41 protein-coding genes, 4 tRNA genes and 1 pseudogene (1 of these 46 only partly in view) are annotated in these 44,193 nt (G+C 74.3%); 30 read left to right on the top strand and 16 right to left on the bottom strand.

Annotated elements, in window-relative coordinates; genetic code table 11:
- A protein-coding gene (locus tag ACZ407_RS06480) for a PP2C family protein-serine/threonine phosphatase (RefSeq protein WP_468125989.1) crosses the window boundary here: on the bottom strand, nucleotides 1–61 show its 5' portion. Its footprint begins 1,478 nt before the window's first position; 61 of the gene's 1,539 nt are visible here — the first part of the coding sequence; its start codon is at nucleotides 59–61; the stop codon falls past the left edge of the window.
- Between the two features lie 475 nt (nucleotides 62–536).
- Here ACZ407_RS06480 and ACZ407_RS06485 point away from each other — a divergent pair, with 475 nt between their 5' ends.
- Together ACZ407_RS06485 and ACZ407_RS06490 are read left to right on the top strand one after the other, a co-directional pair.
- Complete coding sequence (locus tag ACZ407_RS06485; RefSeq protein WP_468125991.1) at nucleotides 537–1,316, top strand: bifunctional DNA primase/polymerase; 780 nt, start codon at nucleotides 537–539, stop codon at nucleotides 1,314–1,316.
- A 137-nt stretch (nucleotides 1,317–1,453) separates the two neighbouring features.
- Nucleotides 1,454–2,113, top strand: a complete 660-nt coding sequence (locus ACZ407_RS06490; RefSeq protein ID WP_468125992.1) for a hypothetical protein — start codon at nucleotides 1,454–1,456, stop codon at nucleotides 2,111–2,113.
- Between the two features lie 276 nt (nucleotides 2,114–2,389).
- Here the strand turns inward: ACZ407_RS06490 and ACZ407_RS06495 are convergent, their stop codons facing one another.
- The 3 genes and pseudogenes from ACZ407_RS06495 to ACZ407_RS06505 form a co-directional block, all read right to left on the bottom strand.
- Nucleotides 2,390–3,379, bottom strand: coding sequence for a DUF5926 family protein (locus ACZ407_RS06495; protein WP_468125993.1), 990 nt, complete (start codon nucleotides 3,377–3,379; stop codon nucleotides 2,390–2,392).
- 312 nt (nucleotides 3,380–3,691) lie between these two features.
- Nucleotides 3,692–4,332 (bottom strand): annotated as a pseudogene (locus tag ACZ407_RS06500) (ATP-binding protein).
- 73 nt (nucleotides 4,333–4,405) lie between these two features.
- The gene (locus ACZ407_RS06505; protein ID WP_468125995.1) at nucleotides 4,406–5,245 is read right to left on the bottom strand and encodes a glycerophosphodiester phosphodiesterase; all 840 of its coding nucleotides are present in this window, start codon (nucleotides 5,243–5,245) and stop codon (nucleotides 4,406–4,408) included.
- Nucleotides 5,246–5,485: 240 nt separating this feature from the next.
- On the opposite strand from ACZ407_RS06505, the gene ACZ407_RS06510 reads away from it, so the two are divergent.
- From ACZ407_RS06510 to ACZ407_RS06580, 15 genes are all read left to right on the top strand, one after another.
- The gene (locus ACZ407_RS06510) at nucleotides 5,486–7,129 is read left to right on the top strand and encodes a S1C family serine protease (protein ID WP_468125996.1); all 1,644 of its coding nucleotides are present in this window, start codon (nucleotides 5,486–5,488) and stop codon (nucleotides 7,127–7,129) included.
- A 97-nt stretch (nucleotides 7,130–7,226) separates the two neighbouring features.
- On the top strand, nucleotides 7,227–8,132 hold the full coding sequence (locus ACZ407_RS06515; protein ID WP_468125998.1) for a LysR family transcriptional regulator: 906 nt from the start codon (nucleotides 7,227–7,229) through the stop codon (nucleotides 8,130–8,132).
- 106 nt (nucleotides 8,133–8,238) lie between these two features.
- Nucleotides 8,239–8,796 (top strand): cysteine dioxygenase family protein, encoded by a 558-nt coding sequence (locus tag ACZ407_RS06520; RefSeq protein WP_468126000.1) that lies wholly within the window; start codon nucleotides 8,239–8,241, stop codon nucleotides 8,794–8,796.
- Nucleotides 8,796–9,872, top strand: coding sequence for a YeiH family protein (locus tag ACZ407_RS06525; RefSeq protein ID WP_468126002.1), 1,077 nt, complete (start codon nucleotides 8,796–8,798; stop codon nucleotides 9,870–9,872). The genes ACZ407_RS06520 and ACZ407_RS06525 overlap by 1 nt, the downstream gene beginning before the upstream one ends.
- A gap of 385 nt (nucleotides 9,873–10,257) precedes the next feature.
- Nucleotides 10,258–11,223 (top strand): trypsin-like serine peptidase, encoded by a 966-nt coding sequence (locus tag ACZ407_RS06530; protein ID WP_468126004.1) that lies wholly within the window; start codon nucleotides 10,258–10,260, stop codon nucleotides 11,221–11,223.
- A 109-nt stretch (nucleotides 11,224–11,332) separates the two neighbouring features.
- Nucleotides 11,333–11,417 (top strand) — tRNA-Ser (locus tag ACZ407_RS06535).
- Nucleotides 11,418–11,647: 230 nt separating this feature from the next.
- A complete protein-coding gene (locus ACZ407_RS06540; RefSeq protein WP_468126006.1) occupies nucleotides 11,648–12,028 on the top strand; it encodes a DUF6344 domain-containing protein in 381 nt (126 codons plus the stop codon).
- Nucleotides 12,029–12,421: 393 nt separating this feature from the next.
- Nucleotides 12,422–12,739 (top strand): hypothetical protein, encoded by a 318-nt coding sequence (locus ACZ407_RS06545; protein ID WP_468126007.1) that lies wholly within the window; start codon nucleotides 12,422–12,424, stop codon nucleotides 12,737–12,739.
- Between the two features lie 242 nt (nucleotides 12,740–12,981).
- On the top strand, nucleotides 12,982–14,247 hold the full coding sequence (locus tag ACZ407_RS06550) for an acyl-CoA dehydrogenase family protein (RefSeq protein ID WP_468126009.1): 1,266 nt from the start codon (nucleotides 12,982–12,984) through the stop codon (nucleotides 14,245–14,247).
- Entirely contained in the window at nucleotides 14,244–15,278 is a 1,035-nt protein-coding gene (locus tag ACZ407_RS06555) for a bifunctional MaoC family dehydratase N-terminal/OB-fold nucleic acid binding domain-containing protein (protein WP_468126011.1), read from the top strand. Before ACZ407_RS06550 ends, ACZ407_RS06555 begins: the two co-directional genes overlap by 4 nt.
- Before the next feature lies 1 nt (nucleotide 15,279).
- Nucleotides 15,280–16,410: an acyl-CoA dehydrogenase family protein gene (locus ACZ407_RS06560; RefSeq protein ID WP_468126013.1), complete on the top strand. Its 1,131-nt coding sequence runs from the start codon at nucleotides 15,280–15,282 to the stop codon at nucleotides 16,408–16,410.
- Nucleotides 16,407–16,883 carry a MaoC family dehydratase gene (locus ACZ407_RS06565; protein ID WP_468126015.1) on the top strand — a complete coding sequence of 159 codons (477 nt, stop codon included), beginning with the start codon at nucleotides 16,407–16,409 and terminating at the stop codon, nucleotides 16,881–16,883. The genes ACZ407_RS06560 and ACZ407_RS06565 overlap by 4 nt, the downstream gene beginning before the upstream one ends.
- Nucleotides 16,880–18,049, top strand: coding sequence for a lipid-transfer protein (locus ACZ407_RS06570; protein WP_468126017.1), 1,170 nt, complete (start codon nucleotides 16,880–16,882; stop codon nucleotides 18,047–18,049). Before ACZ407_RS06565 ends, ACZ407_RS06570 begins: the two co-directional genes overlap by 4 nt.
- 118 nt (nucleotides 18,050–18,167) lie before the next feature.
- Nucleotides 18,168–18,725, top strand: coding sequence for a SigE family RNA polymerase sigma factor (locus tag ACZ407_RS06575; protein WP_468126019.1), 558 nt, complete (start codon nucleotides 18,168–18,170; stop codon nucleotides 18,723–18,725).
- Between the two features lie 129 nt (nucleotides 18,726–18,854).
- Nucleotides 18,855–20,504 carry a long-chain fatty acid--CoA ligase gene (locus tag ACZ407_RS06580; RefSeq protein ID WP_468126020.1) on the top strand — a complete coding sequence of 550 codons (1,650 nt, stop codon included), beginning with the start codon at nucleotides 18,855–18,857 and terminating at the stop codon, nucleotides 20,502–20,504.
- A gap of 59 nt (nucleotides 20,505–20,563) precedes the next feature.
- Here the strand turns inward: ACZ407_RS06580 and ACZ407_RS06585 are convergent, their stop codons facing one another.
- The 3 genes from ACZ407_RS06585 to ACZ407_RS06595 form a co-directional block, all read right to left on the bottom strand.
- Nucleotides 20,564–21,148, bottom strand: a complete 585-nt coding sequence (locus ACZ407_RS06585; RefSeq protein WP_468126022.1) for an antibiotic biosynthesis monooxygenase — start codon at nucleotides 21,146–21,148, stop codon at nucleotides 20,564–20,566.
- A 13-nt stretch (nucleotides 21,149–21,161) separates the two neighbouring features.
- Entirely contained in the window at nucleotides 21,162–25,130 is a 3,969-nt protein-coding gene (locus ACZ407_RS06590) for a response regulator (protein ID WP_468126024.1), read from the bottom strand.
- 103 nt (nucleotides 25,131–25,233) lie between these two features.
- Nucleotides 25,234–25,659: an SSI family serine proteinase inhibitor gene (locus tag ACZ407_RS06595; protein WP_468126025.1), complete on the bottom strand. Its 426-nt coding sequence runs from the start codon at nucleotides 25,657–25,659 to the stop codon at nucleotides 25,234–25,236.
- A 143-nt stretch (nucleotides 25,660–25,802) separates the two neighbouring features.
- Between ACZ407_RS06595 and ACZ407_RS06600 the strand changes: the two genes are divergently transcribed.
- From ACZ407_RS06600 to ACZ407_RS06655, 12 genes are all read left to right on the top strand, one after another.
- Nucleotides 25,803–25,893: transfer RNA gene (locus ACZ407_RS06600), tRNA-Ser, on the top strand.
- A gap of 241 nt (nucleotides 25,894–26,134) precedes the next feature.
- Nucleotides 26,135–26,207 (top strand) — tRNA-Arg (locus ACZ407_RS06605).
- A gap of 109 nt (nucleotides 26,208–26,316) precedes the next feature.
- The gene (locus tag ACZ407_RS06610) at nucleotides 26,317–26,487 is read left to right on the top strand and encodes a hypothetical protein (protein ID WP_468126026.1); all 171 of its coding nucleotides are present in this window, start codon (nucleotides 26,317–26,319) and stop codon (nucleotides 26,485–26,487) included.
- A gap of 146 nt (nucleotides 26,488–26,633) precedes the next feature.
- On the top strand, nucleotides 26,634–27,722 hold the full coding sequence (locus ACZ407_RS06615; RefSeq protein ID WP_468126027.1) for a S1C family serine protease: 1,089 nt from the start codon (nucleotides 26,634–26,636) through the stop codon (nucleotides 27,720–27,722).
- 40 nt (nucleotides 27,723–27,762) lie between these two features.
- Nucleotides 27,763–28,644 carry a DUF2797 domain-containing protein gene (locus ACZ407_RS06620; RefSeq protein WP_468126028.1) on the top strand — a complete coding sequence of 294 codons (882 nt, stop codon included), beginning with the start codon at nucleotides 27,763–27,765 and terminating at the stop codon, nucleotides 28,642–28,644.
- A gap of 131 nt (nucleotides 28,645–28,775) precedes the next feature.
- A complete protein-coding gene (locus ACZ407_RS06625) occupies nucleotides 28,776–29,117 on the top strand; it encodes an antibiotic biosynthesis monooxygenase family protein (protein WP_468126029.1) in 342 nt (113 codons plus the stop codon).
- 40 nt (nucleotides 29,118–29,157) lie between these two features.
- Complete coding sequence (locus tag ACZ407_RS06630) at nucleotides 29,158–30,075, top strand: amidohydrolase family protein (protein ID WP_468126069.1); 918 nt, start codon at nucleotides 29,158–29,160, stop codon at nucleotides 30,073–30,075.
- A 72-nt stretch (nucleotides 30,076–30,147) separates the two neighbouring features.
- Nucleotides 30,148–30,909, top strand: coding sequence for a response regulator transcription factor (locus ACZ407_RS06635; RefSeq protein ID WP_468126030.1), 762 nt, complete (start codon nucleotides 30,148–30,150; stop codon nucleotides 30,907–30,909).
- Between the two features lie 104 nt (nucleotides 30,910–31,013).
- Nucleotides 31,014–32,492 (top strand): sensor histidine kinase, encoded by a 1,479-nt coding sequence (locus tag ACZ407_RS06640; protein ID WP_468126071.1) that lies wholly within the window; start codon nucleotides 31,014–31,016, stop codon nucleotides 32,490–32,492.
- 25 nt (nucleotides 32,493–32,517) lie between these two features.
- Nucleotides 32,518–33,816 (top strand): bifunctional glycosyltransferase family 2/GtrA family protein, encoded by a 1,299-nt coding sequence (locus ACZ407_RS06645; RefSeq protein WP_468126032.1) that lies wholly within the window; start codon nucleotides 32,518–32,520, stop codon nucleotides 33,814–33,816.
- On the top strand, nucleotides 33,813–35,963 hold the full coding sequence (locus ACZ407_RS06650; RefSeq protein ID WP_468126033.1) for an ArnT family glycosyltransferase: 2,151 nt from the start codon (nucleotides 33,813–33,815) through the stop codon (nucleotides 35,961–35,963). Before ACZ407_RS06645 ends, ACZ407_RS06650 begins: the two co-directional genes overlap by 4 nt.
- Before the next feature lie 117 nt (nucleotides 35,964–36,080).
- Nucleotides 36,081–36,743 (top strand): TetR/AcrR family transcriptional regulator, encoded by a 663-nt coding sequence (locus ACZ407_RS06655; RefSeq protein ID WP_468126034.1) that lies wholly within the window; start codon nucleotides 36,081–36,083, stop codon nucleotides 36,741–36,743.
- A gap of 29 nt (nucleotides 36,744–36,772) precedes the next feature.
- On the opposite strand, the gene ACZ407_RS06660 is transcribed toward ACZ407_RS06655, so the two are convergent.
- Both ACZ407_RS06660 and ACZ407_RS06665 read right to left on the bottom strand, forming a co-directional pair.
- Nucleotides 36,773–38,275 (bottom strand): MDR family MFS transporter, encoded by a 1,503-nt coding sequence (locus ACZ407_RS06660; RefSeq protein ID WP_468126073.1) that lies wholly within the window; start codon nucleotides 38,273–38,275, stop codon nucleotides 36,773–36,775.
- Nucleotides 38,276–38,354: 79 nt separating this feature from the next.
- Complete coding sequence (locus tag ACZ407_RS06665; protein ID WP_468126035.1) at nucleotides 38,355–38,774, bottom strand: MarR family winged helix-turn-helix transcriptional regulator; 420 nt, start codon at nucleotides 38,772–38,774, stop codon at nucleotides 38,355–38,357.
- A gap of 137 nt (nucleotides 38,775–38,911) precedes the next feature.
- Here ACZ407_RS06665 and ACZ407_RS06670 point away from each other — a divergent pair, with 137 nt between their 5' ends.
- Entirely contained in the window at nucleotides 38,912–39,106 is a 195-nt protein-coding gene (locus ACZ407_RS06670) for a hypothetical protein (RefSeq protein WP_468126037.1), read from the top strand.
- A 24-nt stretch (nucleotides 39,107–39,130) separates the two neighbouring features.
- Here ACZ407_RS06670 and ACZ407_RS06675 read toward each other — a convergent pair whose 3' ends face one another.
- The 7 genes from ACZ407_RS06675 to tadA all read right to left on the bottom strand — a co-directional run bounded on the left by ACZ407_RS06675 (nucleotide 39,131) and on the right by tadA (nucleotide 44,002).
- Nucleotides 39,131–40,087, bottom strand: a complete 957-nt coding sequence (locus ACZ407_RS06675; protein WP_468126039.1) for a hypothetical protein — start codon at nucleotides 40,085–40,087, stop codon at nucleotides 39,131–39,133.
- A gap of 62 nt (nucleotides 40,088–40,149) precedes the next feature.
- Nucleotides 40,150–40,995: an RNA polymerase sigma factor SigF gene (locus tag ACZ407_RS06680; RefSeq protein ID WP_468126041.1), complete on the bottom strand. Its 846-nt coding sequence runs from the start codon at nucleotides 40,993–40,995 to the stop codon at nucleotides 40,150–40,152.
- Nucleotides 40,996–41,249: 254 nt separating this feature from the next.
- Nucleotides 41,250–42,191 (bottom strand): RNA polymerase sigma factor SigF, encoded by a 942-nt coding sequence (locus ACZ407_RS06685; RefSeq protein WP_468126042.1) that lies wholly within the window; start codon nucleotides 42,189–42,191, stop codon nucleotides 41,250–41,252.
- 198 nt (nucleotides 42,192–42,389) lie between these two features.
- The gene (locus tag ACZ407_RS06690) at nucleotides 42,390–42,551 is read right to left on the bottom strand and encodes a hypothetical protein (protein ID WP_468126043.1); all 162 of its coding nucleotides are present in this window, start codon (nucleotides 42,549–42,551) and stop codon (nucleotides 42,390–42,392) included.
- 432 nt (nucleotides 42,552–42,983) lie between these two features.
- On the bottom strand, nucleotides 42,984–43,274 hold the full coding sequence (locus tag ACZ407_RS06695; RefSeq protein WP_468126045.1) for a hypothetical protein: 291 nt from the start codon (nucleotides 43,272–43,274) through the stop codon (nucleotides 42,984–42,986).
- An 87-nt stretch (nucleotides 43,275–43,361) separates the two neighbouring features.
- Nucleotides 43,362–43,446: transfer RNA gene (locus ACZ407_RS06700), tRNA-Ser, on the bottom strand.
- Between the two features lie 127 nt (nucleotides 43,447–43,573).
- Nucleotides 43,574–44,002, bottom strand: coding sequence for a tRNA adenosine(34) deaminase TadA (gene tadA, locus ACZ407_RS06705; protein ID WP_468126046.1), 429 nt, complete (start codon nucleotides 44,000–44,002; stop codon nucleotides 43,574–43,576).
- Between the last annotated feature and the right edge of the window lie 191 nt (nucleotides 44,003–44,193).

Raw genomic sequence — 44,193 nt, forward strand, 5'->3', positions numbered from 1 at the left:
CAATCTGCACCGCCTGCAAGAGGTCCACATCTACACGCACAGGTGGAGCGATGTCCAGCATTGCCCAGGTGGGAATCCTGGTGTCCGTGGGGCGACAACTCACCGTGCGGCCAAGGCTCGAACTTGGCCGAAAAATGCCGGGAGCGGACCTCTTTTGCGGTCGACTGAACCTGCCCAGCAGAGCGTCATATCGTGCGTGATGGGTACGTAATCGGTGATGGCCAGGGTGCGTTGGCGCGCCCTGGGTCCAGGCGGGAACCGCCCGGCGAGGCTCGTACGTCCTTGTCGCCGGAGGCCGCGCCTCATCCCCGATCGGCGGGACATGTTCACAGGGGCCCACGGATCCGTTCCACCGTGGCCCCGCCCGGCGCCAGTCGCGCGCCGGCCCCGCCGGGCGTTTCATGAACCGGTAAGAACTGCACGAACCGCGTGAAACCTCAGTAAGCGGACAGTGACGCGAAACGTGTACGTGTGGTGAGAAACCGCATACATGGTGTGATGTGGCCTCGGCGTTCAACGGAAAGGAACGAGCGCTCATGCGCGAGATCCTCGGAAGGCGTCTCCGACGGCTCCTCGGGGCGACCCCGGACGGAGCGGGAGGGAATTCCCGGCGCGGCGACCGCCCGTCCGCCCTCCTCGACGCGGCTCTGACCTGTGCCACCGCCTGGCGCTGGCCCGTGGTCCCGGGAGTCGGGCTGGTGCCCGGGCCGACCGGCGGGGCGTCCGCCCCGGCGGCAGGCCGCCGGGGCTCCCGGGCCCTCCTCCCCGGCTCCGCGGGCGGCGGCGGGCGGGCCCGCTGCGCCTGCCCCGACCCCCACTGCGTGGTGCCGGGCGCGCACCCCTTCGATCCCGGCCTGCTCGCCGCGACCACGGACGCGCGCATGATCCGCTGGTGGTGGACCGGGCGGCCCGAGGCGCCGGTGGTCCTCACCACCGGCGGCAGTGGGCCCTGCGCGGTCAGCCTGCCCGCCGCGGCCGGCGCGCAGGCGCTCGCCCGGCTCGACGCCATGGGCGTACGGCTCGGCCCGGTGCTGGTCACGCCCACGCGGATGGCGATCCTCGTCGCCCCGTACTCGCTTGAACGGCTCGGCGAGCTGCTGTACGCCAAGGACTGCGTGCCCTCCTCGCTGCGCTTCCACGGGGAGGGCGGCTACCTGGTGCTGCCGCCCTCGCGGACCGGCAGCGGGCCGGTGGGCTGGGAGCGGGCCCCGCGGGCCGGGGAGCGGCCCTGGCTGCCCGATGTCGAGGCGGTCGTGGACGCGCTGGTCGAGGCGAGCACCGGGGCCCCGGGCGGCGGCAGCAGGCTGGCGTACTGAGAGAGGCGCGGCCTGGCGTACTGACGGAGGTGCGGCGCCGGGCCGCTTCACTCGAACGGGTGTGACCGGAGGCCAGTTCCACGGGAATTGGGCGTGCGGCCCGCCGTGCCCCGTTCCGGCGTCGCTATCTTCGGCGAATGAATCTCCGCATGATCGGTATCGGTGCCGGTGTGCTGATCATCCTGTCGGTCCCGCTCGCGGGCGCGCTCGCCGGTCCGGCGGGCGGGCTCCGCTCCGACGGGGGTGGCCTGATGTCCTCGCTGGGCCTGTCGGACCGTGGCTCCGGTGCGGAGGGCGCCGGGGCGCAGGAAGCCGGGGCGAAGAATCCCGGCGCGCAGAACGGTGTGCGGAAATCCGGCACGGTCGGGCCCGACGCGCAGGGTCCGGACGTACGGGATCCGGCGGGGCAGGACCCGGCGCCGCCGCCGGCCCCCGGCGGCGCGGAGCCGCGGACGGACGCGCGGTGCGGACCCGAGCTCTCCTCCCCCGAGGGGGTCGAGGCGCAGACCTGCGTGCTGACGGGTGAGGGCCGTACCTGGGCGCGGAGTTACTACCGGAACACGAGCGGGCGCCCGCTGGGCGCCGTGCTGTCGCTGATGGGTCCGGCCGGGCGGACGGTGCAGATCCACTGCGCCGTGGCGGCGGGCGACGAGCCGGACGTGTGCGAGACCCCGAAGGAGTCCTCGGAGGGGGCTCCGGGCGGGTGGACGGCCGTTGCGGAATACGGGGCACCGGACGGAGAGGGTCCGCTCCTGCTGCGCGCCGGAAGCAACTCCGGGGAACCGGTTGACGGTTGAAATGGAAGGGCCCGGTCGCTGGCGACGGGGGATGCACCAGCGACCGGGCTACAAGAACCGTAACAAGAGATCGCGTGTTCGCAAATTCGATCTCGGATATTCGGACACCGATTTGCCGACGATTAGCGGGAGTTGTGACCCGAGTCACCACGCCTGCGCGCCATATTGAATGGCTCATTCCGGATCATCGGGTCCGCTCGGGGCCCCGGTCCACCCGAATGCGGGCACGCCCGCCGGCTCCGGCCGGCGGGCGTGGGGCGCTGCGCTCCGGGCGGATCAGCTGAGGGTCACCTGGCGGTTGGTGAGGCCGCCGCGGGCCCGACGCTCCTCCGCGGTGAGCGGAGCGTCCGAGGCCAGGGCCTTGGCGAGCCGCTCGGCGAGCTGCGCCGCGGGCTTCTCGACGTCGTCCGCGGTGACCCCGGTGGGCAGGTCCCACACGGGCACCATGAGGCCGTGCGCGCGGAAGGAGCCCACCAGGCGGGTGCCTTCGCCGAGCGAGGATTCGCCCGCGGCCTGCAGCCGGGCCAGGGCGTCGAGCAGCTTCTCCTCGGGGTGCGGCATGACCCAGCGGAGGTGGTTCTTCTCCGGGGTCTCGCACCAGTACGCCGCGTCGACTCCGGCGAGTTTCACGGTGGGGATGGCCGCCGCGTTGGCGCGTTCCAGAGAGGCCGCGATCTCGGGGGTGGAGGCCGCGCTGTTGTCCGTTTCCGGAATCCAGAATTCGAATCCGGTGTGCACAACCGGCTCGAAAACGCCGTCGGCGTCGAGGAGGTCCTGAAGTCGCGGACCGTCGGCCTCGACCCGGCGCGCCGGGACGGGGGAGCCGGGCTCGGCCTCCAGGGCGCGCAGCAGGGTGTCTGCGAGGTCCCGGCCGAGGTCGCCGGTCGAGGTCTCGTTCTGCAGGCCGAGGAGGACGGAGCCGTCCTCGCGGCGCAGGGCGGGCCAGGCCATCGGGAGCACGGTCACCAGGGTCACCGAGGGGACGCCCTCGGGCAGCCCGCCCTTGAGGGTGAGCGGCACGGTCGCGGCGGGCACGAGCTCGCGCAGCGCCACCCAGTCGCACTCGCCCGGCAGGCCCTCGAAGGGGCGCTGCACCAGCTCGGTCGCGGCGTGGGCCGCGACCCGGCCGTGGCAGGCCTTGTAGCGGCGGCCGGAGCCGCACGGGCAGGGCTCGCGCGCGCCCACCACCGGGATTTCGCCGTCGCTGATCTGCGGCTGGGCGCCCTTGGGCTGGTGTCCCTTGGGCTGGGGGCGCTTCTTGGCCATGGTGGGTGTCTCCCGGTTGAAGCTCGTGCTGACGGCGCGAGCCTATCCGCTGCACCCTGCCGGGCCCGGCTTCCCGCCGGTGAGCGCGGCCGGGGCGGGGAAGGGCGGGCAAGGGCGAGGGTGGTCGGGACCCGGAGGGGACGGGCCGGCGACGGACCGGCCATGCGACGGACCGGCGGGGCGATGGACTGGCCATGCGATGGACCGGCGGCGCGATGGACCGGCGGCGCGGGCGGCGCGATGGACCGGCCAAGCGACGGACCGGCCGCGCGACGCCGCCCCCGCCGATGTGCGCGGGCCGCGTCCGGCCTGTCAGCGGGTGCGGAAGCCGTTCTCGGAGCCGCCCAGGGGACAGGATTCGAGGTCGTCGAAGGCCGTCATGAAGTCCAGTACGGGCGGTGCGACGCGCGTAGCGAAATCGTCGTGGCGGTGCCCGGAGGCGACGAGGACCCACACCGTGACCTCACCGCCCGCACCGTCCCGCACGCCCCAGTCCTGGGCCAGTGCGCTGATGATGTTCAGCCCCCGGCCGCCGTGTGCGGTGACCGAGGGCGTGGCCGGGACCGGGCGGGTGGGACCGCCTCCGTCCGTCACTTCCACGGTCAGCCGGCCGGCCTTGTCGACCGTCCACGCGCATTGGATGTCGCCTTCGCCCACGTCTCCGGTGCCCAGGGGCCGGCCGTGCCGGCAGGCATTGCTGAGCAGTTCGGAAAGGATCAGAACGGCATCGTCCACGACCGTTTCGGACACCCCGCTGGTGCGCAACTGCGTGCGCATCAGGTGCCTCGCCTGGCCCACGCCCGCAGGACCATGGGGTACGGCCATGCTCGACGACGCGGGCACCTTCTGTGCCACCACCAACGCCACCCCCGGAACCTCCTTAGCCCCACGCATGGTCTGGATGCCCCGATGGCCTGGACCGGAAACCGCCACGGCGGAGCCCGATGACGCATTCATGACGAGTGGACGGGGCCGGATGCGCCGGGGCACACCCTGTCACGGGGGTGAGAGGTGCAACTGGTGTGGTCAGCGGCCCAGTTGGGACAGGACCTGCCGTGGCCGATTGGTGATGATCGCTTCTACACCCAGATCAGCGCAGAGCTGAACGTCTTCGGCATTGTTCACTGTCCACACGTGCACGGAGTGGCCGGCCTTCTGGAGCTTCTGGACGAAGTGCGGGTGGTTGCGCACGATCCGCATCCCGGGGCCGGCGATCCGCACCCCCGCCGGCAGCCGTCCGTCGCGCATCCGCGGGGAGATGAACTGCATCAGGTACACGGTGGGGATGGTCGGGGCCGCGGCCCGCACCCGGTGCAGGGAGCGCGCCGAGAAGCTCATGATCCGTACGGGCGACGGGCCGTCGGCGGGCGGGGCGTCCAGGCCGAAGCGCTTGAGCAGGAAGAGGAGCCGCTCCTCCACCTGTCCGGCCCAGCGGGTCGGGTGCTTCGTCTCGATGGCGAGGTCCACCGGGCGGCCCGCGTCGGCGACGAGTTCGAGCAGCCGCTCCAGGGTCAGGACGGAGGTGCGCTCGGGGTCCCGCTCGCCGGCCTCGCCGGCGTCCCAGTCGGGGGACTCCTCGCGGTCCTTCCACGAGCCGAAGTCGAGGGCGGCCAGCTCGGAGAGCTCCAGGGCGGACACGGCGCCGCGGCCGTTCGAGGTCCGGTTGACCCGGCGGTCGTGGACGAGGACCAGGTGGCCGTCCGCGGTCAGCCGGACATCGCATTCGAGGGCGTCGGCCCCGTCCTCGATGGCTTTCCGGTACGCGGCCAGGGTGTGCTCCGGGGCGTCCTCGGAGGCGCCCCGGTGGGCGACGACCTGGATGGTCTGCGGGCGGTGGAGGCCGGTCTGCTGCCGTGCGTGGGTCACGCCGCCATGGTGTCATCCGCGGCGGGTGCGGCGGGCCCCCCGACCGCGGCGGCCGGTTCCGTGTGCCCGGGGATACGTCCGAAATGCCCGGTATAAAGGATGAGGGCGAGGATGCACAGGTCCGGCTTACAGTGCTCTGACGGAGCCTGGGAAATTCTTGGACCCAGGAACTTGTGCGGTCGGCCGGACGTTCAGCCCGACCGGTATCCAAGCAGCCGTGCGCGACGAGGAGAGAGAGCTGTGAGCACCGAGAACGAGGGCACCGCGGCCCCGACGCCCCCGCAGGCCCCGTCCGCACCCCCGGTGCCGCCGGCCGCTCCCAGCACCGAGCCCGCCGCGAGCGCCCCGGCGCCCGCGCCGGCCCCTGCGCAGCACCACGCCCCGGCCGAAGCGCCGACCGTCGTGGCACCCGCGCCCCAGGCCCCGGTGCAGGACGCAGCCGCCCCGGCCCCCGCGGCGGATCCGCGGACGCAGCCGCTGCCGGCGGCTCCCGAGGCCCACACCCAGCAACTGCCGCCCACCGGGCAGCCCACCCAGCAGCTTCCCGCCGCCCCGCCGGTCCCTGCGGCCGCACCGCAGGCGTACCCCGGTCCGCAGGCCCCCGGCGGTCATGCCCCCGGCGGGCAGGCGCCCGGTGCGCAGGCCGGCGGCTGGCCCCCGCCGCCGCCCGCGGTCCCCTCGTACGGGGACGGCTTCGGCGGCGGACACGGCGGCGGACCGGTCTGGGGCGCGCCCCCCGGCCAGCAGCCCGCGCCGAAGGCCAAGGGCCGCGGCGGACTGGTCGCGGCCGCCCTGGTGGCCGCCCTGGTCGCGGGTGGCGTCGGCGGCGCCGTCGGCTACCAGCTCGCCAGCAACGGCGACGGCGGCAGCGGCGGCTCGACCACGGTCAGCGCCGGGGTCGCCCCGAAGGACCTCAAGCGCGAGCCCGGCACGGTCGCGGCGCTCGCCGCGAAGGCGCTGCCGAGCGTCGTGACCATCGAGGCGCAGGCCGGTGACGGCGAGGGCGGCACGGGCACCGGGTTCGTCTACGACCAGCAGGGCCACATCCTCACCAACAACCACGTGGTGGCCTCGGCCGCGGACGGCGGAAAGCTTTCCGCGACCTTCTCCAACGGCAAGCGGTACGAGGCCGAGGTCATCGGCCGGGCGCAGGGCTACGACGTGGCCGTGCTGAAGCTGAAGAACCCGCCCGCCGGTCTCGCCCCGCTGCCGCTCGGCGATTCGGACCGGGTGGTCGTCGGGGACTCGACCATCGCGATCGGCGCCCCGTTCGGGCTGTCGAACACGGTCACCACGGGCATCGTCAGCGCCAAGAACCGGCCGGTGGCCTCGGGCGACGGCCAGAGCAACAAGAACTCGTACATGAGCGCGCTGCAGACCGACGCCTCGATCAACCCGGGCAACTCGGGAGGTCCGCTGCTCGACGGCCGCGGCGCGGTCATCGGCATCAACTCGGCGATCCAGTCGGCGGGCAGCGGCGGCTTCGGCGGCGGCCAGGCGGGGTCGATCGGCCTCGGCTTCGCCATCCCGATCAACCAGGCCAAGAACGTGGCCGAGCAGCTGATCAAGACGGGCAAGCCGGTGTACCCGGTCATCGGGGTCTCGGTGGACCTCCAGGCCAAGGTGGACGGGGCCAAGATCTCCGACCAGGGCGCGCCGCCCAGCGATCTGGTCAGCCCCGACGGCCCGGCGGGCAAGGCGGGGCTCAAGCCCGGTGACGTGATCACCCAGTTCGGCGGCAAGCCGATCGACAGCGGCCCGACCCTGATCAGCGAGATCTGGACGTACAAGCCCGGTGACGTGGTCAAGGTGACGTACGTGCGCGGCGGCGGCAAGCCGGTGACCGTGGATCTGACCCTCGGCTCGCACGTCGGCGACCGGTAGCGGCGACCGGCGGACCTGGCGAAGTGACCTGAAGGGTGCGGGGCCGTAGGCGGGAATCCGCCTACGGCCCCTCCCAACGTCCGCTTATGCTTCGACGGTGTTCGACTCCCGGCACATCAGGACTTTTCACGAGGTGGTCACCGCCGGGTCGTACTCGGCGGCCGCCCGTGTGCTCGGGTATACCCAGCCCGCGATCACCCAGCAGATGAAGGCGTTGGAACGCGCCGTCGGCACCCCGCTCTTCACGCGGGTGGGGCGCCGGATGCAGCTGACCGAGGCGGGCCAGTCCCTGGCACGGCACGCCGAGTCCATACTCGGCAGCCTCTCCGCGGCCCAGCAGCAGATGAAGGCGTACGCGCGGCTGCGCACCGGCCGGGTCCGGCTGTGCGGGTTCCCCAGCGCCAATGCCACCCTGGTCCCGGAAGCGCTCAGCGGACTGGCCAAGGAGCATCCCGGGATACAGGTGGAGCTCCTCGACGGCGAGCCGCCGGACTCGCTGCGCCGGCTCCAGCGCGGGGAGTGCGACATCACCCTCGCCTTCACCTACCCCGGGCTGCACGAGGAGGTGCCGGACGAGGTCACCGAGGTCCGGCTGCTGGAGGACCAGCTGACCGTGCTGCTGCCGAGCGGGCATCCGCTGGCCCGCAGGCGCTCCGTGCAACTGGGCGATCTGGCGGACGAGCGGTGGATCGCCGGCTGTCCGCGGTGCCGGGCCAACCTCCTGCACGAGTGCGCCGAGCTGGGCTTCGTGCCCGAGATCGTCTTCGCCACCGACGACAACCTGGTCGTGCAGGCGCTGGTCGCGCAGGGGCTCGGCGTGGCGATGATGCCCGCGCTGCTGCTGCCCTCGCTCTCCCTGACCCGGGTCACCGGGCGGGCCCTGGAGCCGGCGGCCCGGCGGCACATCTCGGCGTACGTCTACCGGGAGCACCTGCGGATACCGGCGACGGCGGCGGTCCTCGACGAGTTGCGCAGGGTGGCGGCCAACCGGGTCGGCTGCTGAGGCGCTTCTCCCGGACCTCCCGGCTCTCCCTCGTATAAGCAGAGCTTGGGACTTCAGGTGAAAACTGTCGTTGGACGTGATGGACCGGCCGCCGGACGCTGCCTTCATGACCACGACGACGACCGCAGCGGTGGCGGTGACCGCACGGATGACCACGCTCATCGGCGAGATACGCGCGGTCGTCGACCGCGGGCTGCCCCCCGACCTGACCGCGTACCTGGTGGGCGAGAAGCTCGCGCCCCACCTCGGTACCCCCGATCTGCTCACCCTGGCCCAGCAGGAGAGCGACCCGGAGCGCTACCGGCAGCACATCGTGCACGCCGAACGCGACGGCAGCTTCTCGCTGGTGGTGCTGGTGTGGCTGCCCGGCCAGGAGACCGCGATCCACGACCACGTCTCGTGGTGCGTGGCCGGGGTGCACCAGGGCGAGGAGAGCGAGCGCCGCTACCGGCTGGCCCCCGGGCAGGGCGGAGCGGCCCGGCTGGTGCCGACCGAGGACGTGGTGAACGGACTCGGCGAGGTCTGCGGGTTCGCCCCGCCCGGTGACATCCACCGGGTCCGCAACTCCTGTCGTACGACGGCGATATCCGTCCACGTCTACGGGGCCGACGTGTCCCGCCTGGGCAGCAGCGTCCGCCGCGTCTACACCCTGCCGGCCGACTGATGGCCCTCCTGCACCGGCCGCGCACCGCGGGCCACGAGCCGTCCTCCGCTCGGCAGCCCGCCGTCCGGGCCGTTGTTTCACGTGAAACACGCACCTGGCCCGGGCTGCTGACGGCGGTCCTCGGTGCCGCGCTGGCCTGGACCGTCCACCTGCTGCTGCCGGCCGTTCCCATGCTGACCGCCTCGGTGGTCCTGGGCATCGCGGTGGCCCACCTGCCGCGCATCCGCACCTTCGTCCGCGGGGCCGGCCGGCCCGGGCTCTCGCTCGCCGGGCGGCGGCTGATGCGGATCGGCATCGTGCTGCTGGGCCTGGGGCTCGGGCTGGACCAGGTGGTCCGGCTGGGCTGGGGCACGGTCGCGATGGTCTTCGCGGTGGTCGGGGCCACCTTCTTCGGCACCCTGTGGCTGGGCCGCAGGCTCGGGCTCCCGGGGGACCAGCCGCTGCTGATCGCGACCGGGTACTCGATCTGCGGGGCGTCCGCGATCGGGGCGGTGAGCGAGGTCTCCGGCAGCGACGAGGAGGACGTGGCCTCGTCCGTGGCCCTGGTGACCCTGTGCGGAACCCTCGCCATCGCCGTGCTCCCGCTGCTCCAGCAGCCGCTGGGGCTGGGGGACGCGTCCTTCGGCCGCTGGGTCGGGGCGAGCGTGCACGACGTGGGCCAGGTGGTGGCCACGGCCCAGACGGCCGGTCCGGCCGCGCTGGGGGACGCGGTCCTGGTGAAGCTGATGCGCGTGGCGCTGCTCGCCCCGCTGGTCGCGGCGGTGGCCTTCGCGCTGCGGGCGCGGCGGGCGGGAGTCCGTACCGCCTCGGGCAAGCGGCCCGCGCCCGTGCCGCTCTTCGTGGCGGGCTTCCTCGTGGCCGCCGGGGTCCGGGCCACGGGGCTGCTGCCCGCCGAGGCGCTCGGCTGGGCGCGCACGGCCCAGGAGGGGCTGCTGGCAGCGGCGCTGTTCGGGCTGGGCAGTGCGGTCCACCTGCCGACCCTGGCCCGTACGGGCGGCCGCGCGGCGGCGCTGGGGCTGAGCGCGTGGGTGGTCGTGGCGGGGGTCTCGTACGCGGGGGTGCTGCTGACCGTGTGAGGCCGGAGCGGGGTGAGGGCGCCCCAGCGGAGGGGCCGACGGAGCCGGCGGGGCGCGGGGTGGATCGGGCCTGCGGGGGGCGACGGAGGGCGGAGCGGGGTGGAGATCGGGCCTGCGGAGTGGTGGAGGGTGGAGCGGGCGGCGGAGGGCCGCTCACGGGTGGACGGCCGGAAGCGCGGGCGCGGGCGTGGGCATGGCGCGGGCGGGGGCAATCCGGCCGGAATCAAGGGGCATTCCGGCCGAACCGACCGAACGTTCTGACGAGTACCTGACAATCCAGCCGTGGCGTGGCAGTCTGCCTGCCGCACGTCGATCCGCACCGACAGCTCTTCACCCCCACCCTGCCCGGGCCCAACCGGCCCCGGCACGGCAGAAGGAGTCATGCGTGAATCGTCCCCCCAAGGCCGTCTCCGCCCTGCTCGCCGCAGGCGCCCTGGTCGCGGCCGCCCTCACGGCCGCCGGCCCCTCGGCCGCCAGCCAGGCCCCGGCCTCCCCCGCGTCCTTCAAGCCCGCGCACACCAAGGGCTTCTGGACCGCCGAACGCATGCGGGGTGCGACCCCGCTCGACCTGATCCTCGCCCCCGGTGTCCGCCCCAAGGCCCCGGCGGCCGCCTCCGCTCCGACGGCCGTCCGGCCCACGGCCCCCTCCCCCGCCGCCGCCCCGGCCGCCTTCCCGCAGGCCGGCGGCGCATGGACCGGCGGCGGCGCCGTCGTGCGCACCTCCGGCCGGGTCTTCTTCACCTTCCAGGGCCGTACGGCCTCCTGCTCGGGCGACTCCGTCACGAGCCAGAACGGCAGCACGGTGATCACGGCCGGGCACTGCGTGAAGTACCAGGGCGCCTGGCACACGAACTGGGTCTTCGTGCCGGCGTACGACAACGGCAACGCCCCGTACGGGCAGTGGAGCGCGACGCAGACCTTCGCCACCGACCAGTGGGCGGCGAGCGAGGACATCAACTACGACGTGGGCCTGGCGGTGGTCGCCCCGCTGAACGGCCAGAAGCTCGCCTCGGTCGTCGGCGCCCAGGGGATCCTGTTCAACGGCGGCTACAACAAGGCGATGTACGCCTTCGGCTTCCCGGCCGCGGCACCGTACGACGGCACGAAGCTGATCTACTGCAGCGGGAATTCGAGCAAGGACTTCCTCCTCTCGAAGGACCACGGCCTGGGCTGCAACATGACCGGCGGATCCAGCGGCGGCCCCTGGTTCCAGAACTTCAACGAGGCCACCGGCACCGGCCTCCAGGTCTCGGTGAACAGCTTCGGCTACAACTTCCTGCCGAACCGCATGTTCGGCCCGTACTTCGGCAACGAGGCCAAGGCCGTCTACGACAAGGCCCAGACGGCCTGATCCCGCCCCGGCCCGCTCCCGCCCGTCCGCCCGCGACCGCGGAGGACACCGTGATCCAGCGGATCCCGGTAATGTGTAGCCCGTTCCGCCGCCTCGGCGGCCGGGGCAGGGTGGGTTGCCCGAGCGGCCTAAGGGAACGGTCTTGAAAACCGTCGTGGCGCGAGTCACCGTGGGTTCAAATCCCACACCCACCGCAGTGCGCCGGCATTCCTGCCGGTGAAAGGGCACGTCCTCCGAAGCGAGGGCGTGCCCTTTCGCGTGGGGTGCGGGGGCGGGCTGAGCCGGACGGGTGGTGTTTGTCCGACTACGTGCCTGGGTGGGCGTGGTTCCTCGTACGGGACGATTTGCGGATGCATCATCACGAATGTATTCAGATCCGCCCGTCCGAACATCCGGAATCCGGATGTGGGAATGAGGAGTCGTCATGGCCGCCAGCAACCGTTTCGCATCGCTCTGGACCGTCATCGTGGCCGCGCTGGCCGGGATCCTCGCCGTCTTCGGCATCCGGGTCGCGGTGGAGGCCGCCGAGGTCGCCGGGACGGCTGCCGGGACTACGGGCGCCGGGGCGACGGGCGCCGGGGTGCGGGGCGCGGCGGAGCGGGAGGAGGCGGCGGCGGTACGGCCGGCCGGGCGGAGCCGGCTGCGGAGCGTCGGCACCGGGGCGCTGCCGCCCACGATCGCTCAGCGGATCCGCGCCGAGGCGCACGGGTCCTCGCCGTCGGTGCGGCGTTCGACCACGGCGGCTGCGAACGTGACGGAGTTCCGCGGTGCGGAGGGTGCCGGGGAGCTCGGGCTGGCGGCATAGCGGGCGGGGAGGTTTCCGCCCCCGCGGGCGCCGGGGGCGCGTTGGGGGCGCAGGGCTTGGGGCAGCGGGGGGACGGGTGGGGGGAGGAGCGGCCGCGGGGAGCGCGGCCGGGGGTCCGGGGGCGGTTCGGGGGCGGAGGGATGTGGCGGAACGGTTCAGCCCTTGCGGCGGACCGTTTTTCGGCGTTTCAGGGGTGCGTTCGGGGCTTTTGGGGGCGTGACCGGGGTTTATCCGTATTGGCTCATGCTTGCGAGGGAATCGGCGACTCCGGGGTGGTTCGCCGGGGATTCGGTGGGCAACTCTGGTCTCGACGTCGAGAGCACGAGCAGAACCTCAGGCGCAGTCGGCCAACTGCCTTGAGAAACACCGCAGTTCACATCTGGAGGATTCAGAATGGCACTCGTCCGTACCGCCCGCGTCTTCGCCGCCGTCGCCTCGCTCCCCCTCGCCGCCGCCCTCTTCGGAGGGGTCGCGCAGGCCGACAACGGGTGGGGATCGTTCGCGAACGACGGCTCGAACGCGAGCGTGGCCAGCATCATCGGCAGCGGCGTGGGCGGCCACAGCAGCGGCAACACCTCCACCTCGCAGCAGGTGGCCACCGGCTCGGGAGCGGCCAACCAGAACAACACGGCGCAGGTCAGCGGATCGGCCTTCACGGCCATCGACCAGGGCAACAGCAACCTCGCCGTGCACTTCCACCCGTGGTGGTAGCCGGCCGGGCCCGCTGAGGCCCCCGCGGCCGCGGGCCTGCGAGGGCGGTGGGCCCCTGGGTTGATGGGTTCCAAGGGCGGTGGGCGCCCGTACGACCGGACCGGCTGGGGTCCCGTCGTGCGGGCGCCCCGTCGTGTCCGGGGCGGGCCTCGGATGCCCCCGACCTTGACAGGCAACGGTATCTGACGGAGAGTCAGAAATCTGCTCACGCCGTCCCGCCGCCGCCCAGGAGGCCATGCGCCGTGCACCTCGCCCCCACCGAACCGCAGGTGCGGCTCCGCGCCGAACTGCGCGCGTACTTCCGTGAACTGATGCCGGACGGGGTGCCGGAGGACCCCGGTGAGCAGCGCGCGCTGCTGCGCCGCATCGGGTCCGACGGCCTGCTCGGCCTCGGCTGGCCCGAGGAGTACGGGGGCCAGGGGCGCGGCCCCGCCGAGCAGTTCGTGTTCTTCGACGAGGCCTACCGGGCGGGCGCACCGGTCTCCATGGTCACGCTCAACACGGTCGGCCCCACCCTGATGAAGTACGGCACCCCCGAGCAGAAGGAACGGTTCCTGCCGGGGATCCTGCGCGGGGAGATCGTCTTCGCCATCGGCTACTCGGAGCCGGAGGCGGGCACCGACCTCGCCGCGCTCCGCACCCGGGCCGTCCGGGTGCCGGGGCCCTCCGCCGGATCCCCCGCGGGCCGATCCGCCAGCCCCTCCGGCAGTCCCTCCGCCGGCCCCTCCGCCGGCCGCTCCGACGGCGCGTCCACCGACGCGTCCGAGGGCGAGTGGCTGATCGACGGGCAGAAGGTCTTCACCTCCAACGCCCAGAACGCCGACTGGATCTGGCTGGCCTGCCGCACCGACCCCGAGGCCCCCAAGCACCGCGGCATCTCGATCATCCTGGTGCCCACGGATGCCCCCGGGTTTTCCTGGACCCCCATCGAGACCGTCGGCGGCCTCACCACCACCGCCACCTACTACGACGGCATCCGCGTGCCCGCCGGCAACCTGGTCGGACCCGAGCACGGCGGCTGGGGGCTGATCACCAACCAGCTCAACCACGAGCGGGTGGCCCTCGCCGCCATCGGCATGCAGGCCGAGGACTTCCACCGGGCCGCCGTCGCCCACGCCCGCACCCCCGATCCCGTCACCGGCCGCCGCCCGGCCGAGGAGCCCTGGGTGCGGTCCCGGCTGGCCGAGGCGCACGCCCGGCTGGCCGCCGTACGGCTCCTGAACTGGCGGCTCGTCCAGGACGTGGGCGCGGGGACCCTCGCGCCGGGGGACGCCTCGGGGGTGAAGTTCCTCGGCACCGAGAGCGCGGTGGAGGTCTACCGGATGTGCCAGGAGGTGGTGGGCGAGAGCGCCCTCCTCCGGGGCCCGGGTCCGGGGGCCTTCGACGGCGGGGAGCTGGAGCGCCTGAACCGGGCGGCGCAGATCAACACGTTCGGCGGCGGGGTGAGCGAGGTGCAGCGGGAGCTCGTCGCGATGATGCGGCTCGGCATGAAGGGGAGGAAGCGGTGAGCGGCAGCGGTGACCGGGCGGCTGACGAGCTGTACGAGCGGCTCAAGGCCTTCGAGGGGCGGGCGGCGGCCACCGCGGCCCGGGGCAAGGACCCGGTGAACGCCCCCATGATCCGCCACTGGTGCGAGGCGATGGGCGACACGAATCCCGCCTACACCGGCCCCGACGCCATCGCCCCGCCCACCATGCTCCAGGCCTGGACGATGGGCGGGCTGTCCGGGCACGGTGCGGGCAGCGGCCGCTCCTCCGCCTACGACGAGCTGTTCGCGCTGCTCGACGGGGCCGGCTACACCTCCGTGGTGGCCACCGACTGCGAGCAGGAGTACCTGCGGCCGCTGCGGCCCGGGGACCGCGTGACCTTCGACGCCGTGATCGAGTCGGTGTCCCCGCGCAAGACGACCCGGCTGGGCACCGGCCACTTCGTGACCACCCGCATGGACGTACGCGCCACGGCCGCCGACGGCACTCGGGACGGCACTCGGGACGGCACCGGGGACGGCACCGGGGACGGCGCGGGGGTGGGCGAACTCGCCGGGACCCACCGCTTCCGCATCCTCAAGTACGCCCCGGCCGCCCCCGCCCCCGCCCCCGCCCCCGCCCCCGCCGCCCCCGCAAAGCCGGACGCCCGCCGCTCCCGCCGCCCCCGCCCGGTGGTCAACCGCGACAACCAGGGCTTCTGGGACGGGGTGGCCGAGCACCGGCTGCTCATCCAGCGCTGCACCGGCTGCGGCACCCTGCGCTTCCCCTGGCTGCCCGGCTGCAACGCCTGCGCGAGCCCGGACTGGGACACCGTCGAGGCCTGCGGCGAGGGCACCGTCTTCAGCTACGTCGTCATGCACCACCCGCCCTTCCCCGCGTTCGACCCGCCGTACGCGGTGGCCCTCGTGGAGCTCGCCGAAGGGGTGCGGATGATCAGCAACATCACCGGGGTCCCGTACGACAAGGTGCACATCGGGATGCCGGTCCGGCTGGAGTTCCTGCGCGCCGACGAGGAGCTGGAGCTCCCGGTGTTCCGAGCGGACGGGGGCTGACGTGGACTTCCGCCCCACCGAGGAGCAGGCGGCCGCGGCCGGGCTGGCCGCCGAGATCTTCGCCGACCTGGCCACGCACGAGCGGCTCGCCGCCGCCGGCACCGGCAGTGACGCCGAGCTCTGGAAGGCCCTCACCGCGGCCGGGCTCACCGCCGCCGTCGAGGAGACCGGCCTGCTGGGCCTGGTCCTGCTGCTGGAGGAGCAGGGACGCACCACCGCGCAGGTTCCGTACGCCGCCACCTGCGTGTACGGGATCCTCGCGATCGGTGCCCACGGGACCGCCGGACAGCGCTCCCGGCTGCTGCCCGCCCTGCGTGCGGGAACGGCCGTGGCCACGGGCGCCTTTCCGGACCGCGGCCGGGTGCTCGCCGAGCCGGACCCGGCCCCGGCCCACCGCCCGGCCCCCCGCCCGACCCCGGCGGACGCCGACCGGCCCCTGACCGCCCCGCCCGCCACCGCCCCGCCCGCCGCCGCCCGGCTCACCGGCACCCTGCCCCTGGTCCCCTGGCTGCGCGACGCCACCCACGTCCTCGTCCCCGACTCCGCCCGCGCCCTGTGGCTGGTGCGGACCGACGCCCCCGGGGCCGCGGCCGAGCCCGTCGAGACCACCGCACCCTGGGCGGCCGGCCGGCTCACCCTCGACGGGGCGCCGGCGGAGCGCATCGGCACGGGCCCGCAGGCGTACGAGGCGGTGCTCGACACCGCCCGTACCGCCTTCGCGGGACTCCAGGCGGGGGTCTGCGCCGGCTCCCTCGCGCGGGCCGTGGCGCACACCTCCACCCGCGAGCAGTTCGGCCGCCCCCTCTCCACCAACCAGGGGGTGATGCTCCGCGCCGCCGATGCGTACATGGACACGGAGGCCATCCGCGTGACGGCGTACGAGGCGGCCTGGCGCATCGACGCGGCCCTGCCCGCCCGGCAGCACGCGCTCACCGCCGCCTGGTGGGCCGCCGAGGCCGGCCGGCGCGTGGTGCACGCGGGCCAGCACCTGCACGGCGGGCTGGGCGCGGACCTCGACCACCCCGTCCACCGGCACTTCCTCTGGGGGCGCCAGCTGGACGCGTACCTCGGCTCCGGAGCCGAGCTCCTCGCCGAACTCGGCGCATCCATAGCAGAGGAGGGATCCGCATGACCGGCCCGACCGCGAGCCCGACCGCGAGCCCGACCGGCCCGACCGCGAGCCCGGCCGCCCCCGTACGCCTCGCACCCGGCGACGAGCTGCCGCCCCTGGAGATCCCGGTGACCCGCACGCTGATCGTGGCCGGCGCGGTGGCCTCCCGGGACTACCAGGACGTGCACCACGACGCCGAACTCGCGCGGGCCAAGGGCTCCCCGGACGTGTTCATGAACATCCTGACCACGAACGGCCTGGTCGGCCGGTACGTCACCGACCACCTCGGACCCGCCGCCGTGCTGCGCAAGGTGGCCATCCGGCTCGGTGTCCCCAACTACCCCGGGGACACCATGGTCCTGACCGGAACCGTCGAGGCGGTCGCGGGCCGCACGGTGGAGATCCGCGTGACGGGCACCAACCGCCTCGGCCGGCACGTGACGGGCACCGTCCTCGCCGACACGGCCCCCGCCCCCGGGGGAGCCGCGCGATGAGCGTCCGTACCCGCGACAGCCTCGGCGGCCGGGCCGCCATCGCCGGCATCGGCGCCACCGAGTTCTCCAAGGACTCGGGCCGCAGCGAGCTCAAGCTCGCCGTCGAGGCCGTGCACGCGGCCCTCGACGACGCCGGGCTGAGCCCCTCCGACGTGGACGGCATGGTCACGTTCACGATGGACACCAGCCCCGAGATCACCGTGGCCCAGGCGGCCGGCATCGGCGAGCTGTCCTTCTTCTCCCGCATCCACTACGGGGGCGGCGCCGCCTGCGCCACCGTCCAGCAGGCCGCGCTCGCCGTGGCCACCGGGATCGCGGAAGTGGTGGTCTGCTACCGCGCGTTCAACGAGCGATCCGGCCGCCGCTTCGGCTCCGGGGTGCAGCAGCGCGAGCCCTCGGCGGAGGGCGCGGCGCTCGGCTGGTCGCTGCCCTGGGGGCTGCTGACCCCGGCCTCCTGGGTGGCCATGACCGCCCGGCGCTACCTGCACGCGTACGGGCTGACCCCCGAGGCGTTCGGCCACGTCGCCGTCACCGGGCGCCGGCACGCCGCGAACAATCCGGCCGCGTACTTCCACGGCAAGCCGATCACCCTGGCCGACCACGCGGCCTCGCGCTGGATCGTGGAGCCGCTGCGGCTGCTGGACTGCTGCCAGGAGACCGACGGCGGACAGGCCCTGGTGGTCACCACCACCGAACGGGCCCGGGACCTGCGCCACGCCCCCGCCGTGATCACCGCCGCCGCCCAGGGCGCGGGCCGCGGGCAGGAGGCCATGACGAGCTTCTACCGGGACGACCTGACCGGGCTGCCCGAGATGGGCGTGGTGGCCCGCCAGCTGTGGCGGACCAGCGGGCTGCGGCCCTCGGACATCGACGTGGGCATCCTCTACGACCACTTCTCGCCGTTCGTGCTGATGCAGCTGGAGGAGTTCGGCTTCTGCGGGCCGGGCGAGGGGGCCGCGTTCACGGCGGCGGACGCCCTGCCGCTCAACACCCACGGCGGCCAGCTCGGCGAGGCGTACCTGCACGGCATGAACGGGATCGCGGAGGCGGTGCGCCAGCTGCGGGGCAGCTCCGTCAACCAGGTCGCGGGCGCGGCGCACGCCCTCGTGACGGCCGGAACGGGGGTGCCGACCTCGGGCCTGATCCTGGGTGCGGACGGTGCGTGACGTCCCGTACTCCTTCTTCAGGAGGTCCGGGAAACCCCACCCCTACAACCTGAGACGGATACGGCTTCGGCACCTGGGGCCGATCCCCGGGGGTGGGTGGCGCTTCTAGCGTGGAGCCATGACCACGCCTGTCTGCACGTACCCGTCGAGCCCGTCGTATCCGAGGACCTACCCGTCGTTCTCCTCGTACGTCCGGACCCGCGGCACGTCCCTGATGCGGACCGCGCGCTCGCTCACGGCCAACCCGTGCGACGCCGAGGACCTGCTGCAGACCGCCCTCGCCAAGACGTACGTGGCCTGGGACCGGATCGAGGACCACCGGGCGCTGGACGGCTACGTGCGCCGGGCCCTGGTCAACACCCGCACCTCGCAGTGGCGCAAGCGGAAGGTCGAGGAGTTCTCCTGCGAGGAGCTCCCCGAGCCCGAGGGCCTGCCGTACACCGACCCGGCGGAGGCGCAGGTGCTGCGCGACGCGATGTGGCGGGCGGTCACCCGGCTGCCGGACCGGCAGCGGGCCATGGTGGTCCTGCGGTACTACGAGGACCTGAGCGAGGCCCAGACGGCGGAGCTGCTCGGGGTCTCCGTCGGCACGGTCAAGAGCGCCGTGTCCCGGGCGCTGGGCAAGTTGCGCGAGGACCCGGAGCTCAGTCCGGTCTGCGGTGCGGCGCGGTTCTGACCTCGGTTTTTCGGACACTGACAGGGTTCACTGGCAGGGTTTGTACTCCTGGGTAGTGACAGGCCTCCCCGGCGCGCGCAGAATCGGCAGCATCCTTTGCCGCCGCGCAGCGCCCATCGGGAGGACGCTTTGCTGAGCACCATGCAGGACGTACCGCTGACCGTGACCCGCATCCTCCGCCACGGGATGACGGTCCACGGCCGGTCGCAGGTCACCACCTGGACCGGTGAGCCCGAGCCGCACCGCCGCAGCTTCGCCGAGATCGGCGCCCGCGCCGGAGCGCTCGCGCACGCCCTGCGCGACGAGCTCGGGGTGCAGCCCGCGGACCGGGTCGCCACCCTGATGTGGAACAACGCCGAGCACGTCGAGGCGTACTTCGCGATCCCCTCGATGGGGTCGGTCCTGCACACGCTGAACCTGCGGCTCCCCCCGGAGCAGCTGGTGTTCATCGTCAACCACGCCGCCGACAAGGTGGTCCTCGTCAACGGCACCCTGCTGCCGCTGCTGGTGCCCCTGCTCCCGCACCTGCCGACCATCGAGCACGTCGTGGTCTCCGGCCCCGGCGACCGCTCCGGCCTCGACGGGCTCGGCGTGCGGGTCCACGACTACGAGGAGCTGCTCGCGGGCCGCTCCGCCGACTACCCGTGGCCCGAGCTGGACGAGCGCCAGGCCGCGGCCATGTGCTACACCTCCGGCACCACCGGCGACCCCAAGGGCGTGGTCTACTCCCACCGCTCGATCTACCTGCACTCCATGCAGGTGAACATGACCGAGTCGATGGGCCTGACCTCCGCCGACACCGGCCTGATCGTCGTACCGCAGTTCCACGTCAACGCGTGGGGCCTGCCGCACGCCGTCTTCATGACCGGCATCAACATGCTGATGCCGGACCGCTTCCTGCAGCCCGCCCCGCTCGCCGAGATGATCGAGCGCGAGAAGCCCACGTACGCGGCGGCCGTGCCCACCATCTGGCAGGGGCTGCTCGCCGAGGTCTCCGCGCACCCGCGGGACATCTCCTCGATGAAGCACGTCACCATCGGCGGCTCGGCCTGCCCGCCCTCCCTGATGGAGGCGTACGACAAGCTGGGCGTGCGGGTCGTGCACGCCTGGGGCATGACCGAGACCTCCCCGCTGGGCACCATGGCGCACCCGCCGGCCGGGATGTCCGCCGAGGAGGAGTTCCCGTACCGGGTCACCCAGGGCCGGTTCCCGGCCGGGGTGGAGGCGCGGCTGGTCGGCCCCGGCGGGGACGTGCTGCCGTGGGACGGGGAGTCGGCCGGCGAGCTGGAGGTGCGCGGCAACTGGATCGCGGCCGCGTACTACGGCGGCAGCTCCGGCGAACCGCTGCGCCCCGCGGACAAGTTCAGCGAGGACGGCTGGCTCAAGACCGGCGACGTCGGCGTGATCACGGCGGAGGGCTACCTGACCCTGACCGACCGGGCGAAGGACGTCATCAAGTCCGGCGGCGAGTGGATCTCCAGCGTGGAGCTGGAGAACGCGCTGATGGCGCACCCGGACGTGGCCGAGGCCGCCGTGGTCGCCGTGCCGGACGAGAAGTGGGGCGAGCGCCCCCTGGCGACCGTCGTGCTCAAGGAGGGGGCCGCGGCCGGGTACGCGGACCTGCACGCCTTCCTGGGCCGCACCATCGCCAAGTGGCAGCTGCCGGAGCGCTGGGCGCTGGTCCCGGCGGTCCCGAAGACCAGCGTGGGCAAGTTCGACAAGAAGGTGATCCGCCGGCAGTACGCGGACGGCGAGCTGGAGGTCACCAAGCTCGGCTGACGGGATCCGCGGCGGGGCCGGCCCGGCCGGGGAGCCGGGGCCGGTCCCGCCCGCGTGACTCAGCGCGGGCTGAGCCAGCCGCGCAGCAGCCGACTGACCGCGGGCATCGCCACGTACGTCATCAGCGTGCTGAAGACGGCCGAGAAGGCCGCCGTGCGCAGGACCACGTGCAGGTCCACCAGGAAGGGCCCGAGCAGGGCGTTGCCCGCGAGCGAGAGGGGGAAGATGGCCAGCCCCGAGCTGATCGCCATCTTCCAGCGGGGCGGCGCGGGCCGGGTGGTGCCGGGCTTGGCGAACCAGGTCTCCATGCCGGTGAGTTCGCGCCGGGCCGTCTCGGTGTGGTGGTGGCCCTCGCAGTTGGCGAACCAGGCGGCCCGTTCGGGCGAGTCCTGCCAGGCGCGGAAGGCCGCGTTGTCGTGGAAGCGGTGCACCAGGAACCAGGGTGCGCCCTCGGCGGCCGGGCGGAACAGCCCGTAGCCGAGGTGCCCGGGGAAGCGGGCCGCGGTCTCCAGGATCCCGCGCGCCCACTGCTCGAACGATTCCTCGTAGCCCGGCTCCACCTGCCGGGCGATCAGCAGCGTCACCTCGCCGTCGTCGGCGGGCACGCTCTGCTCGGTCCGGTCGCTTCTCTCGGTCATCGCCATCCGCACAGGGTGGCTAATGGGTCCCGATCTTGGCCAGCAGGTCCACGATGCGGCCCTGCACCTCGGCGGTCGTGGCGCGCTCGGCGAGGAACAGCACGGTCTCGCCGGAGCCGAGGCCGGTGGGCCCGGACTTGTCGATGTCCACCGAGGTGTAGACGACGAGCGGGGTGCGGTTCAGCTGCCCGTTGGCGCGCAGCCAGTCCACGATCCCGGCCCGGCGCCGGCGCACCTGCATCAGGTCCATGACCACGAGGTTCGGCCGCAGCCGGGTCGCGAGCTCCACGGCGTCGGTGTCCGCCCCGGCGCGCGCCACCTGCATCCCGCGGCGCTCCATGGCCTCGGTGAGGGCCTGGGCGATCTCGTCGTGCTGCTCCAGCAGCAGCACCCGGGAGGGGTGCTGCTCGCTGTCGCGGGGCGCGAGCGCCTTGAGGAGGACCGCCGGGTCGGCCCCGTACGCGGCCTCCCGGGTGGCGGTGCCGAGACCGGCCGTCACCAGGACGGGCACCTCGGCGGCCCCGGCGGCCTGGCGCAGGGACTGGAGGGCGGTACGGGTGATCGGCCCGGTCAGCGGGTCCACGAACAGGGCGGCGGGGTACGCGGCGATCTGCGCGTCCACTTCCTCGCGGGAGTGGACGATCACCGGCCGGTAGCCGCGCTCGCTGAGCGCCTGCTGGGTCTGGACGTCGGGCGCGGGCCACACCAGCAGCCGCCGCGGGTTGTCGAGCGGCTCCGGGGGCAGCTCGTCGTCCACGGGCTGCGGCACCGGCCGGTGCACGACCTCGACGGCCCCGCCGGGGCCGTCCAGCGGCTCGGGGCCCTCGGCGGCGCCGGCCGCGGGTGCTCCTATGGCGAAGGCCCGCCCGGTGCCGAGGGAGGAGCCGTCGGCACCGCTGTCCGGCTCGGTGAGCCTGCGGCGGCGCCCGGACCCGTCGGGCGCTCCGGGCGGCACCAGGGCGGCACCCTGCCCGAGGGTCCCGAGGGCGCGTACGGGGATGGGTCCGGCCGGGCCGTCCTGGGCCTGCCGGGCGCCGGGCAGCGCGACGGGGGCCGGGGCGGCCTCGTCGGGCGCGGTACGGGCGGCGGGCACGGGCCAGGCGGCGGGGGTGGCGGGCAGCGCCCGGCGGCGGCCGGTCGGTGCGGTCTCGTCCTCGGCTGCGGCGGGGTGCGGCTGCGGCGGGGTGTGGCCCTCGGGAGCGCCGGCGGAGGCGTGGTCCGCGGCTTCGCCCGCGGCCGGGGCCGCGAGCACGCGGCGGGCACGGCGGCCCTGGCCCTCGGGGGCCGCGGCGGCGGGGGCGCCGGGCGCCGGGGTGCCGGGTGCGCCGACGGGCTGGAGGCCGTCCGGAGCGGTGGGCGCGGGCGGCCGGCCGGGCAGGCCGGGCGTGCCCGGAACTCCGTCCGGGCCGGGCGGGGCCGTCCGGGGGTCGGGGCCGGGGGGCGGCCCGGCCGGGGTGGCGAGTCCGAGCAGGCCGGGCAGGCCGGGCGCGGGCGCACCGGCGGGGGCGCCCGGAGCGGCGGGCGCGGGGACCCCGGGGGCGGCACCGGGCGCGGCGGGACCGCCGGCGGCCGGGGCGCCTGCCGGGCCCGCCGGAGCTGCGGAGCGCGGGTCGCCGGGACCGGCCGGGCCGGCGGCGGGGACCGGGCCCATCGGGGTGGCGGCAGCGGCCGGGACCGGGCCCATCGGAGTGGCGGGCGAGCCGGGGAGGCCCGGGGCGGCGGGGACCGGGCCCGTCGCGGTGGTGCCGGCGGCGGGGATGCCGGGAGCGCCGGGGCCGCCCGCGGGGACCAGCCCGCCCGGTGCCACCGGTCCGGCCGCTGCGGCGGGACCGCCGCCGTTCGCGCCGGGAGCGTACGGATCGGCCGGGGCCGGGCCGGTACGGGCGCCGGGTACGGCCGGGGCGCCCGGCGCGGCGGGGGCGCCCGGCGCGGCCAGGGCCCGGCGGCGGCCGCCGCCGGGGGCCGCCGCGGTCCCGGGCGGGCCCGGCGGCACGGGGGTCTCGGGGGCCCCGCCGAGCGCCCGGCGGCGGCCGTTGCCCTGCTCGGCCCCGGCGGGCAGTCCCTGCGGCGGTACGGGGCCCGGGGTCACGGGACCCTGCGGCGGGGCGGGCACCACCGGCGGGACGGCGGGCATCGGGGGCACGGGCGGCATCGGCGGCACCCCCGGCCGGCCCTGGGCGGGCACCGGCTGCGGTCCGGCGGCCGGGGCCCCTTCTTCGAGGGCGCGGCCGCGGCGCCGGCCGGTGCCGTCCGCGGGCACCGGGACGGCGAGTCCGGCCGGGTTCACGGGAGCCTGCCCCAGCTCCGCGCCGGGCGCGCGGCGCCGCCCGGACGGCAGGGCCAGTGCCCCGCCCTCGGCGGGTGCGGCGGCGGCCGGCTCCTCGTCCAGGAAGGCGTCCACGCCGCGGCGGGCCCGCCGCCCGCTGCCGGGCTTCGGCTGCGCGCCGCCGGGTCCGCCCCCGGACCCGGCGGACTCCGGGGCGCCCGCGGGCTCCGGTCCGGGCTCCGGCTCGGGCCGGGTCACCGTGCCCGCGCCCGCACCGAGCGGGACTTCGAGCACGTACGCGCTGCCGGTCATGCCCGGCACCTCGTGGGTCTGGAGCACGCCGCCGTGCGCGGTCACGATCCCGCGCACGATCGGCTCGTGCACCGGGTTGCCCCCGGCGTACGGCCCGCGGACCTCGATCCGGGCCACGTCACCGCGCTGGGCGACGGCGACCACGATGGTGGAGTCGGCGTAGCTCCCGGCCGCCGAGACCGGTGCCTTGCCGGTGGCGTCCACCCCGGCCACGTCGGCGATCAGGTGCGAGAGGGCCGTCGCCAGCCGGGCGGGGTCCACCTCGGCCTCGATCGTCGGCGCGTGCACGGCGAACTGCGCGCGCCCGGGGCCGATCAGCTCCACCGCGCCCTCGACCGCGGCGGAGACCACGTCGTCGAGGAGGGCCTTCTCCTTGGCCAGCCGTTCCTTGCCGGCGTCGAGGCGCTGGAAGGAGAGGACGTTGTCGAGCAGGACGGTCATCCGGGAGTAGCCGGCCGCGAGGTGGTGCAGCAGCTGGTTGGCCTCGGGCCACAGCTGCCCGGCGTCGTCGGCGGCCAGCGTGGCGAGCTCCCCGCGCAGCTCCTCCAGGGGTCCGCGCAGGGCCTCGTCGGCCAGGGCGATCAGCTGGGCGTGGCGGGCGGCGAGGGCGTCGTACGGGCGGCGGTCGGTGAAGGTCATCACCGCGCCGACGAGCTGGTCCCCGTCGCGGACGGGGGAGGTGGTGAGGTCCACGGAGACCGGTTTGCCGGCCTTGTTCCACAGCACCTGGCCGCGCACCCGGTGCTTGCGCCCGGAGCGCAGGGTGTCGGCGAGCGGGGACTCGTCGAAGGGGAAGGGGGAGCCGTCGGCGCGGGAGTGCAGGACGAGCGCGTGCAGTTCGCGGTTGCCGAGCTCGGTGGCGCGGTAGCCGAGGATCTGGGCGGCGGCGGGGTTGACCAGGACCACCCGGCCGTCGGTGTCGGTGCCGACCACGCCCTCGGCGGCGGCGCGCAGGATCATCTCGGTCTGGCGCTGGGAGCGGGCGAGCTCCGCCTCGGTGTCCACCGTGCCGGAGAGGTCCCGTACGACCAGCATGAGGAGCTCGTCGCCGGTGAAGCGGTGGGCGTCGGCGTAGGCCTCGCGGCCGTCCTCCAGGCCGGCGCTGGTCACCTCGGCGGGGAACTCGCTGCCGTCGGTGCGGCGGGCCGTCATCCGCTTCGGCTTGGTGCGCCCCTCGGGCTCGTCGCCGGGTCGGCGCATCGAGCCGGGGATCAGCTTCGAGTCGAATTCGGGGAGCAGGGAGAGGAGGCCGCGGCCGACCAGACCGGTGCCGGGGGACTCGAAGACCTCCAGCGCGATGGAGTTGGCGTTCACCACGGTGCCGTTGGCGTTCACGAGGAGGAGCGCGTCGGGAAGCGCGTCGAGTATTGCTGCGAGGCGAGCAGCGCCTCGGGATGGCCTGCTGCTCACGACGACGCTTCCTCCCTGACTACCGGCATGTCACGGGAGGAGTCTAAGGGCACCTGCCCGGGGCCCGGCGGGAGATGCGGGCCACTCCCGGCATCCGCGCTGGTCAGGAGCGCACACTCGGAAGCACGGGTTCCAAATCTTTCCACCGGCTGATCTCACACCCGTTCTTCCGGTCGAACTCGGCCTTGACCGGCTTGTCCCGCCAGGACCCGGTGACCTCCGCCCGGGCGGGCCCGCCGTCCTGCTGGGTGCACATGCGGCGGGTGGACACCGGGGCGAAGGGGTCGGTCCCCTCCTTGGCGAAGGCGTCGAGGCGGGCGCAGGCGCGCCGGGCCTCGGGGTGGCTGCCGCCCACCGGATCGCACGTCAGCTCGTACGTGCCGTTGGCGCGCGGGTTGCCGGTGCCCGTCACGGTGATCGTGAGCCGGTCGGGCTCGGGCTGGTGCAGCAGCCCGAGCGGGAGGGGTGGCAGCGGGCTCGACGCGAGGGCGGCGGAGACGGCCGAGGCGAGGGCGAGGCGGCGCAGCATGCCGTGCCCAACGACGGCCCGCGGCCGGGGTCACTAAGCCTTTGCTCTCGCTGCCTTGTGGCTAGTACCGTGGGGGTGGATTGGTGACCGGCCCTCGGGCTGTGTCATCATCTGCACGCACCCCACGTACGCGGGGGTGTGCTGGAGGCGTCGCCTAGTCCGGTCTATGGCGCCGCACTGCTAATGCGGTTTGGGTCTTAAAGCCCATCGAGGGTTCAAATCCCTCCGCCTCCGCGCTGTGATCACGAAGCCCCGGTCCGAACGGACCGGGGCTTCGGCCGTTTCCGCCCCCGGATCCCCTCGGATGTGCTCGCGCCGGCGCCCCGACCGCGGTGCCCGTTCCCGGCCGATCCGCGAGCTGATCAACGTTTCCGCAGGTCAGAGGGGGTTTGGCTAATGGATTTCGCGTCACGGCGAGGTCCATGTATTGTTGTTCTCGCAAGGCCAACGGGGCGAAAAACCCCGGGAAGCACAAGCACTCGTAGCTTAACGGATAGAGCATCTGACTACGGATCAGAAGGTTGCAGGTTCGAATCCTGCCGAGTGCACAGCAGGGCAGAGGCCCCGGACGAAAGTCCGGGGCCTCTCGCGTTTGGCCCAGTACCGTGCCGGGGGCATCACGGGAGGAGGGGGCGCGGGGTGAGCCGAAGGCGATATGTGGCCAGAGGGGTACCCGGTGGGTACCGCATCTGGGACAACAGGGGACGGCGATGGTGGGGCGACCACTACGAGGTCTGCCCCGATGACCTCCTGGTCGAGCTGAACGGCGCCGCCGACCCCGCGAGGCTCACGGCTCTTCTCAAGCGGTACCGGGCGCAGAAGCGCTGAACCTCCGTCCCGCGCGTGCCGGGGCGGCCGCTGCTGCTGCCAGGACAGCGGGCGGAGGCGGGCTTAACCTGGTTATGGCATTGATCGTTTCCGGGCCGGGCCCGGCGGGGACGTGGCCGGTCCGCTTGTGCAGGGGAGTCGCCCCCATGAGAGCGAGAGCCACGATCGTCATCCCCGCAGCAGCGGCCGTCGTGCTGGCCTGCTGCGGGTCCGCAAGGGCGGACGACCTCCCGCCCAAGGAGATCTTCGAGCGGGCGGCGCCCGCGACCGTGCAGGTGCTGGCCGCCACCGGCCAGGGGCTGAGCAGCGGCAGCGGGGTCGTCTACGACGCCGACCAAGGGCTCGTCGTGACCAACGCGCACGTGGTCGAGGGCTCGGGCGCGCTGAAGGTCCGCGTGGAGAAGGGCGAGCCGCTGCCCGCGCGGCTGCTCGGCAGCGATCCCTGCGAGGACCTCGCGGTCCTCAAGCTGTCCAACCCGCCCGAGGGGCTCAAGGACCTCGATTTCGGCGAGAGTTCGAAGCTCGAAGCCGGGGACGTGGTGGCCGCGCTCGGCTATCCGGAGTCCTTCTCGGACTCGGGTGCCAAGGCCGTCGTGTTCACCAGCGGTGTCGTCCAGTCCCCCGACGTGGCCGCGGCCCCCGGCCCCTCGCTGCCCCGGCTGCCGTCCACCGTGCAGCACTCGGCGACCGTCAACCCCGGCAACTCCGGCGGCCCGCTGCTCAACGGCAAGGCCGAGATCGTCGGCATCAACAGCCTGAAGCAGCCGTCCTCCAGCAACGTGGAGGGGCAGTTCTACGCCATCAGCAGCGACCACGCCCGTCCCCTGCTCGACGGGCTGGCGGCGGGCAACAGCCAGAACAACGCGGGCTGGAGCCTGGTCTCCCTCGCCGACCCCGGGTTCACCGACTACTTCGAGGACCCGGCCGCAGGGGCGAACGTCCTCGCCAAGCTGTCCGGCGGCGGGGTCAAGGACGGCATGTTCGTGATCAGTGCCGCCAGCAACTCCCCGGCCGGCAAGGCCGGTTTCGTCGAGGGCGACGTGATCACGCACATCAAGGACACCCCGGTCGCGAGCATGGCGCAGGTCTGCGACGTGCTCCAGTCCGCGGGTCCCGCCGAGAAGCTGCCGATCGCCGGCCGCTACACGTACAACGGCGGCAAGGAGCACCCCTTCGGCGAGCGCTGGTACACCGACCTGACCCTCCAGGGGCGGGCGACCGGCAGCAGCAGCTGAGCCGGCGGGCGCTGTCGGCGGGCTCTCGTACGGTGGGGGCATGTGGCGGTGTGCGGGCATGCGGTGGCGGGCTGCGGGCCCTGGACTGCTGTGGGACGGCGCGGGGCGCGGGCCCCGCGAGAGCCCGCTGCGGCTCGGGCAGCGGATCGGGTTCACCGTGGCCGGGGAGCGGCGCTGCCTGGGGGTGCGGCGGGGCGGTCGGCACACGCCGTGCCCGCGGGCGGCCCCGGTCCCCGCGCGGCAGGGCCGGGCGCAGTGCCCCGAGTGCGCCCGGCTGGACCGGTCCTTCTCGGTGGCCGCCGACACGAACGTGGCGGATCCGCGCCCGTACCGGGTCTACCTGGCCTGGTTCGGGCCCGGCCTGGTCAAGGTGGGGATCACCGCCGAGGAGCGGGGTGCGGACCGGCTGCTGGAGCAGGGGGCGGTGGCGTACGGCTGGCTGGGGCGCGGGCCGCTGATGGCCGCGCGCCGTACGGAGGAACTGCTGCGGGCGGCGCTCGGAGTGCCGGACCGGATCCCGTACGCGCGCAAGCGGGCCGTACGGGCCGCACTGCCGCCGTGGCCCGAGCGGGCGGCCGAGGTGGCGGACCTGCACGCGCGGGCGGGGGCGCTGGCGGGCTGGGCGGAGACCTTGGAGCCGCTTCCGTGCGAAGTGGCGGACCACACGGCGGTGTTCGGGCTGGAGCGGATCCCGCCGCCACTGGGCACGGCCGCGGCGCCGGCGGCCGGGGCGGTGGTGGTCGGGGAGCTGGCGGGTGCGGCCGGTCCGGACCTGCACCTGGCGGACGGGCTGGTGGTCGACACCCGGCTGCTGGCGGGCTGGGAGCTGGCCGCGGCGGCGCCGGACGCGGTGACCTCGGTGGCGGTCGCGCCGATCGCGGCGGCGGGGGCGCCGGGCGGGGAGCAGGACGGGCTGTTTTGAGCCCTGCCCCGGCGGGGTTCCGGGGACGGAGCCGGGCGGGCCCGGCGGGCAAGGTCAAATCTTGGATCCCTTTGGCCGTCCGGGGCGGATTCCTGTGGACAGGCCCGCAGGCCGCCGCGGAGGGTGGGCGCATGAGCATCCCGCAGCCCAGGCCGCTTCCGGCCTTCGAACCGCCGTACATGATGGCGGTGTTCACCTCCGTCCGCACCCTCGACGCCGAGGAGTACGACACGACCTCCCGGCGGATGAACGAGCTGGTGGGCGAGATCCCCGGGTACCTGGGGCACGAGAACGCCCACACCCCCGGCGGGCTCTCCATCACGGTCGGCTACTTCCGCGACGAGGAGGCGCTCGCCGCCTGGCGGACCCATGAGGAGCACCGCAGGGCCCAGCGGCAGGGCCGGGAGGAGTGGTACGACAGCTACACGCTGCACGTCGGCACGGTCGAGCGCAGCCACGGCTTTGTGCGCTGAGGCGGGGGCCGGGGCGGCCGGGGCGGCGGAGGCGGCCGGGGTGGCCGGGGTGGGCGAGGAGGCCGCCCGCCGCACCGCGGCTGCCGTGCGGGCCTTCCGGGAGCGGATCGGCCTGCACGCCGGGCTGGTGGACGTGCACACGCACTTCATGCCGGAGCGGGTCCTCGCGAAGGTGTGGGACTACTTCGACGCCGCCGGCCCGCTCACGGGCACCGCGTGGCCCATCACGTACCGGCACGAGGAGGCCGAACGGGTGGCGCTGCTGCGGCGGTTCGGGGTGCGCGCCTTCACCGCGATGCTGTACCCGCACAAGCCCGCGATGGCCGCCTGGCTGAACTCCTGGGCGGCCGACTTCGCCGCCCGCACTCCCGACTGCCTGCACACCGCGACCTTCTTCCCCGAGGACGGGGCCGAGCGCTACGTGCGCCGGGCCGTCGAGGCCGGTGCCCGCGTGTTCAAGGCGCACGTGCAGGTCGGCGGCTACGACCCCGGGGACGAGCGGCTGGACCCCGTCTGGGGGCTGCTGGCCGAGGCCGGGATCCCGGCCGTCGTGCACTGCGGCTCCGGCCCGGCGCCCGGCAAGCACACCGGCCCGGGCCCGATGGCCGCCGTCCTGGCCCGGCACCCGCGGCTGCCGCTCGTGGTGGCCCACATGGGGCTGCCCGAGTACGGGGAGTTCCTCGCGCTCGCCGAGCGGTACCCGCAGGTCCGGCTGGACACCACCATGGCCTTCACGGACTTCGCCCGGCGGCTGGGGCCGTTCCCGCCGCAGGAGCTGCCCCGGCTGGCGGACCTCGGGGACCGGATCCTGCTCGGCACCGACTTCCCGAACATCCCCTACCCGTACGAGCACCAGCTCGACGCGCTGGAGCGGCTGGGCCTGGGCGAGGACTGGCTGCGGGCGGTCTGCCACGACAACGGCGCCCGGCTCTTCGGCCTGCCGGCCGGGCCCGACTGAGCCGGGCGCTTTCTCAGGAGATTCACAGACAGGGACAAGGGGCCTCTCAGCGGCCGCGGCCAGCCTGGGGCCATGACCGCTCCCACGACTTCCCCGTACCAGGCCCGCACCGGCACGCCGACCGCGCTCGTCCGGCCCGACGGCGGGCCCTGCCGGGTGCTGGTGGTCGACGACGAGGCCGCCCTGTCCGAGCTGCTCTCCATGGCCCTGCGCTACGAGGGCTGCGAGGTGCGCAGCGCCGCCGACGGGGCCTCGGCGATCCGGGCGGCCCGGGAGTTCCGGCCGGACGCCGTGGTCCTCGACATCATGCTGCCCGACATGGACGGGCTGTCCGTGCTCGGCCGGGTGCGGCGGGAGCTGCCGCACGTTCCCGTGCTGTTCCTGACCGCCAAGGACTCGGTCGAGGACCGGATCGCGGGCCTGACGGCCGGCGGGGACGACTACGTGACCAAGCCCTTCAGCCTGGAGGAGGTCGTGGCCCGGCTGCGCGGGCTGATCCGGCGCTCCGGGGCGGCCGCGGCGGCGCGCGGGGACTCCCTGCTCGTGGTCGGCGACCTCACCCTCGACGAGGACAGCCACGAGGTGACCCGGGGCGGGCAGGAGATCCACCTGACCGCCACCGAGTTCGAGCTGCTGCGCTACCTGATGCGCAATCCGCGGCGGGTGCTCAGCAAGGCGCAGATCCTGGACCGGGTCTGGTCGTACGACTTCGGCGGCCAGGCCAACGTGGTCGAGCTGTACATCTCCTACCTGCGCAAGAAGCTGGAGAACGGGCGCAGCCCGATGATCCACACCCGGCGCGGGGCCGGATACCTGATCAAGCCGGGGGAGTAGTGCCGCGCGGTTCCCGTCCCGGCCGGGGGCTGCGTTCCGGATGCGGCCTGCGTCCCGGCCGGCGGCCGCGGGCGCGCCGCCGGCCCTGGTCGCTGCGGACCAGGCTGGTGGTGTCCGCGGTACTGCTGATCGGGGTCGTCGGCACCTCGATCGGGACCGTCACCACCCTCGCGCTGCGCCAGTACCTGGTGAGGAAGCTCGACGAGCAGCTCGGCACCGCCGTGGACATGGCCGTCCGCGGCCCCGGCGGGCGGTTCGGCGGGGACGGGCCGGAGCCGCTGGGCGTGGTGCTGGCCCCCGGCACTCCCGTGGGCACGGTCGGCGTACGGCTGGACAGCCGAGGCCAGGTGCTGGCCACCGCCCGCAGCACCGCCGCCGAGCAGCCGGGCGGCGGCCACCGCGCCCCGCTGACCGCCGCGCAGAGCCGCGACCTGGCGGCCCTCGCCGCGAAGGCCCGGGGGCACGTGGTCGATGCCGAGCTGCCGGGGCTGGGCGCGTACCACGTGCTGGCCGGACCCGACGGGGGCCTGGTGGTCGGGGTCCCGCTGGCCGGTGTGGCCGGGACCGTGAACACGCTGATCCTGGTGGAGGTGTGCGTCACCGCCGCCGGGCTGATCGCGGCCGGGCTGGCCGGGCAGGCCCTGGTCGGGGTGGCCCTGCGGCCGCTGCGCCGGGTCGCCGCCACCGCCACCCGGGTCTCCGAACTCCCGCTGCACAGCGGAGAGGTGGCCCTGCACGAGCGGGTGCCCGAGGCCGAGGCGGATCCGCGTACCGAGGTCGGGCAGGTCGGCGCCGCGCTCAACCGGATGCTGGGGCACGTCGGTTCGGCGCTCGCGGCCCGGCAGGAGAGCGAGATGCGGGTCCGGCAGTTCGTCGCGGACGCCAGCCACGAGCTGCGCACCCCCCTCGCCTCCATCCGCGGGTACGCCGAACTGACCCGGCGCGGCTGTGAGGAGCCCGGCCCCGACACCCGGCACGCCCTGGGCCGCATCGAGTCCGAGGCGACCCGGATGACGGGGCTCGTCGAGGACCTGCTCCTGCTGGCCCGGCTGGACGCCGGCCGCCCGCTCTCGCAGGAGCCGACCGACCTGGTCCCCCTGGTGGTGGACGCGGTCAGCGACGCGCGGGCGGCAGGCCAGGGCCACACGTGGCGGCTGGAGCTGCCGGAAACCCCCGCGGATCCGGCGGAGGACTCCCCTGCCGTGGTGCAGGCCGATCCGGCGCGCCTCCACCAGGTGCTGGTCAACCTCCTGGCCAACGCCCGTTCCCACACGCCTCCCGGGACCACGGTCACGGCGCGTGTTTCACGTGAAACATCGACCGGACAGGTGCGGCTGGAGATCGAGGACGACGGTCCCGGCATCCCGCCCGAGCTGCTGCCGCACGTCTTCGAGCGCTTCGCCCGGGGGGACGCCTCCCGGTCCCGGCACGCCGGATCGACGGGCCTGGGGCTCGCCATCGTCTCGGCCGTGGTCTCCGCGCACGGCGGCCGGGTCGGTGTGCGCAGCGCCCCCGGCAGCACCTGCTTCCAGGTCAGCCTGCCACCCTCACAGGGCGGCCACAGGCACGCCACACGGGCGTGACAGCGCGGCTCGCGAGGGTCGGGGCATGCCAACCGACATCTCCCCCGGAACCCTTCCGGCCCGCGCGCCGCTGGCGGTCACCGCAGCCGCGCCGGGCGGTCCCGGTGCGCAGCAGCCCGTCCTCGACGTGGTCATCCCCGTCTACAACGAGGAGGAGGACCTCGGCCCCTGCGTGCGGCGGCTGCACGAGCACCTGTCCCGCACCTTCCCGTACGCCTTCCGCATCACCGTCGCCGACAACGCGAGCACCGACCGCACCCCGGAGGTGGCCGCGGGGCTCAGCGCCGCGCTGCCGGGGGTGCGGGTGCACCGGCTGGAGCTGAAGGGCCGCGGCCGGGCCCTGCGGACCGTGTGGTCGCAGTCCGAGGCCCCCGTCCTCGCGTACATGGACGTGGACCTGTCCACCGACCTCAACGCGCTGCTGCCGCTCGTCGCCCCGCTCATATCCGGCCACTCGGACCTGGCGATCGGGACCCGGCTGGCCCGCTCCTCGCGGGTGGTGCGCGGCCCCAAGCGCGAGTTCATCTCCCGGGCCTACAACCTGATCCTGCGGTCCTCGCTCGCCGCCCGGTTCAGCGATGCCCAGTGCGGGTTCAAGGCGATCCGGCGGGAGGTGGCCGAGCGGCTGCTGCCGCTGGTGGAGGACACCGGCTGGTTCTTCGACACGGAGATGCTGGTGCTGGCCGAGCGGGCCGGGCTGCGCATCCACGAGGTGCCCGTGGATTGGGTGGACGATCCGGATTCCACCGTCCGCATCCTGCGGACGGCCGCCGAGGACCTCAAGGGCGTGTGGCGGGTGGGCCGGGCCCTGTCCGTGGGGGCGCTGCCCCTGGACCGGCTGGCCCGGCCCTTCGGAGACGACCCCCGCGACCGGGCACTGCCCGGGGTGCCGGGCGGGCTGGCCCGCCAGTTGGTCGGCTTCTGCGCGGTCGGGGCCCTGTCCACCCTCTGCTACCTGGCCCTCTACTCCCTCTTCCGGCTCGGCGCCGGGGCCCAGACCGCGAACGCGGCGGCCCTGCTGCTGTCCGCACTGGCCAACACCGCCGCCAACCGCCGGTTCACCTTCGGGGTGCGCGGCCGGGACCGGGCGGTGCGCCACCAGGCCCAGGGCCTGGTGGTGTTCGCCATCGGGCTGGCCCTGACCAGCGGCTCCCTCGCCGCCCTCGGCGCGGCCACCGCCGATCCCGCGCACTCCGCCGAGCTCGCCGTGCTGATCACCGCGAACCTCGCCGCGACCGTGCTCCGCTTCCTGCTCTTCCGCGCCTGGGTCTTCCCCGACCGGCGCGCGGCCGGGCAGCCGTCCGACCCGAAGGACCCCCGATGACCACGGCCGCCCCCCTTCCGTACGCCGTCCCCGCCGCGCCCCCGTACGCGGCCGCCGCCCGGCCCCGCTGGGAGCGGCCCGCGCTGGCCGCCCTGCTGCTCGGCACCGCCCTGCTCTACCTCTGGAACCTGAGCGCCTCCGGCTACGCCAACTCCTTCTACTCCGCCGCCGTACAGGCCGGTTCGGAGAGCTGGAAGGCCTTCTTCTTCGGTTCCTCCGACGCCGGGAACTCCATCACCGTGGACAAGCCGCCGGCCGCGCTGTGGCCGATGGCCCTCTCGGTCCGCCTCTTCGGACTGGGCTCCTGGCAGATCCTGGTGCCGCAGGTGCTGATGGGCGTGGGCACCGCCGGGGTGCTGTACGCCTCCGTGCGCCGCCAGTTCGGGGCGGCCGCCGGGCTGATCGCCGGCGCGGCCTTCGCGCTCACGCCGGTCGCCGCGCTGATGTTCCGCTTCAACAACCCGGACGCGCTGCTCACCCTGCTGCTGACGGTCACCGTGTACTGCGTCCTGCGGGCCCTGGAGGGGGCGCGGACCGCGTGGCTGGTGTGGGCCGGGGTGGCGGTCGGCTTCGCCTTCCTCACCAAGACCCTCCAGGCCTTCTTGATCCTGCCGCCGCTCGCGGTGCTGTACGCGGTGTGCGCCCCGGCGCGGCTGCCGCGCCGGCTGGGCCAGTTGCTGCTGTCCGGGGTGGCGGCGGTCCTCGCGGGCGGCTGGTGGGTGGCCGTGGTCGAGCTGTGGCCCGCTGCCTCGCGCCCGTACATCGGCGGCTCGCAGAACAACTCCTTCCTGGAGCTGACCCTCGGCTACAACGGGCTCGGCCGGATCAACGGCAACGAGACCGGCAGTGTGGGCGGCGGGGGCCGGGGCGGCGGTCCGGGCGGCGGCGGGGGCGGCTGGGGCGAGACCGGGATCGGCCGGATGTTCTCCGACACCATCGGCGGCCAGATCGCCTGGCTGCTGCCGGCCGCGCTGGTGCTGCTGGTGGCGGGCCTGGTCGTGACCTGGCGGGCGAAGCGGGCGACGGACTCCCTGGAGTCGATGGCCCGTGCGGCCTTCCTGGCCTGGGGCGGGGCCCTGCTGATCACCCTGGCGGTGTTCAGCTTCATGCAGGGGATCTTCCACGAGTACTACACGGTGGCCCTGGCCCCGTACGCGGCCGCGCTCGTCGGCATGGGGGCGGCCGTGCTCTGGGAGGAGCGCGGCACCCGGGCCGCGGCGGCCACCCTCGCGGGCACGGTCGCGCTGACCGCCTGGTGGTCGTACGTCCTGCTGGACCGGGCCGAGGGCTACCTGCCCTGGCTGCGCTGGGCGGTGCTCGCGGCGGGTCTGGCGGCGGCGGCCGGGCTGCTGGTCCGGCGGCTCGCGCTGTGGGCGGCCGGGCTGGGGCTCGCGGCGGCCCTGGCGGGCCCGTTCGCGTACTGCCTGACCACGGTCTCCGAGGGCCACGCGGGCTCGATCGTGACGGCCGGCCCCGCGGTCGCGGGCGGCATGGGCGGCCCGGGCGGCCGCGGGATGCGCCTGCCGGCGGGCGCCGAACTCCCCCAGGGCCTCCCGCCCTTCCCGGGCGGCACGGGCCCCGGCGGCACGGACGGCACGGGCGGCCCGGGGCAGGGCCGGGTGCAAGGAGGCGGACCCGGCGGCGCCGGTCCGGGCATGCCCGGCGGTACGGGCTCCCCGCGCGGTACGGACGGCGGACGCGGTCCCGGCGGCGCGGGCGGCGGCCGGACCGGCGGCGGCCCCGGCGGCCTGCTCGGCGGGACCAGCGTGGGCAGTGCGGTACGGCAGGCCCTCCGGGCCGGTGCCGGAAGCCACACCTGGGTGGCCGCCACCACCGGAGCCCAGAACGCGGCCGCCTACCAGCTGGCCACCGGCCACGCCGTGATGCCCGTCGGCGGGTTCAACGGCAGCGACCCCTCGCCCACCCTGGAGCAGTTCAAGGCGTACGTCGCCCAGGGCCGGATCCACTACTACATCGGAGGCGCCGGCGGCGGGACGGGCGGGATGGGCGGGCCGGGCGGCGGCACCAGCTCCGCCATCGCCGCCTGGGTCGCGGAGCACTTCACGGCGAAGACCGTCGGGGGCAGCACGCTCTACGACCTGACGGCCCCGAAGTCCGCGAACTCCCGACCCGCCGGGCACATCTGAGGCCCCCTCCGGGCGGTCTCGGGGAAACGCACCCCGCTTCCCCGAGACCGCATAGCATCAAGGGGGCGGACCGGGCATTCCGGGCCCGCCCGCCCGCCGGATGACAGAGGGTGCCTCATGGTGACTGGTGCCGACCCCGCGAAGACCGACGGCTGCCCGCGCGCCAGCGTGTGGCTGGTGCCCCGCACCCACGGGAGCAGACGCCGCAGCGAGCAGCCGGCGGGACTGGACCGGGACAAGATCACGGCGGCCAGCGTCCGGCTGCTCGACGCCCACGGCCTGGCCCGCTTCTCGATGCGCCGCCTGGCCGCCGGGCTCGGCGTCACCGCGATGTCCCTGTACTGGTACGTGGACACCAAGGACGACCTGCTCGAACTCGCCCTGGACGCGGCCCTGGGCGAGCCCCCGCTGTCCGATCCGCTGCCGGACCCGGCGGCCGCCCCGGACGGCTGGCGCGGCCTGCTGCGCGCCCTGGCCTGCGGGTACCGGCGGCTGCTCGGCGTGCACCCGTGGGTCTCCCCGCTGGCCGCCGCGTTCCCCAACATCGGCCCGCACGCCCGGGCCTTCGACGCGTCCGTCCAGCGGGCCCTGCACGCCACCGGGCTGCCCGCGGCCGGCCGGGCCGGGGCGCACCTCGCGGTCTCGCAGTTCCTGCACGGCTGCGGCAGCCTGCGCCAGGCCCCCGAGGGCGATTTCCACTTCGCCCTGGAGGTCCTGGTCTCCGGCATCGCGGCCCAGGCCGCCACCGCCTCCGCCTCAGCCACCGCGGCCCGCCTGTAGCCGCCGGCCCACGCCCCTCGGCCGCCGGCTCACGCCTTCGACTTGAGCGCGACCTCCTTGATGAACACGACCAGGACCAGGGCGAGCACTGCCGTCGGGGCCGCGTACAGGAAGACGTCGCCGACGCCGTGCCCGTACGCCGACTCGACGACCTCGCGGAACGGCGCCGGCAGCTTGTCGAGGTCGGGGATGCCGCCCCCGCCGGTGCCCCCGTGGCCGAGGGCGGCGGCCTTCGGGCCGAGCGCGGCCAGGCCGTCCTGCACGTGGTGGGTGACCCGGGTGGCCATGACCGCGCCGAGCGCCGAGACGCCCATCGCGCCGCCGAGCGAGCGGAAGAAGGTGACCACGGAGCTGGCCGCGCCCAGGTCCTCGGGCGCCACCTGGTTCTGGGTGGCCAGCACGAGGTTCTGCATCATCATGCCGAGGCCCAGCCCGGTCAGCGCCATGAACAGCGCGATGTGCCAGTACTCCGTGTCGTACCGCAGGGTGCCGAGCAGGCCCAGGCCCGCGGCCAGCAGGACCCCGCCGGACACCAGCCAGGCCTTCCAGCGGCCGGTCTTCGTGATGATCTGGCCGGAGACCGTGGAGGAGACGAACAGGCCGCCGATCATCGGGATGGTGAGGATGCCGGACATGGTCGGCGACTCCCCGCGGGCCAGCTGGAAGTACTGGCTGAAGAAGACCGTGCCCGAGAACATCGCGATGCCGACGAAGAGCGAGGCGGCCGAGGCCAGGCTGATCGTCTTGTTGCGGAACAGCCGCAGCGGGATGATCGGGTCGCTCGCCCGGGACTCCACGAGCACGAAGACCAGGCCCAGCGCCAGCGCACCGCCGGTCATCGCCCAGGTCTGCCAGGAGATCCAGTCGAACGAGTCGCCGGCCTGGGTGACCCAGACGAGCAGCAGGGAGACGGCGGCGCTGATGAAGAAGGCGCCCGCCCAGTCCACCTTCACGTCCCGCTTCACCACGGGCAGCTTCAGGGTCTTCTGCAGCACGACCAGCGCGATCACGGCGAAGGGCACGCCCACGTAGAAGCACCAGCGCCAGCCGAGCCAGTCGGTGTCGGTGATGACCCCGCCGAGCAGCGGGCCGCCGACGGTGGCCACGGCGAAGACGGCGCCCAGGTAGCCGCTGTAGCGGCCGCGCTCGCGCGGGGAGATCATCGCGGCCATCACGATCTGGGCCAGGGCGGAGAGCCCGCCGACGCCGATGCCCTGCACCACGCGGCAGGCGATGAGGGTGCCGGTGTTCTGGGAGAGTCCGGCGACCACCGAGCCGAGTACGTAGATGACGAGCGATATCTGGACCAGCAGCTTCTTGCTGAACAGGTCGGCGAGCTTGCCCCACAGGGGGGTGGCCGCGGTCATCGAGAGCAGCGCGGCGGTGACCACCCAGGTGTAGGAGGACTGGGTGCCGCCCAGGTCGCTGATGATCTGCGGCAGGGCGTTGGAGACGATCGTCGAGGACAGGATCGCGACGAACATGCCGAGCATCAGCCCGGACAGGGCTTCCATGATCTGGCGGTGGGTCATGGGGGTCGCGTCGGACGGGCTCTCCGACGGGCCGCCCCGCACCCCGGCGGGTGTGGCTGTAGCCATGTGTTTCCTTAGGTCAGAAGCTTGATCGGAGCCGGGCGAGCAGGGCGCTGAGCGTGTGGACGTCCTCGGCGGGCCAGTCCGCGAGTACGCGGGCCAGCGCGGCCGAGTAGCCCGCGCCGAGGGAGTCGAGCAGGGCCCGCCCGGCCGGGGTGAGCCGCAGGATGCGGCACCGCCCGTCACCGGGATCGGCGGCGCGCTCGATCCAGCCGTGCTCGGCCACGTGGGCGACGTGCCGGCTGGTCACCGAGATGTCGACGCCCAGCAGGGCGGTCAGCCGGCTCATCCGCATCTCGCCGTGGCGGCCCAGCACGGCCAGGACGGCGGCCGGGCCGGAGGGGCAGTCGGCCGGCAGGGTCCGGGCGAGCTCGCGCTTGACCACGCCGACCGCGGAGAGCTGCCGGGCCAGTTCCTCGTACACGGCGGCACCTCCCATTCTCGTTGCTTCAGGCAACCGTAAGGTTGATGGTTGTTACAGGCAAATGAATCTGGTCAGGTTGCGGTAAAGGAAGGGGAAAGGATGCCCGGGTGCAGGCTTGGGCCCGGAGCGGGGCGTTCGCTAGGGTCCCGTCCATGGCACACAACACCCCGGGCCCCGAGGGCAACTACGACCCCGCGGGCAGCACCCAGATGTTCCGCGCCTTCGTCGACGAGGGCGAGCCGCACCGCCCCGTGGCCGCGCAGTCCGGCCCGCGCGTGGGCCTGATCCTCGGCGTCGTGGCCGCGCTCGGGGTCCTCGCGGGCGTGGCCTGGCTCGCCCTGTCCTGACCCCGTGCTCCGCGGCCGGCGGGGTCAGCGCCAGGTGGCGGTGACCCCGCGGGTCTCGATGTGCATGCCGAGCGGGACCCGCCAGGCCTCGATGCACACCGTGTAGGTCTTCTTCTTCCGCGAGCGCGCGCCGACCGGTGCGGGCAGCGGCTGGGACGTGGTGATCGTCGCCCAGTCGATGCCGAGTGCGCCGATGACGTGCGTCGCGAACTCCACCGTTCCCGAACGCACCGCGGTCCCGCCGGTGTTGCGGAAGGCCACGGTCACCTCCTCGCACCAGCGCTGCTCCCCGGGGGAGCGCTGCGGGGTCCCGAGCACGAGCCGGGCCGGTCCCGGTGCGGGGGTGGGGGTGCCGGTGCCTCCGGCCGCCCCGCCCGAAGTGCCACCGGATCCGCCGCCCGCGGAGCCTCCACCGCTCCCGCCCGAGCCGCCGCCCGCGGCCGAGCCGCCGGTGCTCGTACCGCCCGCGGCCGTACCGCCTCCCGTGCCGGTGCCTCCCGAGCCGCTGCCGCCCGTAGCGGACCCCGTACCGCCGCCGGTCCCGCCCGCACTGCCCGCACTGCCCGCACTGCCCGTTCCGCCCGAGGAGCCGGTCCCGCCGCTGTCCGTCGCGCCTCCGGAGCCGCCCCCCGTCGCCGTGCCCCCCGTCGCCGTGCCGCCGGTGGCCGCCGTACCGCCCGGGGAGCCGCCCGTGGCCGCGCCGGCGCCACCCGAGCTGCCGACCGCGCCTCCCGTCGCCGGGTCCGGTGCCCCCGGGGCGGCCGAGCCGCCTCCGCCGCCCGGAGGGGTGGCGCCGGGCAGGGGCTGGAGTTCGGTGCGGCCGCGCGGCGGTACGAGCTGTCCTGCGGCCCGCTCGCCGGCCGGGCCGGCCGCGCCCACGGCCGCGTAGCCCGCGGGTCCGGAGCCGCCGCAGGCGGTCAGCGCCGCCCCCAGGGACAGCGCAGCCGCCGCGGCGGTCGCGTACAGGGTTCCCCTTCGCATCGCGCCAGTGTTCCTGACGCTCCGTCAAATAGGAAGGAGGGGTGCGTGGATCGCCCCTCGGGTCAGTCGCCGATCAGGCCCTGGCGGAGCTGGGCCAGGGTGCGGGTCAGCAGCCGGGAGACGTGCATCTGCGAGATGCCGACCTCCTCGCCGATCTGCGACTGGGTCATGTTCGCGAAGAACCGCAGCATGATGATCTGGCGTTCCCGCGGCGGGAGTTTGGCCAGCAGCGGCTTCAGCGACTCGCGGTACTCGACACCTTCGAGCGCGGTGTCCTCGTATCCGAGCCGGTCCGCGAGGGAGCCCTCGCCGCCCTCGTCCTCGGGGGACGGGGAGTCGAGCGAGGAGGCGGTGTACGCGTTGCCGACCGCGAGGCCGTCGACGACCTCCTCCTCGGACACGCCCAGCACCGCGGCGAGTTCGGTGACCGTCGGCGAGCGGTCCAGCTTCTGGGCCAGCTCGTCGCTCGCCTTGGTCAGCGCCAGCCGGAGCTCCTGGAGGCGCCGCGGGACGCGCACCGACCACGAGGTGTCGCGGAAGAAGCGTTTGATCTCGCCCACGACCGTCGGCATCGCGAAGGTCGGGAACTCCACTCCGCGTTCGCAGTCGAACCGGTCGATCGCCTTGATCAGCCCGATCGTGCCGACCTGGACGATGTCCTCCATCGGCTCGTTGCGGCTGCGGAAGCGGGCGGCCGCGTACCGCACGAGCGGGAGGTTCAGCTCGATCAGCGTGTCGCGTACGTACGCCCGTTCGGGGCTGTCGGCGTCGAGCGCGGCGAGCCTGAGGAACAGGGAGCGGGAGAGGGTGCGGGTGTCGATGGCTTCCGAGCGGTCGAGTACAGCCGGCGCCGGTGCCTCGCTCTTGACGAGCGTGAGCACCTCGGAGCTGCCCTGTTCTGCGGACATGCCACCCCCTTGTGGTCGCGGACGGTCGCGTCGGGCGCGCCCGTCGGAGGAACGCAGCCTCCACCTGAATACCGGAGGCAGGGCTGCGTCAAACGCGGTTCCAGCAGAATGTCACATGTCGGCAACACGCTGTAGCGCCAAGTCGACATATCTGTGCAGCGACAGGACGGAATGGGCCGGATCTGTCGGGAAACGAGCGGAGTGGTCACCACTCGATTCAGCTACTCCTCGATCCTGCTTGCGGATTGCCTCGACTACGCCTCGATCCGGTTGGCGGACCGGAGCCGGGCGAAACTCCGGGCGAGCAGCCGGGAGACGTGCATCTGCGAGACCCCCAGTTCCGCGCTGATCTGCGATTGCGTCAGATTGCTGTAGTAGCGCAGCAGCAGGATCCGCTGCTCCCGCTCGGGCAACTGGACGAGCAGGTGGCGGACGAGGTCGCGGTGCTCGACCCCGGCGAGCTCGGGGTCCTCGTATCCGAGCCGGTCGAGCAGCCCGGGGAGCCCGTCGCCCTCCTGGGCGGCCTCCAGCGAGGTCGCGTGGTACGAGCGTCCGGCCTCGATGCAGGAGAGCACCTCGTCCTCCGAGATCCGCAGCCGCTCGGCGATCTCCGGGGTGGTGGGGGTCCTCCCGTGGGCCGTGGTGAGGTCCTCGGTGGCCGCGTTGACCTGGACCCACAGCTCGTGCAGCCGGCGCGGCACGTGGACCGTGCGGACGTTGTCGCGGAAGTACCGCTTGATCTCGCCGACCACGGTGGGCATCGCGAAGGTCGGGAACTGCACCCCGCGGTCCGGGTCGAAGCGGTCGATGGCGTTGATGAGCCCGATCGTGCCGACCTGGACCACGTCCTCCATCGGCTCGTTGCGGCTGCGGAACCGGGCGGCCGCGTAGCGGACCAGCGGGAGGTTGGCCTCGATCAGGGCGCTGCGGACCCGGCGGTGCTCGCCGGTGCCCGGCTCCAGGTTCTTCAGCTCGGCGAAGAGCACCTGGGTCAGGGCCCGGGTGTCGGCGCCCCGGGTGCTCTGCCGGCGGGCCGGGAAGGGCGTTGCACGGGCGGCGGGGGCGGTCGGGGGGTCGGCCGGGGTCCCGGAGGGTCCGGCGGGCCCGGAAGGCGCGGAGCGGGCGACAGGAGCGGCGGGAGCGGCGGAGGGCTCGTCCTGCTGGGGCGGCACCTGAGGCGTTGTACTGGCCGGCACGGTCACGCCACCCCTTCAATGTCGATCAACTATCCGTCAAAAGCGGTCATAGCATCACAAGACATGTGCACTGTGTGCAAGCACCGTATATCGCCGTGTTGAGGGCAAGTTGGGCGGTTCGGCGGCCCGGGAATGCAGAAGGCCCCCCACCCGTCGGATGGAGGGCCGGAAGACCGGAAACCGCGTCAGCGTACGGGTTCAGCGCACCAGTTCGGTCATGAACTCGCCAATGCCCTTGGCCGCATCGGAGATGCCCTGGAAACCTATCTGGACGAAATCGGCGGACTTGGCCGGCTGGGTGATGATCGTGTAGAGCACGAAGACCACGAGGGCGCCCATGGCAAATTTCTTGGTGTCCATGATCGGTTTTCGGCCTCCCCTGCCGGTTCACGCGAGTCGCGCGAGTCTATCCGGTCGGCTCAAGGCGCTCACCCGGTCTTTATGGACCAATGACCTGCCGGTACGGGCCCTTTGCCGCTCCTTTCGCGGGGCTGGGAAGCGCAGGATTGAACACGAGCCCACCGGTTCTGGCAGGAAACCGGAGGGCGGAGGGACTGGGCCTCACTGCGGGGCCCGAGCCGCAAGCTTCCCCCCTGACTGCGGCCCGGGCTGGCAGGTCCGTCCACATCGGGGGAAGCGGCTTGTCCCCCCGATGCCGCTTCCCCCGTCCCGCACGGAGGAAGGCCCCGATCCCCCCTGGTCGGGGCCTTCTGCGTGCCCGCGTACGGGAGCCGGCCGGGGGAGCCCCGCGGGCGGGTCCGGAGGTCCGGGTCCGGGCCGGGGGCCGTCGCGCTACTCGAAGGCGCCGAGCAGGCCCAGGACGGGCGCGGCGGGGGCGATCACGGGTTCCAGCTGGTCCGGCAGCGCCATCAGCTGGTTGAGCTCGTTCAGCTTGTTCAGGCCCTGGCTGACCTGCTGGATCTCGGGCCGGGCGGCCGCCGGCATCTCCGGCACGGCGCCGGCCGGGAGGAGCTCCTCCACCGGCAGCGGGGCGAGGGTGGCCGCGGAGGCGGCCGGGGCGGCGAGGCCCGCGGCGGCGCCGGCGAGGGCGACGGCCGCGAGGATGCGCTGGGTCTTGGTCATGCCGTGACAACGGCCGAGCCCGCGGCCGGTCACGGCGGGCATGCACGAGAGCCCCGGTTCGTACGAACCGGGGCTCTCGGTGAAGAGCGGTAGTGGAGGGATTTGAACCCCCGATGGGTTGCCCCATACTCGCTTTCGAGGCGAGCTCCTTCGGCCACTCGGACACACTACCGGGAGAGATCCTAGCCCAAGGTGTCCACTGCTTTGCAACTCCGGCCCGCGTGGCCCTGCTCACGCGCGGTCTCCGGCCCCTCCCGGAAGGCCTCCGCCGGGCCCGGAACGCGGCCGGAAAGCCGGGCTCACAGCTCGCGGAAGAAGGCGCTGAGCTGCTCCGCGCACTCCTCGCCCAGCACGCCCGTGATCACCTCGGGGCGGTGGTTGAGCCGCCGGTCCCGTACGAGGTCCCAGAGCGAGCCGGCGGCGCCCGCCTTCTCGTCCAGCGCCCCGTAGACGACCCGGTCCACCCGGGACTGCACGAGGGCCCCGGCGCACATCACGCACGGTTCCAGGGTCACCACCAGCGTGCACCCGGTCAGCCGCCACTCCCCGCGCTCCGCCGCGGCCCGGCGCAGGGCCAGGACCTCGGCGTGGGCCGTCGGGTCCCCGGTCAGCTCGCGTTCGTTGTGCCCGGTGGCCAGCACCGCGCCGGTGGCGTCGAGCAGGACGGCCCCGACCGGAACGTCACCCGTCCGGGCGGCCTGCGCGGCCTCGTCCATCGCGAGGCGCATCGCCTTCCGCCAGGGATCGCGTACCGGATCGGGCGCGGGCGGGGGCGAGACCGAGGCAGGGGACGGGGACGCCGGCGGGGCGGGGGACACGGCCGCGGGGGGGGGGGGGGGGGGGGGGGGGGGGGGGGGGGGGGGGGGGGGGGGGGGGGGGGGGGGGGGGGGGGGGGGGGGGGGGGGGGGGGGGGGGGGGG

It is taken from the genome of Streptomyces sp. NPDC030809 (genome assembly GCF_055572195.1).

Excerpts from the sequence above, each read along its gene's own strand:
- ACZ407_RS06675 (WP_468126039.1), bottom strand. The coding sequence starts at position 40,087 with ATGCGAAGGGGAACCCTGTACGCGACCGCCGCGGCGGCTGCGCTGTCC.
- ACZ407_RS06615 (WP_468126027.1), top strand. The coding sequence starts at position 26,634 with ATGAGAGCGAGAGCCACGATCGTCATCCCCGCAGCAGCGGCCGTCGTG.
- ACZ407_RS06575 (WP_468126019.1), top strand. The coding sequence starts at position 18,168 with ATGACCACGCCTGTCTGCACGTACCCGTCGAGCCCGTCGTATCCGAGG.
- ACZ407_RS06595 (WP_468126025.1), bottom strand. The coding sequence starts at position 25,659 with ATGCTGCGCCGCCTCGCCCTCGCCTCGGCCGTCTCCGCCGCCCTCGCG.
- ACZ407_RS06650 (WP_468126033.1), top strand. The coding sequence starts at position 33,813 with ATGACCACGGCCGCCCCCCTTCCGTACGCCGTCCCCGCCGCGCCCCCG.
- ACZ407_RS06620 (WP_468126028.1), top strand. The coding sequence starts at position 27,763 with ATGTGGCGGTGTGCGGGCATGCGGTGGCGGGCTGCGGGCCCTGGACTG.
- ACZ407_RS06585 (WP_468126022.1), bottom strand. The coding sequence starts at position 21,148 with ATGGCGATGACCGAGAGAAGCGACCGGACCGAGCAGAGCGTGCCCGCC.
- ACZ407_RS06695 (WP_468126045.1), bottom strand. The coding sequence starts at position 43,274 with ATGACCAAGACCCAGCGCATCCTCGCGGCCGTCGCCCTCGCCGGCGCC.
- ACZ407_RS06635 (WP_468126030.1), top strand. The coding sequence starts at position 30,148 with ATGACCGCTCCCACGACTTCCCCGTACCAGGCCCGCACCGGCACGCCG.
- ACZ407_RS06665 (WP_468126035.1), bottom strand. The coding sequence starts at position 38,774 with ATGGGAGGTGCCGCCGTGTACGAGGAACTGGCCCGGCAGCTCTCCGCG.
- ACZ407_RS06520 (WP_468126000.1), top strand. The coding sequence starts at position 8,239 with ATGACCACGACGACGACCGCAGCGGTGGCGGTGACCGCACGGATGACC.
- tadA (WP_468126046.1), bottom strand. The coding sequence starts at position 44,002 with ATGCGCCTCGCGATGGACGAGGCCGCGCAGGCCGCCCGGACGGGTGAC.
- ACZ407_RS06565 (WP_468126015.1), top strand. The coding sequence starts at position 16,407 with ATGACCGGCCCGACCGCGAGCCCGACCGCGAGCCCGACCGGCCCGACC.
- ACZ407_RS06670 (WP_468126037.1), top strand. The coding sequence starts at position 38,912 with ATGGCACACAACACCCCGGGCCCCGAGGGCAACTACGACCCCGCGGGC.
- ACZ407_RS06645 (WP_468126032.1), top strand. The coding sequence starts at position 32,518 with ATGCCAACCGACATCTCCCCCGGAACCCTTCCGGCCCGCGCGCCGCTG.
- ACZ407_RS06625 (WP_468126029.1), top strand. The coding sequence starts at position 28,776 with ATGAGCATCCCGCAGCCCAGGCCGCTTCCGGCCTTCGAACCGCCGTAC.
- ACZ407_RS06525 (WP_468126002.1), top strand. The coding sequence starts at position 8,796 with ATGGCCCTCCTGCACCGGCCGCGCACCGCGGGCCACGAGCCGTCCTCC.
- ACZ407_RS06485 (WP_468125991.1), top strand. The coding sequence starts at position 537 with ATGCGCGAGATCCTCGGAAGGCGTCTCCGACGGCTCCTCGGGGCGACC.
- ACZ407_RS06540 (WP_468126006.1), top strand. The coding sequence starts at position 11,648 with ATGGCCGCCAGCAACCGTTTCGCATCGCTCTGGACCGTCATCGTGGCC.
- ACZ407_RS06655 (WP_468126034.1), top strand. The coding sequence starts at position 36,081 with ATGGTGACTGGTGCCGACCCCGCGAAGACCGACGGCTGCCCGCGCGCC.
- ACZ407_RS06660 (WP_468126073.1), bottom strand. The coding sequence starts at position 38,275 with ATGACCCACCGCCAGATCATGGAAGCCCTGTCCGGGCTGATGCTCGGC.
- ACZ407_RS06680 (WP_468126041.1), bottom strand. The coding sequence starts at position 40,995 with ATGTCCGCAGAACAGGGCAGCTCCGAGGTGCTCACGCTCGTCAAGAGC.
- ACZ407_RS06545 (WP_468126007.1), top strand. The coding sequence starts at position 12,422 with ATGGCACTCGTCCGTACCGCCCGCGTCTTCGCCGCCGTCGCCTCGCTC.
- ACZ407_RS06570 (WP_468126017.1), top strand. The coding sequence starts at position 16,880 with ATGAGCGTCCGTACCCGCGACAGCCTCGGCGGCCGGGCCGCCATCGCC.
- ACZ407_RS06690 (WP_468126043.1), bottom strand. The coding sequence starts at position 42,551 with ATGGACACCAAGAAATTTGCCATGGGCGCCCTCGTGGTCTTCGTGCTC.
- ACZ407_RS06490 (WP_468125992.1), top strand. The coding sequence starts at position 1,454 with ATGAATCTCCGCATGATCGGTATCGGTGCCGGTGTGCTGATCATCCTG.
- ACZ407_RS06495 (WP_468125993.1), bottom strand. The coding sequence starts at position 3,379 with ATGGCCAAGAAGCGCCCCCAGCCCAAGGGACACCAGCCCAAGGGCGCC.